This window comes from Candidatus Vicinibacter proximus, from assembly GCA_016713905.1.
Taxonomy (GTDB): Bacteria; Bacteroidota; Bacteroidia; order Chitinophagales; family Saprospiraceae; genus Vicinibacter; species Vicinibacter proximus.
Map to the genome: position 1 here is coordinate 922,743 of JADJOE010000003.1, position 57,671 is coordinate 980,413.

Below are 57,671 nucleotides of genomic sequence, written 5' to 3' on the forward strand. Positions count from 1 at the left end.
ATTCGTTCTCTCATGAATGCTTACATGAGCATAGCTGTAGATGATCCTGATAGTCCTGGAGGTATAAACCACAGCGGATGGATCTTGTTGATTGATGGCAAAAAACATCTTCGATCATATTGTCTAGGCACAGATGAGAAAGAAACGGACAAATTAATAGAGGACATTCAAACACTACTCCATGAAGGTGATTAAATTTAGTATAATAATTATTTCAATTATTTCTTGTACTTTTTCAACTGAAACCTACAAGGAAGGAAAACTAGTTTATGAAAATTACTGTTCAGGATGTCATGGAATTCAAATGGACGGATTGAAGGATCTTTATCCTCCTCTGAAAGACGTGAACTGGTATGAACAAAACAGGAACCAAATGCCATGCTGGTTAAAAAATGGCATTACATTAAAAAATTTAAGACTAGGCAAGCAAGAAATGCCTGCACATACTGAATTGAGTAGTATTCAGATATGTAATGTATTGAACTATTTAAATTCAATCAACTGGAAACTCAAGTCTCCCTTTACTTTAGAAGAGATCAATTTGAATTTAAAAAATTGTTCCAATCAAAAATGAAGAGCAACAAGTAAAGATGGCAAAACAGGTAATTGATTTACACGTTTATTTTCTACCACATTAAAGTAAAAGATATTCTTTCGATCATAAGCATTGGTCACACTAGCTACGATTTCTAAATTAAGAAATTTAGTAAAGTCTATTCTTCTTTTAATCGAAAAGTCAAGTCTGTGATAATATGGTAGTCTGCCTGAATTTATTTTCTCTGCATAGACCACACCGATATCTGGATTCTCAATACCAAAATTTGTCTCTAGTCCATTTGGAATAAAATTATCCCCTATGAATCCTTGTATCTTAGTAAATGCAAAACCCGAACCAAGATTCCAACGCATTCCTGCTTCCCAACATTTTGCTCTACCCCATTGGTAATCTAATACAAAATTGATATTGTGGCGTCGGTCAAATAAGGCAGGAAATTTCTGCACTCCATCATCACGGTTGACAAAACCAAGGGAATAACCTAACCACACTCTCCAATTCACCCAATTAGACTTCAACAAAAAATCAATACCATAAGAATTCCCTCTTTCTTCTGTATAATCAGGATCCTGAACCTTTCTCTTATTTCGATTCAAATTAAAAAGACGACTAAAATCTTTGTAATAGGTTTCGACATTTAATTCGGTGTTTGTGCTCAGATCTAATTCAAAGCCTCCAACTGCATGGCTCGCATAAATTAATTCAGGACTTGTTAGAAATCCTACAAAAAGATTCACGATATCCCTTTCGCTCACAGAACTCATGAGGTTCTGAGAATAAAGCCCACCAGCTGCTTTTAGTCGAAAATTGTTAGTTACATTCATTTTCATCCCCAGGCGAGGCTCAAATCTTACTTGCGATAAAGAAGCGTAGTATTGCATTCTGAAACTTGGGTCAAAAACAAACAACTTTGTCGCGTAGCGGTATTTGACAAAGCCTGCAATCTCCGTGTTATTACTTTCGCTAAGAATAGGAACTTTTAGAAAATTAGTAAATTCAAAATCTGTTTTAAAGGCATTGAATTCCAAACCATATTTTATTTCAGACCTGCGACCAAAATAGCTAAAATCAATATTTGCCTGCAGTCCTCTAATATTACTTGTTCTGGGGTCTGACTGTTTTTCATCTAGTTTTATTTTGTAGTCTGAAAAGGCAACACTTCCCCCTACAATTATGCTGGAAGTCCCTGGAATTAATTTGAAATTGGCACCTCCCCCACTGGCCTGCCAATTTAGATTGGCCAGTCCGGTATATTTAACCCTGTCATTAAAGTTAAATCCAAATAAATTAAGAAATGAGCCATTTTCACTTATTGTAGAAATCTTTCCGTAGATGTCTGTAAAACTGAATGGAAGGCTACCTGTCAGTGTATCCAATGCATATTTATAAAGCTGTTTGGAAGTCTGATCAATATAAGATTGTTTACCTGTAATTAAAAATGATGTACTACCACCCTTTCCTTCCCTGTACTTGCTTATCGGACCTTCAAGAAGAAGTTTGCTCATAAAGGGACTTGCAGTTGCCAAACCCCCAAAATGGGTTTTGTTGCCTTCTCTGGTCTTCATATCCACAATAGCGGATACCCTCCCTCCGTATTCTGCACTAAAACCTCCCGTCAGCACCTCTGCAGATCGAATAATCTCTGTTTCAAATACTGAGAAAATTCCTATGGAATGAAATGGATTAAAAATAGTCATACCATCCAATAAGATTTTATTTTGCACTGGAGATCCACCTCGAATATAAATCTGTCCCCCCTGATCCCCTGTAGTGATCACCCCTGGTATGATTTGTAGATATTGTGCTATATCGGCTTCTCCACCGGTAGAAGGAAGTGCTTTAATTTCTTTCGGTGTGATGGATATGGAAGAAACTCTCACTTCTGTTCTGGATTGCTCCTTCTTACCAGAAATACTAATTTCTTCTAAGGTAATGTTAGATTCGACTAAACTAAATTGTTTGTTTATAATTTGGCCCTTCCTAAGGGAGACATCATAAGTTAATGTATCATAGCCTATAAAGCTGACTACCAACGTGTAATCCCCTACAGGAACTGCTGATAAAGTATAAAATCCTGATTCATTCGTGGTGGTCCCTATCGTAGTCCCCTTCAAAAAGACAGAGGCAAAAGATATAGGTTCTCCAGTGTTTTTATCGTAAACGTTGCCTCTTATGTCACCCTTTTGGCTGTAGGCATTTGAAAAAAATAAGCCTAAAACAAAGAATATGTAATACTTCATCTTCTACCGTCTAAATAATGGATTGCAAAAATAATACAATCCGACTAACCGGAAGCATTATCCCAAGATCAAACGAACTAAATGAAGAATTGTGACGATTATTCTAAGAAAATATCGATATTCTAGTAAAACTAAGGATGACAGAACCCAATTAAAGATTTTTAATTTGGTATTTAAAGGAAACCAGGACTCTAACCGAAAGCTGTTTTTGGAATCATTTCAAACAATTTATTGCTAGGAATCTTTTCATTTAGACAAAAAACACACAGGCTTAGCAAAGATATGGAATCAAAAAAAACTAAAATAAATTGAATCTAATTATTAAAATATAATTTTCCCTAGATTAATTTATTAATCCTCCAAAATCCTCCTTTTAAATGACTCATATTCATCTTCACTCAATAAACCCTTCTCTTTAAGTTCGGCAATATCCTTTAATTGATCAATTGCTGACCTTGTCGTCTTTACGTCACTTGGTGGATTGGAAGTAGCGGGTGATTCTTGTTTGTTTTCCTGCTTTCCACGCTGACTTTGGGCTTGTTGCGCAAACTCTTTTCCCTTTTCAAACAATTCCTCATATCTTGTTTTAAATGCCTTAGGATCAAAATCAAGAATTGTTCCACCCGTCTCAAAATGTTTCTTAAATAATTCACCTAAAGCATAGGTGGATGCCCCACTCATCACCGACATGGTTACTCCGCCAAGGATCGTTCCTACCCCGGGAATAAACTTAACCGCCCTAGCCGCTAGCCTTGATGCCCCTGAACTAGTTAGAGCTGAAATGATTGCTTTCCCTTGAGAATCTTTAAAATCCTGGCCATAAATCTTGCTCAACTGTCTTATCATGTCCAACTGAATGGCAGATACTGCCAAAAAATCTACGATTGGCACCCAAATCATCCCAGCCCCCATTGACCAGATAGTATGATTCCTGATGACATCATCCGCTTGGTTTGTCTTACTTTTTTCGTTCATTTTTTTATTTCAAAGTTAAATTACCTCAAATTCTTAAAACAGGAATTTCGATGAATCTAATGAATTATTCGATACTTATTCGAATTCCTTTACTATGGGCTGAATATTCCGGTGCATACATACATTGTAGAGTAGTTATTCCATTTGAAAATTTACCTTTGTGTGCTGCTCTCATTTCATATTCAATTACATGAGTGCCTTTTGGCAGCGTACTAAAAAAACAATCTGTGACTAAATCCCGGGGAGAGCGATAAAATGAGACTCCATTATTCCAAACATATTTTGATAGCTGATCCACGGGTTCCAAACCGGAAGCCCGCATAATTTTTAGATGAACGTAATCCATTGGTCGATCCGATTTTAGAATAATTCTTGCCACAACTATGTCCCCAATTCTTACTGGATGATCTTTAGTGACAGGAATAAGCTCTTCTTTTTTACCATTATTATGTTTTAAAAACAATTGCTTATTCAGTTCCAGAACACCTTTAACAGACGCTCCAGTTTTATCCATATCCTCCAGGTGTTGGTAATACAATGCACCCCAGGCAATATTTGAATTAGGGTTACTAACCTTGACCTTACTCATTTCCTTAGAGATACCTTCACCAGGAATGGATTTCTTAAAATATTGGGTTCCTGTTGCTGTTTGTTCTATAACAAGTGGTTTTCCTGCAATTTCAATCTCTACAACTTTATTTGATTCAACCCATGAATTTCCAAAAGCAACCAAGGAAAAGATCGCTTCTGTAGTTGACTTTGTGGTACCCCAGTTTTGTGTTTGTTTATTTTTTAGAAGCCAAACTTTCATTTGATCTACTAAGTCCTTGTCCTTTTGGATTTCCGCAAAAACTTCAATCATGAGTGATTGTGTTTCTACAGGTTGTTCATACCAATAGTAGCTCCAATTGTTTTTCCAGTATGTGCCCAATTCTGGGTGAGCAACAGAACGTTGTTTCAATGACTGAACAATTAAATTAGAGGTATTCTTATTTCCTGACTTATGTAGAACCAATGCTGCCAAGCCCTGGTCATAAATACTTCTTGATTTCCAGTGGTTTTCCATCTGTAACTTGTAATAATTATGAACGACTTGCAGTTGATCATCAGATGGCCAATCGGGAAAATAAGATTTGCAATAGTAGTAATGCAATTGGATATGAGAGAGATTATTATCTTCCCATTTAGCATATCCCTTTTTAACTTGCATGGCCAATTGATCATAATCTTTAAGAATTTCTTCATTTAGAAATTTTTGGGCTTTTTTAACAATATCCAGCAGTTCTTTGTCAGATGACTCCAAAACACCTAATCTTTTCAAATGGGCTATTTGGCTAATAATATGTTGGGTCATATATCTGTCTGGATAACCTTCAGGAAACCAAGAAAAACTTCCACTTGATGATTGTCTGGATTGTAGTTTTTTTATAGATAAATCAATATTCTGACTTAAGGTATTTAAATCCATGAGCAAACTAATTCTGTTCAATTGGTCTTGCTCATTTTTTGCTTCCAATACCCATGGAGTTTCTTCAAGTAAGGCAGATTTCAAGTCTTCATTCTGCAACAAAGGAGATTTATTACTCCCTTGCATTTTAATTTGAGTCAATACTTCCTTGACCTTAGGATATTTGCTTAAGATATGCTTACCAAGTGAATTGGCAAAAATACGACTCATCAATTGTTCACTGCATTCATGAGGAAATTCCATAATATATGGGAGGGATTGAATGGCATACCATATCGGATGTGAACTAAACTCAATCGTGTAATTAACCGGAACAGATGTAGCACTAAAAGCTTTTGTGAAAGCTTCAAACTGAAAAGACTTTTTCTCATTTCCTTTTATAGGAAGTGGCAAAGTTTCAGTAATCAACTTTCTATTGGTAATGACCGGAATGGCCATTTCTTCGCCATCTGTATGATTTAATGTGCCGGCTACAAATTGAAGCAGCAAAATTCTAGTCTCATCTTTTGGAACAATTATTTTCCAGAAAAAAGATTTACTTTTTCCAGCCTCAATTTGTATTGTCTGAAGAGCATCCCTTGATATAAATATATTGCTTAAGTCTTGTTTTGTAGAAATGTCTAAAATTTTTAAGGACACTTCCGTTTTTTGATTTTCTTCGGAAAGATTGGACACCAATGCAGAAATTTCCATTGTATCTCCTTGCCTGAAGTATCTTGGATAAAATGGTTTGATCTGAACTGGCTTTTGTGTAACAATTTCATACGTTTTAAAGCCATACTCCAGGTCTTTAGTATGGGCTATTAACTGCATTTTCCAACGAGTAAGAGCTTCATTCATGGTAAAGGAGAACCTTACTCTACCTTCTGAATTAGAAATCAACTGTGGAAAGAAGAAAACCGTTTCGTTAAGATTTTTTCTTAATTGGAAATCTCTTGGTTTTTCAATTTTAGAGGATGTTTCAAGTTCATTTTCAGACTCAGCCAATTTTTTATAAACTTTTCCAGATTTGCCATAAGATCTGGATTGATCCATTTCCTCACCACCATCTCTGGACTGCATTGGCGCTGCCATTACCACCAAAGGATTATATGCATTAGTAATATCAAAGGTTCGAAGACTGGTATATTCTTTAATCGGAAAATAACCTTCCGCTCCCATCCATTCGCGATAAGAAAGATAATTCAATGAAACAATGTTAAATCCAACCGAATTCATACCAATTCTTGAATGATAATTTGGCCAAAAATCTGTTTTCCAACTAAAAGGAATAAGTGCATCGAGTGAACCATCATACATGGAAGCTAACATTTCTACTGTTTGCGATTTACCCTCATTATTCAATATTTCCACCTCCCATTCTTCCTTTGAACCCGGAAGAATTTTGCTGCGAAAACTGTTAGTCCGTATTTCTAAATCTTTAGATTTCCAGGGCACAGTTACTTGTTTATGAAATTCATAAATATTGTTCTGTATTACACAGAAAGAAGTAAAATATATTGTACCACAATCAGAAATCACAGGCTTAGCGCCGAATTTATATAAGGAATTGGTGTTTACCCATTTACTTTGTATACCGCTACGAGATTCGTAGGTATTAAAAAACCAACTATTCTTGGCAGCTGCAAGCACCAAAAAATCAAGCTGTTGCCCAGGAAGAACCTGATCCTTAACTGTTATTAAATCTGGTTTTGGATAAATAGTACTTTCCGATACATTGATGAGAATGGCATAATCTATATAATTCTGTACATTTCCTAAACTATCTTTAGCTTGCACAACCAATTTAATGGCTCTTGTTGAATTAGGTATTTTGGCCAATGCAAGATTAGATTCACTGGTCTTTGAAATAGTAATTTCATACAAAAGTTTGTGAACAGGCCAAGAGGACAATTCATCTTCTTGGTCATAAACGTCATTTGGAAAATACTTTTTATATTCCTTAAGTGAGTATTTATAAAGATCAGGTTTTTCCCAGGATCTTTTTCTTAACAGTACTTTAGGTACCTCAATTTCAAAGATTTTACATTGTATTTCAGCATTAAGCGGGAGCTCTTTAATATTCTTTGAAAAAATGCGAATCTGTTGCACCGAATCTTTTAATATAAATGATTTCAAATTAGAAGATAAAAAAATCTTTTGTTGAGAAAGTTGAATATCACTTTGTGATGTTTGAGTCTCGCCCGTTAAACTAACTGCTTCCACTTCGTATTTAAACTGATCTATAAGAGATTGTTCTTTATTTCCGGGAGAAGACTTACTAAAAAAAACAAATTCAAAATTTCCCTTATCATCTGTAAGAGTCTTTCCATAATCAATCTGCACATCTTGTGATGGATAGATTTGCTTAAAATACCAAGATGGGTAATACGGCATGAAAGAACTACGCATAACTTTATAACGCACAAAACAACCTGAGAGAGGAACTCCACTATAACTATTGACGGAACCTTTGATTCTTACAGAATCATTCAGACTAACACCATCTAAAGGATCATATAATTTAACTTCAAAAGATGGGCGTTTATATTCCTCCACTTTAAAGGAATATTGACCCAATCCTTCAATACCTAATGAATAATCTCCGTTCAAACCGTTTTGTGGCAGAATAAAACTTCCATGCGCAGTACCATAAGCATTACTGGATAATTTATATTCTCCAATATTTTGATGGTTAGCATTGTAAAGAATAACCGTTGATTTTTGATTAGTCAAAATTTTAGGCAAACCGTTTTTATCCAACAATAAATTCAAGATTTTAAAATACACAGTTTGTCCAGGTCGATAAATCTTTCTATCCGTAAAAAAATGAACCATTTTTGTTTCTCTGGCTGGCTCAGGATCGTAGCTATATAACCATTGATTCGAATACAGCACGTCTTTTTTGTATTCAATTTTAAACCTATACCCGTTCCTGGCTTTAACAATAATTTTTCCATCTATGTCTGTAAGCAACCGATCCTGGATTTTAAATTCCGGTTGATTACGATTGTACCTATTTGTGGGTGAATAGGTGATTACTTTAGCTCCTTTTATAGGTTGACCGCTCTGCCTGTCCACCACCAAAATCTGTTGTCCATTTCCCAAACCGTTAAGTATGACGGCAGAGATACCGGAGGATTGAAAATAGCCAAACTTAATTTGAGATTGATTCTTAAACTCACTACTTGGAGAACTAAGAATTGCATAAACACCCGGGTCTAGTCCATCCACTTTGAGTTCAACCTGATGATAATTAAAATCAAAACTTTCGGGCCATTGATCCTTCCATTGTCGATATGGATTTTGTTTTAAAAAATAAGTGACTAAATTTTCTTGTTCCACACCAGGATCAATATCTATATCATTTGGTAAAAATTTATAAATCCTGAAATATAATTCATTTAAATTTCTGTGTTGAATCAACATACGGCAAGGCTTTCCAGGTAGATTAACCTCTTCAAGATTAATGTTAAAATCCTTTGCTCTGATGAGAGCAATATAATTTGATATTCTTTCTTTAATGGTAGTATCATTTAGCATGCTTAGGCTATTGGCTATTGAATCCACCTTTAATAGATATTTTGATTTTGGGCTTACTGATTGGGTTACTTGGATTGCGGCATTTGTATAATAAAATCCCAGCAACTCCAAGGACACAAGCGCTTTTTGTGATTTACTTTTTAATGAAGATGCATATTGTTCAAGTGCATTGAGATACATATCTTGAAATTCTTCGGAATCGCTGTTTAATTGATATGCGTATTTCAATCTTGCAAGATTTGCATCTATCATTGCCTCTTCCTGTTTATTCTGACGATGAAATCCAATTACTTTTTGATATAAAGCCCAAATGGAAGATGGTTCTAACTCTAATTGAATAAATTTTTCTAAAGGGGCAAACTGATCAGCAGGTTTAATCTCTTGATTGAATGAAACCAATCCTGTTTGAGCATTTGCGAAGTGTGTGATCGCACGTTGAGCAAGGATATCGAATAAAAAAGGTCTGTAAATCCTGTCATTTTTCAAATCCAGAATGCTTTTATAATCCTCTGTTCCGGAAGTTTTTAATTCCTCCGCTTTTATAGAAGCTAGATAGTAATAATTAGACTTGGTTATTAAGCTCATGTTGGACCAGCTATCCAAATTGGAAGTGTCTTGCTCTAAACCAGGCACATCGGTTTTTTGCGATCTTCCATAATGTGAATGTTGAGATAAATTGAAATACAATTCACCAAGGACTGAATATAACAGAGATAACGAAGGTTCAGTAAGTGACTTTGATTTTTCTTCAAGTCTTCGGATCACCCCCTGTTGTCCTTGCTCATCCTTCTGAATTGCAAGTGTCTCCATCTTTAGCAAACATTTATACAGTTGAGGATGATTTTGATCTTGTCTAGCCAGGACATAAATCTTTTCAATTTCAACCATAGCATCTTCTATAAGACCTTGTGACATCAAGTGATCTACAATAACCCATTCAGCGGTATACTCAGGAAAGTTTTGATTGTTCATCGTAGGATTACTTTTAGGAAAAACAACAGAAAGAAGAAAAGAAGCCAATACTGAAATTGTAAGAAAAATTTTCATGAATTAATTTTTATTTAGAACGATCGAATGTTTCATTCATTCGATAAAATCCTTTTTTAACAAAACGTTTAATGTCTATTTCCGGTGGTAGTTTGACCCCTTGAGCCCACAAGGACAACAATTGAACAGCACAATAAGGTGCAAGTGTTACTCCCTTAGTCCCAAGACCATTGATTAAAAACAAGTTTTGATGTTCAGGATGTTCTCCTACCACGGGTCTACGGTCCCTGCTCGCAGCTCTTATACCAAATCCATGCTCTGAAACATCAAATGGTGATTTAACTGTCCTCCTAATAAATTCCTCCTGTTTTAAACGCTCTTCATTGGTTGTCTTTTCTGTGGTATTTTTTAATTCATAATTAGACCCTACCCAATAATCCTGCTTGTCCAAAGGAATAACAGTATAATCTGAATGCAATATTTCTTTAGGCATTCTTGAAGAAAGTTTAACTTTTAAAAATTCCCCTTTTAAATTATGTACAGGCAACCAGTTGAAAAAGGGGTTCTCAGAAAGCTTATACCCTTCACAAAAGACCACTTTTTTAAAAATAAATCGATCCTCATACTTCCATAAATCCCTGAAAGTTTCCAATAAAGAATAGATAAAAGGGGCTTCAATCCAATTACAACGTGCCCGCAAGTCCTTTTTAAGGCTTCTGACAACATTTGGTATATCAACTTTGTGCACATGTCTGATTCTCCCCAAACTTAGAGGTAAATGTAACTGGTCTCCGAGTTGTTTCTCAAACGGTTCAAGGCCGATAAATGAAGAATAAAGTGGATCGCCAGCTCTTGCCAACCAATTATTTTCAGCTTCAATTTCTTTTAGAAATACTAGAATTTCCGTTTTGTTTATAAATTCATTTACAAGCCTTAACTCGAGGTCTCTATAATATAGCAAAGCAGTTTCCAACAATTCTTCAAATTTCCAGGTCTTGACAAAACGCAGTCCAGTAACAGGGTTAATTAATCCAGAACTAACCTTGCTCGCCTCTCCCTTAGAAACCTGATCGAATACCAGGACAGAATAACCTTTAAGAGATAATTGATCCGCTAGAATACATCCGGCAAGCCCTGCCCCAACTAAGCAGACATCAAAGGTTCCTGAACTAAAATTATTGCTTTGCACGGATGATTTTTGGAAGACTTTTATAAACCTGTTCATAAGAATGATCGATCAGTGACTTCAACAATCTATCTGAAAGTCTGCCTTCAAATGAAACGGTATTCCAATGTTTTTTATTCATATGATAACCTGCTTGAATCTCTTCATGATTAATCCTCAGTTCCAATGCATACTCTGGATCACATTTAAGGTTGACTTTGAATTCCGGAGAGTCCAATCCTGTTATGGCAAAAATCTTATGATGCACTCTTACCACTAAAGTATCGGGGCCAAAAGGAAAATCCGTTGTTACAAAAGGTTTGGATTCACAATATTGAATAAAAGATTCTAGATTCATGCAGAGAAATAATTGAGTAAAGATCCATCCTTATTCTTTAATTTTGCAGGGATGTATCAATTTTTTGGCATTGGGTGGTGGTTTCTTTTCAGTATTTCGGTCTGTACAGGCCAATGGAATAACCAACCAGTATTTCCAGTAGATTCTGGATTTGTGCTACTAGGCAAACTTTTGGAATCTTATAAACCAAACCAGGTTCTTGACTATACAAACGCTAGGATCCAGATGTACCAAAGAATCTACAACATCAAAGATACAGTGTACTGTGTATATTCACGTCATGCCTTGTATTTGGATCCTAATGATTTTGATCCAATTGGATATCTCGCAAAAGGGGGCAGCAACAATGGTATAAATTGCGAACATACATTTCCGCAGAGCAAGGGTGCAGAAACAGGGAATGCCCGTTCTGATATGCATCACTTATTTCCTGCCCGTGCAGCAGTAAATGAATCAAGATCGAATTACCCCTTTGGGGAGGTTGACGACAGACTGACTCAAAACTGGTTTTATAAATCTACTTCCATGAGCAGTAAGCCTAATAAAGATATTGATGAATACAGTGAAGGCTACCGTGATAAATTTGAACCAAGAGAAGACCATAAAGGAAATGTGGCGAGGGCTATTTTCTACTTTATCACTATGTATGATTTACAATCTGACCGTTCTTTTTTTGAAGTTATGAAAAAAGATCTTTGTGACTGGCACCTTAAGGATCCAGTTGATTCTTTGGAATGGGCACGGACCTTTCAGATTGCCCAGTTTCAGGATAAAAAGGCCAATCCTTTTGTTTTGGATTGCAGTTTAGCCCGCAGAACTTACTGTACTACTTCAGCGCCATGTCTCCATATAAATGGCACAAATGCATTGGATATAAAGCATGCTTTCAGCTTTAACAATCCAGCTGCTGAGCTGCTTACTCTGAATTGGAGTGATTTGCCTTTTGACGATTTGGAAATAAATCTACGAAACATGGATGGTCGGGTTAGTTATTATCAAAAGGCTGTCCCTACCTCTTCTCAAACTGCTAGGATTGACCTATCAACCCTCCCTACTGGAATTTATATATTGACTTTGCTTAATCGAACCTATCACTTTAGTTTTAAAACTAAAATCACAAAGCTTTAACAGTCAATTATTTAGACAAATTATTGTGCTCTAAGTCAAGAATCGTGGGCACACATTCCAAATTTTTTAGAAATTTGCACTTCTTTTGCTCCACCAGAGCTTGAAGGTCCCGTAGTTCAATGGATAGAATAGAAGTTTCCTAAACTTTTGATACAGGTTCGATTCCTGTCGGGACTACATTTTTAGGAACAATTATTTTAATTTTAATTTACTTTTTAACACTTAAAATTGTTTCACACTATTTTGAATTATTGACTCCCAAAAGAATAAATATATACCCCCCCCCCCAATTTATAGATTTAAATTTTTGTTTCTTATAGAAATAGTTTAGATACTTGAATTTAAAAGTATTAATATTTTCCCCCTACTATTTTGTTTTATTTTATTTAGTATTTTGAATTTGAAACTAGATGCTCATATATGTTGAAGCGGAAATGATGGAATTAATTTAGATTTGTTCTTAATTATTAGTAAAATTAGGCAATGAATCCAAAAACACTTCTCCTCCTCAATTTCCTTTGTTTGAGTATTTCTGCACAGTCCATTAAACTGGACTCTTCTGATCTTCCAATCTGCATCATCGACACCCGCGGCAAAACCATTGCCAATGAACCAAAGATTCTTGCACACATGAAAATCATTTATAATGGCCAGGGTAAGATGAATTATTTGAAGGATAAAAAATTTAATTACAATAATTTCATTGCCATTGAAATCAGAGGAAATAGTTCGCAGTCATATCCTCAGAAGCAATATGGCATTGAATTACGGGATAGTATATCAGGTAATGATTTGGACACTTCACTGATTGACATGCCCAAAGAAGAAGACTGGGCTCTGTATGCGCCTTATAACGATATAAGTATGATGCGCAACGTGCTTACATACCACCTTTGGAATGAAATGGGACATTGGGGACCAAGAACAAAGTTTTGTGAATTGATATTAAATAATGAATATGTAGGCATTTATATTCTTACGGAATCGATTAAACGTGATCCTTATAGAGTAGATGTTGCTAAACTTAATCCTGAGGATCTTAGCGGAAATGAACTGACCGGAGGATACATAATGAAAATTGACAAGAAGAATAGTACAACAGATCTTAGTTTTGTTTCCAAAGTTAAATCCACTAACAATCAGGATGTAACCTGGTTATATCATTATCCTGACGCTAAGGATATCAAACCTGCTCAACAGACCTACATTCGCAACTTCATCGACACTGTAGAACAGCTGATCGCATCTCCCGGATTTTTAGACCCAAAAAATGGTTATAAGAAATACTTAAGTGTGAATTCATTCATTGATTATTTTTTGATCACAGAATTCTCACGAAACATTGATGCATATAAGACCAGCAGCTATTTCTATAAGGAAAAACAAGAGTTGGATGGCAGTCAAGGCATGTTAAAAGCCGGACCCGTTTGGGATTATAATTTTGCTTTTGGAAATGCAAGCTTTTGTTCTGGAGGCCAAACAAACGGATGGATGTATGATGGCTGCATGCCCGCAACTTTACCTACACCAATATTATGGAGAAGGTTATTGGGGGACAGTAATTATTTAAATAATGTAAAATGCAGATATCTCGAACTAAGAAAGACTATATTGGACACAAACTATCTTTTTAGGTATTTGGACAGATATGCATTTGACACTTTAGATGCTGCTCAAAAAAGACATTTTTCAAAGTGGAAAATTCTAGGAACAAATCCTGGGGGATTTAATGCATACATTGCTTCTTCTTATCCAGACGAAATCAGACGTTTAAAAACTTGGATACGTAATCGCCTAGCTTGGATGGATGCAAATTTATCCGGTCGTTGCATTGCAGATCCTGTGGTTGCAAAAATTGAAACACCAGTAGACCCTGAATGTTACCTTGGCACAAGAGGTCAAGTTCAAAAAAAACAACCTTTCAACTTACATCCTATAAATTATCAGGGGTTAGAAAAAATATCAATTATTCCTCCTGATATTATCAGGTGGGTATTGGTTGAATTACGCGATGCATCTGATTCTACAAAAATAGTAGACAGACGCGCTGCATTGCTGCGCAGTGACAGTGTATTGGTAGATACTAATTTCTCTGTTGGAGTTTACTTTCCAAACGCGATATCTAATCAGGCATATTACCTAGTAGTTAGATATGACTCATTAGGATTTCTTATGAGTAAGGAAATCGTTAAAATACCCAATAACAATGACTACAATCTCAACCGAACAAATAAAGTATTGACCATTTCAAAAAATAGTCCAATCATATATAATTCCACATGGATTGGAGTAGATACTTTTTATGTCTGTAAAGGACAATCCCTCATTCTTAATGATTCAAATTTAGTAAAAGCTGGCTACTTTTTTGAGTCTAGGGACATAACCAGTACATGGCAAAGCATGAAAATTCCTAAAGCCCATGAAGTTGTTTTGGATTTTGAAAACGATGGTTTTTATCCAATAGAATTATATATGAACTGCCAAAATTATTTTACGATTAGAAGTTTATTTTATATAAAAGTTTGGCCAAAACCAAGGGCAGAGATATTTGGTCCTGACTCATTTTGTTTTGCTGACAGCATTGTTCTGACCTCAGGAAATTTTACATCTTATAACTGGAGCACTGGAGATAAAACTAGTTTTACTAAAATTTTTCAACCTGGAAAGTATACATTAACTATTAGTGATGACCACGGTTGCACTTCAATAGTCGAAAAGGAAGTAGCATTGTATCCTGAAATAAAAGGCAAAGTAGTTTCAGAGTCAAGTTCTTTAACTGACTCTTGTAAGGTCTATTTTGTGCCTGAAAACCCGTTTTCAAAATATTTTTATTTATGGAGCACTGGACAACAGGCGGATACTATTCAAACTAGTGAACGTCTCATAAGCTTGGTGGTGAAAGACAGCAATGAATGCGTTAAACGTTTCAGCCATATGTGTGATCCACTTTATAATCAGAGTAATCTTATAGAAGAAATACAAATCATTCCAAATCCTAATCTTGGAGCCTTCAGGGTTGTGGTTGATGAAAAGTTAAAGAACGGTATGATTTTATTAATAGACTTCCATGGAAAGATTTTGCTCAAAAAACATATTTCAGGATTGGAAGATTACATCCATCTTAAACCAGATGAAATTTCTGCGGGCATGTATTTGATTAAGATATTTAAGAACGAATTTCAATCCAACAGAAGGATTATTATTCTTCAATAAATAATTCGTTGACATAATAGCTGAAATTTCCTAAACCTTGCAATCACAAAAGGAATTTCAAGATAAATTCAGTTATGTTGTTTAGCGTATAAATTCAGACTTTATCCTCATTTTGAATAACTAATCATCCTCAATAAAAGAACAAAAATTAACTCATATTACATTATTTTGTAATATGACAAATATTTTAATTTATATTACAAATTTATAAATTGTCAGAATTTTCAATAACAACATTAATCTTTTACATTATATTCTATGGCTATTTCATATAATACTTATTTTTAACATAAGTCTAATATTCGAAAATATTTTAGTTAATTAAACACATTGGCATACTTTATGTGCTAATGAGTTTATGGGCATCAACATTCAAGAAATCAATAGAAAACATCTCCTTAGCGCAGATGTAGTTTATAGGGTAAATTATGGTCTTTGCAGCCGTTTGGTCAATTTTAAGAACGGTATAATATATTTGGAGGTAATGTTTACAGGAAAGTGGAAAAAATCCTACGATGAAACTACAGAGGAACTAGCTAATTGCTGGCGAAACACCAATAAAGAACTCGCAAAAGCCTTAGGATGTAAAGTTTATATTGTTGATGCGAGAGAATATCCTTATAAAAAAGAACTTTATTTACATTCTGGCGTGGCAAGTTACGATGCTAAAAAAGGCATTCTTTTTGGAGAGAATATTCTTAATTAATTTTACAATTTCCATATCCTAGGTAACCGTAATTCACTTATATTTATGTTTTGAATCTGCATTGATTATGAAACATGAGACCCCTGATAAATATAATCAGAGCACACTGCACCATACTTTTTGTTCTTGGGTCAACTTTGTTGGTTTACTCTCTCAGAATATTTTTGTTTGATGGAACTGGCGATGATGGGGATAGCCTTACCCATTTTTTAATTGCCAAATATGCTTGTGTTCATCCAGATCTATTTTACGATCATTGGGGAAAACCGTTTTTTACACTTTTAGCATTTCCTTTTGCCCTATTAGGATTTAAAGGAATACAGTGTTTCAATTTATTAAATCTCCTATCCTGCCAAATTGCACTTTATCTTATAGGGAAAAAACTGGATCTGAAATTCAACTGGCTGCCTTCCCTTTTTCTTGGCTTCTGTTTAATCAGCATCAAAGTCATTCCCTCAGGGCTTACGGAACCATTATGTGCAAATATTTTAACCTGGGCTGTCCTTGGATTCCTTTCAGACAGATACTATACTTCCACCATACTTATTTCATTTTTACCCTTTGTGCGATCAGAGGGATTGATAATTCTAATCTTAGCAGCAATATTTTTGCTATCCATTCACAAATGGTTATTAATGCCACTTTTATCCTTTGGGCATTTCGTGATGGGATTACTAGGGATGAAGTACCATAATGGAGATTTTTTTTGGACAATTCACAACATACCATACCCTGTGAATGGTGCATTCTATGGAATAGGCAACCCTTTCCATTTTATTCTTAACACCCCTGAAATGTTAGGTCCAATTTTAACTGCTATGTTTCTTGGAGGTCTAATTTTAATAACCTTTCTCCCTCTGGCATTATATCGAAAATCTTCAGATTCCAATGTGAAAATTTTCTTCATCCTAATTGTCGGATCCGTAATGGGGTTTTACTTTTTTCATTCTTATGCCTGGGCTGCTGGAAGATTTAACTCCTATGGATTGACAAGAGTCATGTTTGCAGTGATGCCAATGATCTCTATCCTTGCATGGATACCAATTGAATTTATTTCTAGAAATAAAACTGGCAGAGGGATTAACATAATATTTGTAAGTAGTTTGATTGGCATACATTTTTATACGCTATGCTATGGAAAATATGCACTCAAAAAAGATGATTTTAATATTAAAACATCCCAGGAAGTCCTGGTCAAAGCTACGAACAAGTTAATGCAATCTGAAGCTCTTTACTCTTCAAATTTATTGCTCTATGATGCACCCTACCTCAGTGTGTTACTCAATATAGATCCGCATGGAAATAAATACGAACGAACCTTATCCATTCTTGAATTGAACAGAAGATTCCCCCTTAACACCATAATTATTTGGGATCAATACTACTCTGGAGATCACAGTAAAATACTGTTGGATAGTCTTCTTCAAGACAACCGTCTGAATCTTTTATTTGAAGTAAATGAATATGATTATAACGGTAAAATAGAAAAATGCGCTGTATTCAAAATTAAACCTGAATTTGCTATTGATTATTCCTCACCTGAGGTGCAAAATAAATTGGAAGCCATTAAAATAAATTTGGTAAATGACTCTTTGTTTTTTCCAAAACTTAAAAAACAAAGTTTCAAAATAGGAGTAACCATGGATTCATGTTTAAATCTTAATGCAAAGTATTTTTTGGAAAGAGAAAAAAAGTAAAAATACATCATCAAGCATTTGAGGTTTCATCATTTATTAAAGACATCAATCAATTAACCTTGTGCTTGTAGACTTTAGTTTAAAATCTTTCAACCAAATTTAACAAATTACATTTAAAGACTAAAATTGGATTAATTTTTGCAGATTTGGGACTAATTACAAACAAACAAATTTATGAACTCAGATATAGAAATTGCGCAATCCATTACTCCTCAGCATATCAACAAAATAGCCCAAAAACTGGGTATACATGAGGATGATTTACAGCTGTACGGAAAATTTAAGGCCAAGTTACCGCTCGATTTAATCAATGAGGACAGAGTAAAACAATGCAAATTAATTCTGGTATCTGCCATCTCCCCTACTCCAGCTGGTGAAGGTAAAACCACAACTTCCATAGGTCTTGCCGAAGGTCTTAACAAAATCGGTAAAAAGACAACTGTAGTATTGAGAGAACCTTCTCTGGGACCTGTCTTTGGCATAAAGGGTGGTGCTACCGGAGGAGGTTGGTCCCAAGTACTTCCAATGGAGGATATTAACTTACATTTTACCGGAGACTTTTCCGCAGTTGAGAAAGCACACAACCTACTCGCTGCTTTAATAGACAACAACATACAAAATAAAAAATTCAGTTTGGGAATTGATCCTCGTACAATTGCCTGGAAACGGGTGATGGACATGAATGATCGATCACTCCGTAAAATCACCATTGGCCTGGGTGGAACCGGTAATGGTATCCCAAGAGAAACAGGATTCGACATAACAGCTGCTTCTGAGATTATGGCAATTCTTTGCCTCTCTAAAGACCCTGAAGACCTAAAGCGAAGAATGGGAAATATCTTCATTGGCACAACACTGGACAGAAAACCTATTTTCGCCAAAGATCTAAAAGCAGAAGGGGCCATGGCAGCTTTACTTAAAGATGCCATAAAACCCAATCTTGTGCAAACCATTGAAGGAAACCCGGCAATTATACATGGCGGCCCATTTGCAAATATCGCCCAGGGAACAAATACCATTATTGCCACAAAAATGGGTATGTCGCTTTCAGATTATGTAGTTACTGAAGCTGGATTTGGCTTTGATCTTGGCGCTGAAAAGTTCCTGGATATTAAATGCCGCACAGCTGGACTATCCCCTAACGCAGTAGTAATTGTAGCTACTGTGAGAGCACTTAAATATCATGGAGGACAGTCTCTTAAAACATTGGGAGAAGTTAACCCTAAGGCAGTTGAAAAAGGTTGCGCAAACCTTGAAAAGCATCTGGAAAACGCAAAATCTTTTGGTCTGCCTGTAGTTGTTGCCATAAATAGGTTTGACAAGGATAGTGATGAAGAGTTGGCTGTAATTAAGAATAAATGTGAAGCTTTGGGAGCGGAAGCTGTTTTCTCAGAGGTGTGGGCTAAGGGTGGAAATGGCGCAATAGAGCTCGCCACAAAAGTCGCAGAAAAAGCAGACCATTGGAATACACCTTTTATCCCCGTTTATGAGTGGGATTGGAAATTGGAGGATAAAATTGAGGCCATTGCAACAAAAGTTTACGGTGCTGGGCGGGTAGAATATTCAGGAGATGCTAAAGCGGACATCAAAAGAATTAATTCTCTAGGATTTGGAAGTTTACCGGTATGTATGGCGAAAACCCAAAAATCTTTATCGGACAATCCGGATTTAATTGGTCGTCCTAGAGATTTTACACTTACGGTTAGGGAAATTGAATTGGCTGCAGGTGCTGGATTTGTGGTTCCAATAACAGGAGAAATGATGCGTATGCCAGGTCTTCCAGATACTCCGGCAGCTGAGTTAATTGATATTGATATAAACGGAAACATAAAGGGACTTTTCTAAAAAATTGTATCCCTTCACTTATTGTCCAGCACAATTAAGCCGGCTGGCATGTGCAGTGCTTTGACCGATCCTTACTTGTAAGATTTTTTCTGTCGGGTAGAGCAATTTTTCGAATCTTTGCCTCAATCCAATTTAGGGAATAAGAATTGCTATTCCAAGTCAATATACCATCAAATATAACGCTTCAGGCCTGGCTTACATAAGCAGAATAGATTAATCAAAAATCCAGTAATTTATAGAAGGAAGAAAAAATAAATTAAAAAGCTACTAACTATGCCTTCTTTAAAAATTCTGTCCGGAGCACAATACTAGATCCGTTGATCTTGCAATCCACTTCATCTGGATCTTCTGTTAATCTGATATTTTTAACTTTTGTTCCTCTTTTAATAACTTGGGATGACCCTCTTACTTTTAGATCTTTTGTAAGTGTTACAGAATCCCCATCGGCGAGAATATTGCCATTACTGTCTTTAACTTCCATGCTTTTACATTATTTACAAGACAAATCTACCTGTTGTCAAATTGAGCTGCAAAGATATTAAGTATGAACAATAATATTACACGTGCAAGTAAAACAAGAGCATAAGAATTTTACAAATCGATTAAAATAATATGGAATTACAATGTAAAATCTGCTCTTACTATATCTTAATTACTTTAACCACTCCATTGAAGTCTTTATTTCCAACCTTTATCAAATATAGTGAAGGATTATAAGAAACCAGATCAACAAGCAGATGATTAACCCCAGAATGAATACCAATTTTTTGCGACTTCAAGACTTGACCCGAAATATTTAAAATTTGAAGATCAGCTGTATTCTGTTGCCCTACAGCATAAAAACTTAAAATCACCTCTCCACTTGTTGGATTTGGTTGAAGCATTAATTTGATGTCATTGCTGGATTCATAAGTTGAAAGAGGCACACAATCCACAATGCCAGATTTCACCAATCCACACCCAAAGGCGTCTAATAATTCTACAGTATAGTTTTGCAAATGCTCTAAAGTATCTCCGGGCTGGTTGCCTATATATTTAATTCCTCCCGCTTTTGAATTTCCATCGACCAATAACATTGCTTTTCCATTTGTGCGATTGAATTCATCACGCAGACAAATGTAACTTACATTAAGAGACGGCCTTGAATATGCACATGAATCAAAATTGCAATTTATTGTTCCTTTTAAATCCTGACTACAACCGGCATCATCCATAACTTTTACACGAAATGATTGTCCCTGATCGAGTAAATCGTCCGATTTATTTCCTTCAAGGAAATAATTGCCCAGATGACCGCTAACGTCAACGTTCAACTTTGCTTTCAATAATGTATCAATGCAATCATAAGTTAAATTAATTTTCAAAGCGGATTGGCTACAATCAAAAGGTGGGCAATATATTTTACCCTCTTCGATAACATAACAGGAATCTGAATCAATCACAATAATTTTATAAACATCCCCATGTTTTAAAGTACTTCCATTGGCTGTGCCATAAAAATAGTAGGCCCCACTTCCTCCTTTTCCGTTTATACTTAACATCACTTCACCCGTCTGGCGACCAATACTGTCTTTTAAACATGTTGTCAACAAATCAATGTCAAGTGAGGAATTCTTACATCGGGATGGAGATTTACAAGTAACCTCCAATGAGGCAAAATCCCTACAACCTTTGGCATCTTCTACAAAGGCTTCCACTTTTTGGCCAGGATAAAAAATATCTGTAGCATCAGGTCCGGTATATAAATAGGATCCACTTCCTCCTTGTACATCATAGATCACTTTTCCTAATACACCATGTAAACAATCAAGACTTAAATTAAGATTTAGTTTATCAAAAGCTTCAGTTTTACTCAATTCATCGATTCTCACACATAAATTTCCTTCACCTGGTTTCAAAGGATGTGTAGCGGCAATAATTTGTAAATAATAGGTTTGACCTGGCGTTAAGTCTGCCACACGTATAAAACCATTACAAGGATCAGGAGCTTGTCCACATTCCCGTTCAATCAACGCTGAGCACGTTCCTCCGTAAACAGCCCAATGATAAACAAACTGTGCGTCGATACGCAAAGCGACAGACTTTTCAGAGGGAGCAACAAACTTATACCACACATCGGGAGCCGAATACACAACACAAGATGGTTTAACTGCACTCAAATTGTTGTTTTCAAAGAGGATATTGTTGCAGTTTTTATTCAAATCAATCGCGGTCGCAGTTGCACACAAATCATTTTGTGGTTTAGTGCTTATTTTTTCTTTTACCTCCAGGCACAGCTGTCCTTCTATTGTCGCAAAATAACCGGAAATTTGAACAAAATATTCTGTCCCGGCCTTGGGTGTAAAACTTAGTGTATTCCCCAAATCTTCTACTGCTACTTCTTGCAAAGAATTGCAACTTCCTTTATAAACAGAAATAACCTCGGCAAAATTTGCTTTGCTTACAATCTCATGTACTTGATTTGACACTGCAACGAAGCTATACCAAACATCTGCTCGTGATCGAAGATTTAAAGAAGGCAAGGTGGTTTCTGTTCTGGCATTCAAATTACTAGCCTGAACACAAGTTCCATTAACCAGAACTACAATTTTGTCGTTGCATAAATCATGGGCAGGCTTAGGTTTAGAATTGGGTATTGGTTTGAGTGAAACACAATGGGTTCCGGTTTCTGCGCCAAAATCATTTATTTTTCGACTAAATCTTAAATAATATGTCTTTCCGGAATTGACATTTAATTCCAAAAGTTCCCCTTCAAATCCAAATTCATCTTTATTGGTACAACTGATTGCTTGCAATGCGTTGCAGGTTCCTTCAAACACACTCAAAACATTGTTGTATGATGAAGTTCCGGAAATCTCTAATAACCCGGTGAAATCAGCCACATATTTATACCATACTGCGTTTGTATAATCTCCACTGCAACTCACTGTGACTGGTTGTTGAGAAAAGTTAGCTGCTATATGACCCGGAATGCAAGCATCATTAGACTTTAGTGTAATAGACCGATTACAATCATTGTTATCAGGACTAAGAATGAAATTATCTATTGCTATTTTAGTTCCAAAATCATTCACTGTTGATTCATAATCCATCGTAAAACTCACCGTATTCGCAGTAGATGGAATATTTAGTACAGTACCTACAGAAGTATAATCTCTGAATTCAGTAGGAAAAGTCCTTATCAGCACATTTCCACTACCTGTATTCATATAAAGATTAAGTGACGAAGCAACAGGTTTATAATACTGCATATCAAAAACCACATAATATCGATCAAATCCACCTATCTTAAAAGAAGGACTTATCAGTTGAAATTTTCTTCTGCTGATATCCAAACGATCAGTTTGGTCGTAACTCACCATACAGCGCCCGTCAGGTATAACCATTTGTTTATTTTCCTGAATATTGAAGTTATAATTACCAACAATGGACTTAAAGATCCACCCTTGAGGTAATGAACAACTGCTAAAATTCTCCACACTAACAAGATTCTGACTATAAACAGGAAAAGCCAGAACAACCAAAAGAAAGAAAATATTTCGTTTCATATGTTTCAATTGGAATTGAATTAAACAATTACAAATCTTCTCAAAAAAGACTTTCCGCCAGCATTAAGCTGATAGACATATTCCCCGGGTGGAATTTTCCACTTTAAGGGATCGCAAGGAATGGTGTAGGAACCTTTAGGTGCAAAATTGTCAAACAATTTTGCAAGTGTCATTCCATTTAATGATTTAATATAAACTTTTACTTCACTTGGTATCTGAATAGAGAACTTAATGTCAGTAATTCTATTATTTGTCGGATTTGGATTATGGCCTAACAAAATCGTATTAAAATTTGATCCTTTTGTAGCTCCACAAGGTGAGTTAAATAAATCCATGCCCTGATATGGTTTACCCATGGTATAATCTACAAGCTCACCATCCAAGCATAACCAGTCTTTTAATACTGTAGAAAACATATGCCGGTAGTCTGTTGCTTTTTGTGTCTCATAATAAACCACCGTATCCCCATTTTTTAAAACTTTATCGTTTAGATCTATAGGATTTCCTTTAAACCCACCTTTAACTCCATCACCAAACATCATCAATGGAGAAAGATTACCATGATCAGTACCCATTGACCCGTTTTCTCTAATGGTACGTCCAAATTCTGAATATGTCATGGTGGTTACATTACTTTGTGCATTGTCAGCCTTCAGGTCGTCATAAAATGCTTTCACAGAGTTTGCCACATCACCCAACAATCTCATATGATAATCTTTTTGCACAGTATGTGTATCAAAGCCATCTATATTTACAAGAAAAATTCTTGTACCAAGTCTACCCTTTATTAACCGAGCAATGATTGCTAACTGCTCAGCTAGCCTACTGGTAGTGTTTTTGGGATAGGCTACTTTGTTGGATGTCTTATTGTATGCAGTGGTAACAGTTTGGGAATATCGAAGTGAGTTGTTCGTCAATTGTCGCAAAAAGGCTCTTTCTTCACCCTGAGGACATTCGCCAAATCCTTCAGTTTCATATAGTTTTCCAAATGCAGCAAGGCGATAAAACTCATTTGGATCATTAAAAACCAATTCCATTTGTTGATTTCCCGGCGAAGTAAAAATTCTGTCTGTACTATAACCAATTCTCAAAGCAGGAGGCACTGTTGGAGGAGTCTCAGAAAAGGAAGGGAAATCCTGATCTAGATAGCGGCCCATAATACCTGAGTTTATACGCTTGTCATGCGTATCATCTGCTGCAGTGGACCACAATTCAATTGAGGTAAAATGGGAATAATTTTGGTCCGGGTAACCTACATTATGCAAGACAGCCATTTTTCCTTCATTCCATAAAGGCATAAGTCCTGACATTGTGGAAGGCAAAGCAAATTGTGTTTCACCAAATCCAGAAAGAAGGTGCTGATCATTATAATCCGTACCATGTTTAAGACCAATTGTAGGTCTTAATTTTAAATACTCGTCTTTTCCGGCTGAAGTGGAATAAGGTACGATCATGTTCAGTCCATCATTCCCACCGAACATCTTAATCATCACAAGAATATTCTCATCACCAGGTGCTATGGCAGCATTCAAACCCCCTGCCATTAGAGGACTAACTGATAATCCACCCAGCAACATGGTACCTAATCCTGCTAGACCGCCAGTCATTAGAAATTGCCTTCTGTTCCACAAGATGTGTTCTTCATTATGAGCCAACCCGAGATCCGGGGTGAATTCTGAAGGCTTTTTATTTATTTTATCGTGAGACATAGATAATTCTTTTGAAGCTTATAATAATTGGTATTCTGGTAAGGTGATTAGGTATTTCATCAAATTAGCAAATTGCCTTGGCACATCTGTTAGATCCAAACTCCAGGTACCATCTACAAAGTAGTTGCTTGGCACCCCGGATTTAAATACTGCAATAGCATTTTGTACAATTTCTTCAGGAATGTCTAAAGTGAAGAAATACTCTATAACTTTTCGTACTATTAAATCAGGATCTTTAGAATTTTCGGAAAGCACTTTCAAAAATTCTCTATACTTTAATTTAGTAGAATCATAAGGCAAATAATAATCAATGTGATCTCGATTGTAACGCCATCGATTTACCAAAACAAATTCACTCAACCAAGATCTATATCCCTGCCAACCGGCCACATTAATAGGATTAAACAAAGTTTGTCCCAGGTTTGCTGTTTGGTTGTATATCGCCCCCATTGCATCCCTGTTTAAGTTATTGATCGGGTCAGTCTTTCGCTGCCAATCGTATAAGAAATAATCTTCGTCTATTTTTAAATCCAAGGAACGATAGAAATGTATGATATTATCAATATTACTCTTAATGACAACACCCATATTTTCCTCCTCAAAAAAATGCTCACTCTTAAATAGAGTTTTCAGCACTTCCATGATGTCCCATTTTTGCATAAAGACCTGAGCCAGACCAGTAATAATTTCCTCGGGCGGAAATTGATACATGTAAAAACGATAAATCTTTGTACAGATAAACCTGGCTATCTCATTTTTCTTGACATCAAAAATTGTATCGTGTACAAATTTATAATCTGGATTTCCATCCGTTGTGGTAGAAGGTGTAAAACTACGCCCCAACACTCGCTTGTTCCCAAAATCATGCCTGTTTTTATCAAAGAAAAACTGACCATAAATATTAGGCTCTATGTAAGATGTATTGTTACGATAAGCGTATAGATACCATCCGGTCAGAGCGCGAGCGACTTCAGCAACATCTTTCTCTGAATAATTACCTTCACCCATGGTAAACAATTCCATGAGTTCACGAGCATAGTTTTCATTGGGCGCATTTTTTGTATTCAATCGCCCATCGAGGTAATGGAGCATGGCTGGATTTCTTCCCATGTCTTCCACAAAGGTTTTAAAATTACCTAAAGCATTTTTATGTAAGGCATAATAATACTGAAAAACCCATGTAGGATAATATCCATAATTTTCTGCGCCTGTCACGAAATGATTTGACCAAAAAAGCACAAGTTTATGTCTTACGCCTTCGCGAATCATCCCATTAAACCACATTTGCACCAATTCTAAAAACTTATAGTAGGTGACTGTCCCATCCGAATTAAAAGTATTCTCCGTGGCCCATTGGTAAGTGTAATCTATTGTACTGACGCCAGATCTTTTTTCTCCAGGCAAGGGATGATCCTTAGCTGTTTGGAGCAAATAGTCTATGATTACACCTGGCTTATTGGCTTTTGCTGCCTTAATCAGATTAATGGGTGCCCCATTGCATAATTTGTTATACAAATGATGTATTCGTCTTTCATTCCAGGGTTTTTCAGCTCTTGGTACATAGGGAGTGAGATCGCCTTTAAGACATGGATTGCTTGGCATATTTTGAACAATTTTACAGCCCACAATATACTGCTAAAAAATTGAAACAACAATGAATGGCAGCATTTTATACGGTGAGAAATAAAATTTAAAAACGATTTAATTGTAGAATTCCAAATACACAACTCTATTGAAATTTTAAAATTAAATCTAAATAAAGCAAAATTGTTCAAAATCTCATTTCGGGAATATCTCCTTCTACTATTAGCCTACCTTCTGTGGACTCGATAATATGTTCAACACTGACTCCAGGTGCGCGTTCAATCAACTTAAAACCTTCAGAGGTAACATCTATTACGGCAAGTTCGGTTACAATCTTTTTTACACATCCTACACCAGTTAATGGCAGTGTACATTGTTTCAACAATTTGGATTCCCCAGCTTTATTAACATGCATCATAGCCACAATGATATTATCTGCAGAGGCTACGAGATCCATTGCCCCACCCATTCCTTTTACCATTTTACCTGGAATTTTCCAGTTGGCAATATCTCCTGTTTCGGACACTTCCATAGCGCCCAATACAGTCAATTGCACATGTTGTCCTCTGATCATGGCAAAGGAGGTTGCTGAATCAAACAAACTAGCTCCAGGCTTAAGTGTCACAGTCTGTTTTCCTGCATTGATCATATCAGGATCTTCCTCCCCTTCGAAAGGAAAAGGGCCCATACCTAAAATCCCATTTTCAGATTGAAACTCAACGTGAATACCACTTGGAATATAATTTGCAACTAAAGTTGGAATTCCAATACCCAGGTTCACATACCAACCATCTCTCAATTCCTGAGCTATTCTCTTAGCTATACCTATTTTATCAAGCATAATTTGTCCATTTATGATTTTGACCGAACAGTTCTTTGTTCAATTCGCTTTTCGTAACCACTTCCTTGAAAAATCCTTTGAACAAAGATTCCAGGAGTATGTATCATGTTAGGATCTAGGGATCCGGGCTCCACTAATTCTTCTACCTCTGCAATAGTTATTTTTCCTGCCATCGCCATCATCGGATTAAAATTGCGAGCAGTTCCTTTATAGATTAAATTGCCAAATGTATCACCTTTCCAGGCCTTCACAATTGCAAAATCCGCTGTTAGTGCAGTTTCTAAAATATGCGGTTTTCCGTTGTAAATTCTGACTTCCTTACCTTTAGCGATCTCTGTTCCGTACCCCGCCGGTGTAAAAAAAGCAGGAATTCCTGCTCCTCCTGCCCTACAACGTTCTGCAAGACTACCTTGAGGAATTAAATCTACCTCAAGTTCACCTGAAAGCATTTGTCGTTCAAATTCGTCGTTCTCTCCTACGTAAGAAGATATCATCTTTTTGATCTGCCTTTGTTGTAGGAGTAAGCCAAGTCCAAAATCATCTACACCCGCATTATTCGAGATACAGATCAATTTATCGATTTTCTTCCGCACCAAAGCTGCAATACAATTTTCTGGAATTCCACACAATCCAAAGCCTCCTAGCATCAACGTCATTCCACTTTTTATATCGCTGATCGCATCATCTGGTCCATTTACCACTTTATTCATATTTTGCATTTGATTTTTGGTCAATAACAATGCAACAAAGTTGACTGATTTCTACAATATTTTTAAATAATGCCATAAAATTATCATGAACTATAGAATCAATTTGATAAGTGACACAGTTACTAAACCAACTTCCTCCATGCTGAAGGCTATGTTAGAGGCAGAAGTTGGCGATGATGTATTTAGAGAAGACCCCACGGTCATAAAGTTGGAAGAAAAACTCTCAGGGATGTTTGGACTCGAATCTGGATTGTTTTGCCCATCCGGAACCATGGCGAATCAAATTGCGATCAAAGCACACACAAAACCCTTGGATGAAATGCTCTGTGATATACATTCCCATGTTTTTCAGTTTGAAGTAGGTGGTTATGCTTTTCACAGTCAAATCGCAGTAAATATTTTGCATGGAGAAAACGGCATCCTGAACGGGAACATGATTGAAGAAAATATTAAGGCAAAGTTTGATTGGTTGCCCAGAACCAAATTAGTGGTTATAGAAAATACCGTAAACAGAGCAGGCGGACAAGCATATAGTCTGGAACAACTTAAAGATGTATCTCGCACTTGCAGAAAAAATGGCCTAAGTCTTCATTTGGATGGGGCGCGTATTTTTAATGCTATGATTGCTTCCAAAACTACTCCAAATCAGATAGGTCCATTGGTGGATTCCATTTCAATATGTCTTTCGAAAGGTCTTGGCGCTCCAATTGGTTCTGTGCTTATTGGGAACAAGCCTTTCATTGAAGAATGTCGGCGGATAAGAAAAGCAATGGGTGGCGGGATGAGACAGGTTGGTATATTGGCTGCCGCAGGAATTTATGCATTAGATCATCATCTGGAAAAATTAGTTACAGATCACGTTCATGCAAAAAAAATAGAAGAAACGCTTTTAAAACAGAGTTATATCAGTAAGGTTATACCCGTACAAACAAATATAATCATCTTCGATCTTGCGGAACACATTTCTACTGATCTATTTATAAAGACAATGCGTGATCATGAAATAAATTGTACAGGGTTCGGAAAACGTTCAATCCGGCTGGTGACACATTTGGATATTTCTGAATCCATGGTTCAGGAGGTTTGTGAAACTTTGAATAAAATTACATTCAAACAATTTTAGTCAACTTTTTGAATAATTCCGTTTTAAACTCTTGAATTTCTATCCCAATTCAAATTACCGTCAAATAAGTTTTAGTTGGCATTCGCAGCCAAATGCATATAGAATGCAAGTTCCATGCACAAAATGACCTGCCGTTCATTACTGGCTTAGCCATCAAAATCCATTCATTCATAGTGTGATTTTTTACTTGTGATATTCCCTTAGACACAAAATACATCTCATTAAAATGAAATTAAAATTAGTGTTAAAAAAAAAAGACTTAGAACTGATTAAAAATAAACTCAAAAAAAGTGTCGTAAAAATTATTGGATTTTTTCAAAATCAGATAAATACTAAACAACAATTGTCCAAATTAAAAAGCAAATTGGAGAATAGCGAGAGAAAAATTACAATAAAATTATCTAAAAAAGCTTCGGAAAAGAAAAAGGGGGTATAATTTCTATTGTGCAAAATAAATTAAAAAAAAGGGTGAATTCAATGTTGAAAAATCATTTCCTTTTATTGATCTCATCCCTAATCTTTGCAGCCTTTTCGTAATCTTCGTCTGCAAGTACTTGTTGCAACATTTTATTTAATTCTTCTGTGGAGAATTTTTCAAAACTAGCCTCTGATCTACCTTGTTTTGTTGAACCGCCAATTTTTACTTGATCTTCAACATCTTCAAGAATAACCCCAGCACTTTCCATTATAAACTCATAGGTGTAAATAGGACAATTAAATCTTACAGCCATCGCTAAAGCATCAGAAGTGCGAGAATCGATTTCTATACTTTCCTCATCCTTTTCACAAATTAATTTCGAAAAGAAAATTCCTTCCACGAGATCGTTGATGATAATTTCTCTTATTTCGACACCGAAAGAGGACAACGCGTTCTTGAATAGATCATGTGTTAAAGGTCGGTTTGGATTCATTCGCTCTAATACAACTGCAATAGCCTGAGCTTCAAAACCACCAATAACAATTGGAAGCCTTCTATTTCCTTCCACTTCTCCCAACACCACAGCATAATTCTGGGTCTGCGTCACACTGTGTGACAATGCGATGATTTCAAGCTCTATTTTACGCATTTGATCAGCCCCCATGTTCCTTAGTTAATTTATGAAAAAGTATTTTTAATTATGCAGTTTTTGCCTTCCTTATGGCTTCATTAAGTTTTGGAACCACCTCAAAAAGATCTCCACAGATTCCATAGTCTGCAGCCTTAAAAAAAGGTGCTTCCGGGTCCTTATTAATAACGATAATGTTTCGAGAATTGTTTACCCCGGCCAAATGTTGAATGGCCCCAGAAATACCAATAGCAATATAAACATTTGGTCTGATGGCTATTCCAGTTTGCCCAACATGTTCATGGTGGGGCCTCCACCCTACATCCGCAACAGGTCTGCTACAGGCAGTTGTTGCGCCAAGCAAATCAGCAAGCTCTTCAATCATATTCCAGTTGGATGGATCTTTCATTCCCCTTCCTGCAGAAACTACAATTGCTGCTTCAGTCAATGGTGTTTTTCCTTTAACTAATTTTTTCTCAACTGTAGTTATTTTAGATTCCGATAAAATAATATTTATAGGTAGTGTTGATGAAACTTCATTAGTGGTGGGATCTGCTGAAATACTGTTGGGCACAACGGTGACAATTCCCCCATCTTGATTGAATCCATAAAAAGCAAAAGCTTTTCCGGAAAAAACTGTTTTTTTGAACAAAAGTTTTTCCTCTTTTATAACCCCTACAGCTCCTGAGATTAAGCCTCTACCACTTTTCACAGCAATTTGGCCTGCAACAGTCTTACCCATACTGGAATGACTTAAAAGAAAATAATTTGGTTCCAATTTCACAATTGCCTCAGATAGTGCATTCGAAATTTGATCACTTCCACAATTTGCCGCACCGGTAATTTGATAAACTTCTTTAACACCAAAAACCCCTAAATTTATTGTAAGTTCTTGGGTTCCAAAATAAATTGCCTTTACCTCTCCGGAATTATATGAAGAGATGGTTTGGGCAAAATTTAAGGCCTCAAGGCTGCTTTTTTTTGGTTGATAATCATTGTGTTCTATAAAGACTAAGATCATATTATGGATTAAATAATTTTTAAATCATTTTTTAAAATCGATACCAATTCATCCATATTGGATGGGTCTATCATTCGGACTGAAGTTTTAACAGGAGGCTGCTCAAACCGACTAACACTCACTTTTTGCACAGAAGAAACAGGGGTAATTACTTCCAATGGCTTCTTTTTAGCATCCATGATTCCCTTCATATTTGGGATTCGCTGTTCTGCCAAACCTTTTGCTGCAGAAAGAATAAATGGAAGGTTAACTTTAAGCACCTCAACCCCTCCTTCGATTTCAACTTGAAGCGTAGCAGTATTTCCTTCCAGTTCTAAGTGATTAGCATAGGACAAAAAAGGAAGATTAAGCATGGCCGCAAGCAAAGCCCCCATTTCAGAACCGTTGTGGTCAATAGTCTCTTTACCTAGAAAAATAATGTCGTAATTCTTAGGACCTGCATAGGCAGCAAGCTGAGTTGCCGTATCCATTGAATCAAGGGGTTCTTTGTCTATCCTAAAAGCAGCATCTGCACCAATTGCAAGCGCTTTTCTTAAAATCATTTCAGAACTTGAGGTACCAACATGAACAACATCTACCTGGCCGCCAAACTTTTCTTTCAATTCTAAAGCCCTCACTAAAGCATACCACTCATCATAAGGGTTCATAATAAATTGAACACCATCTTCAACTAAACGAGTTCCACTGGCATCAAAACTGATTTTGGAAGTGGTATCGGGTGTTTTACTAATACAAACTAAAAGATTCATCAGATAAAATTAGAGTAACAAAGATATGTGTTTAATTTGTGATACATTTCCAAAAAATATGAATAGGTTAGACACTTTGAATCAATTACTTAAGAAAGACCCAAAAAGCAGTTTCCTCTTATTTGCCATTGCAAAGGAATATGAAACACTTAACGATTACCAGAGTGCTGTAAAATTCTATAAAGAACTATCCATTAATGACCCGGATTACACAGGCTGCTATTACCACTTTGCTAAAGCATTGTTTAAATTACAATACAAAAAAGAGGGCATGGAAATCATTGATAACGGTCTTGTTATCTGTACCAAAAACAATCAGCTCCATGATCTCTCAGAATTAAAAAATTTAAAAATGAATTTACTTATTGAGGATTACGATTAGTCTAAAAGATTGATGAGATTTCTTTTAATTCGAGCATTTACATCTTCCAAAACCGGTTTCTCAAATTGTTTGCCTGTAATTTTTTCATACAAATCAACATACCTTCTGGATATTTCCCATACAAATGCATCTGGCATATGTGGCATAAGTTGCCCTTCCTTCCCTTGAAAACCATGATCCATCAGCCATTCCCGGACAAATTCTTTGGACAATTGAATCTGTGGTTCTCCATTTAATTGTCTCTCCAAATAGCCTTCGGATAAAAAGTATCTTGAACTGTCAGGGGTGTGTATCTCATCCATCAAGACTAAATCATGATCGTGATACCCAAATTCATATTTGGTATCCACCAGGATCAATCCTTGTTTGTTGGCTAATTCCTGCCCCCTTTGGAACAGCTGTATGCTAATCTTATAAATTTTGTCCAGCTCATTTTTTGTCAGTATTTTCCTTTCCAGAATCTCTTCATAGGAAATATCTTCATCATGCCCTGCCGAAGCTTTTGTGGTTGGTGTAACCAAAGGGTTGGAAAATCTATCAGATTCGTTCAACCCATCAGGCATCGTTACCCCACAAATTTGTCTTTGACCAGTTTTATATGTACGCCAGGCATGTCCAGCTAAATAACCTCTCACCACTAACTCTATAGGCACGGGATTACATTTAATTCCAATTGAGACATTTGGATCAGGACTTGATTTCAACCAAACTGGACAAATGTCTCTTACCGCATCTAAGAAATAACATGCAATCTGATTAAGCACCTGCCCCTTATAAGGAATTGGCCTCGGTAAAATGCAATCAAATGCAGAAATTCTATCTGTGGTGATCATTAACAACTCATCTCCAAGGTCATAAACATCCCGAACCTTGCCATGATAAAGAGAGCGTTGATTTTTAAAAACATAGTCAGTACTGCCGAGACAGACTTTTTCGGGTAAAGTCATAAATTTAAAAGTCTTAAATATTTCTAACCAAATTCCGGTCAAGGATAATATCCTTAAGCTCTTTTAAAGCAGCATATTCATGTGGAAGCACTTTCTTAAAAGCCTCTTTGGAAGCTAAATAAACTCCGGAACTCAGATCCGGAATAAGATCTTTAATCTTTCCCTTAACTTTATTAATGTCCTGGCTGATTAGGCTTCGGATCCTGGGAATGTCATGATAATCCCCTTCTATTGCCACATTATGAATGTTTTTACCATCCGGATCTTCAGATTGAAATTGAATGATTGAATCCAATTGAGAAAGAGTATGATGATCCAGATGGTATTGGCCCTCAACAAAATTAACTTGATTTTGAGTGGGATTTTGTTGCAGCAAAAGGATTTCTAATCCTTTTTCATGCATTCGGTATACAATTAGTCTAATTTGATTTCTTACCGTCATGTGGCCAAAGTTATATCTTTTTTACATATGATAAAAACTAGTCCTACAAATAATTAAAAACTAGTTAAAATGTTTATAACTTGACCTACTAAAATTCCTCTTTAATCTTCGAAATGCGTGTTCTCTTACTTGTCTGATGCGTTCTATGGACATATTGTAAAGCCTTGAAACCTCCTCCAGGGTTTTGCTACCTCCCCCATCCAGTCCAAAAATTGCAGTTATAACTTCCCTTTCTCTTGGCGCTAAATTGCTCATGGCTGATTTAAGATCATTCTTTAAAGACTCATTTAAAAGATTTAGATCCGGGCTTTCTTGATTCTCATCTACAAGCAGGTCAAGAAGTGCTAAATTTTCACTATCTCCTCCCATAGGTTCATCCAAAGAGCTATGCCTACCACCTGAGGCTAAAATGCTCTCAACTGCAACTGCATCCATATCTAAAATTTCACCCAACTCAGCTGCACTAGGCTCTCTTTCATTATTCTGGAGAAATTCCTGGTGTGCGGTATTAATTTGCTTTACAAGGCTAACTTTATTGTAAGGAAGTCGAATCATCCGGCTATTCTCTACAATAGCTTGTAAGATGGATTGACGTATCCACCATACGGCATAGGTTATGAATTTAAATCCTTTCGTCTCATCAAACCTTTTTGCTGCCTTGAGCAAACCTACATTGCCTTCATTGATCAAGTCATTCAAAGAAAGGCCATTGTTTTGGTATTGTTTGGCCACAGAAACCACAAAACGTAAATTTGAAGTTACCATTTTATCTAATGCTTCCTGATCACCTAATTTTATCCGTTTGGCTAATTCAACCTCCTCTTCGGGTGAAAGGACATCAAGTCTGGAAACTTCAGTTAAATATTTTTCCAAAGCTTCGCTTTCACGATTTGTTATTTTCTGAGAAATTTTTAGTTGACGCATAGGAAATATTGGCTTACAGATATATAAGCGACAAAGCCACTAAAAAGTTTCAGTGTTAAAAAACTTTGGAAATAAAAAAATAAAATCAGATTTAATTGGCAGCTTCAATTAGGCTTCCATCTTTATTGTACAAAACCTTTCGGGATAAGCGCAATTTTCCAGTTTTAGGATCAGTCCCAATCAACTTAACTTTGATGGCATCTCCAACTTTAAGTGCATCTTCCACTTTTTCCAATCTGGCATGCGTAATTTCACTGATGTGCACTAATCCGCTTTTACCATAAAAGTCAACAAATGCACCAAAAGGCATTATGGTTACCACTTTTGCATCAAAAACATCCCCTACCTGAGGCACGAAAGTTATTGCCCTGATCATGGCTACTGCAGCTTCGATCGCTTCTTTATTATTGCTGGCAATATTTATAACCCCCTTGTCTCCCACCTCTTCGATATTGATCTTAGTGCCAGTTTTGGCTTGCATTTCCTGAATGATTTTTCCTCCAGGTCCAATAACCGGTCCTATAAAACTCTTCTCTATGATCATTTCTACAATTCGAGGAGCGTGAGGTTTGAAATCAGATTTCGGTGCTGAAATGGTCTCATCCATTTTATCCAAAATATGAATTCTGCCCTCTTTGGCCTGTAGCAATGCTTGCTCCAACAATTCATAGGACAGCCCGTCAATTTTCATATCCATCTGGGTACCACATATGCCTTTGCGGGTACCAGTTATTTTAAAATCCATATCCCCCAAAGCGTCTTCATCGCCGAGAATATCTGATAAGATGGCAAATTTTCCATCTTCCGCAATCATGCCCATTGCAATTCCTGAGGCTGCTGCCTTGATAGGAACTCCTGCATCCATTAAAGCAAGTGAGCCTGCACATACAGTTGCCATGGAAGATGATCCATTGGACTCCAAAATATCAGAGACTATTCTTACAGTATAAGGAAAATCTTTAGGCATCACTTTGCGTAAAGAGCGTCCTGCGAGGTTTGCATGTCCAACCTCCCGTCTACCAGGACCTCGCATTGGTTTTGCTTCACCTACAGAAAAAGGTGGAAAATTATAATGAAGGAAGAATTTTTCATCATAAAGTTCTAAAGCAGTGTCTACCATCATTTCATCATCCTTGGTACCAAGAGTAACGGTAGTTAAAGATTGTGTCTCTCCCCTGTTAAATATTGAGGCTCCATGAGGAGCAGGCAAACAATCGATTTCTGACCAAATAGGTCTTACTTGGGTACTTGTTCTGCCGTCTAATCGTTTCCCACTCTCTAACACCATTTTACGGACCAGACTTTTCTTAATCTTGTCAAAATAGTACTCTACAAATAATTTTTTTTCGGTCATGTACTCTTCTCCTTTTTCAGCTAAAAGAGCTTCTTTGTAATCCTTAAAAATTTTATCGAAAGCTTCTTTTCGACTGGACTTATCCAATGATGAAGAGGCAACTTTATTTATTGAATCAGTAAGCGCTGCTTCCATAGCTGCTTTCAATTCAGGATCTTCTGCTTTTGGTGTGAGTTCTCGTTTAACCGAAACCTTTGCGCCCAGCTGGGCTGCCAATTCTAACTGTGCCTTGCATTGTAATTTAATTGCTTCGTGGCCAATCTTTATAGCCTCTATCATATCATGTTCGGCACATTCATTAGCTTCTCCCTCCACCATCATCAGGTTTTTCTCTGTGGCGGCAACGATAATGTCCAACTCAGCGTCCACAAGTGCACTTTTTGCCGGGTTAATTACAAATTCCCCGTTAATCTTTGCCACTCTTACAGAGGAGATCGGCCCGTCCCAGTTAATATTTGAACAAACGAGTGCAGTAGAAGCTGCTAGCGCTGCAAACACATCCGGCAAAGTGTCCTTTTCTCCGGAAAGCAGAGTAATGATAATTTGAGTTTCATTCATGTATCCATCGGGAAACAAAGGACGGATAGGACGATCTACCAATCTCGAAATGAGGATTTCGTAGTCATTTAATTTTGTTTCCCTGCGAAAAAAGTTACCTGGAATTCGGCCGGCTGCGGCAAATTTCTCCTGGTAATCCACAGAAAGTGGGAAAAATGGTTGATTTTCTCTAGGTTCTTTAGCAGAAACTACACTTGCAAAAAGTATTGTATCTCCGCAACGTACCACAGCTGAACCATCAGCCTGAGTCCCTAGTTTTCCCGTCTCAAGAGTAACTACCCTTCCATCAGGTAAATTAAAGGACGTAGAAAAAGGAATTTGTAATCCCATGATAATTGTCTTTAATATAATTTATTCAATCACTCGCACCAGTGACGCTCATTAAAATAGAAAAAGGAAAGCCTTCAGCAGATTAAAACACAATACAAACTATTGAAAAACAATAGATTGTATTATTTTCTTAGGCCTAATTGGTCGAGGATCTTTCTGTATCTCTCCAGATCGTTGCTGTGAAGATAGTTGAGGAGTTTTTTTCTTTTACTTACCAGGTTTAACAAGGTTCTTTTGCAGGAAAAGTCCTTTCTGTTAGTCCTGAGGTGGTCCGACAAAGCCTGAATTCTGAAAGTAAACAAGGCAATCTGGCCTTCACTTGAACCGGTATTAGTGGCTGAACCACCATACTGATTAAAAATTTCCTCTGTTTTTTCTTTAGTTAAATAAGCACTCATTGTAAAAGTATGTATTAGTTACCAAATGTGATCCCGAAGATCAGTTTTAGCGGGGCAAATATAGATAAATATTTGATAATGAGAAAATTTTTAGACAGGATGAAAATAAAATCCCAAGAGATTTTATATAAAAACCGGGTAAAATTCATGTAAAAACTATTTCCAGTAAATGACCTTCTGAACCTAAAGCTTAAGTTTCAATATTCTTTCCTGCCGTGTTATTCCATGCCTTTCGCCTCCTCCCACAATAGATCCATCTCGTCTAAACTCATATCTGAAAGTGGCTTTTGAGCAATACGTTCAATATACTCAAACCGTCGAATAAATTTACGATTGGTTTTTTCAAGTGCAGTTTCAGGGTCAATTTTAAGAAACCGTGCATAATTGATTAGAGCAAAAAGCAGATCACCATATTCATCCTCAATTTCTCCCTGAGTGCAATTATTTTGAATATTCGTCTGCAACTCAATCATTTCTTCTTCCACCTTAGCTTTAACCTGACCTATATTATCCCATTCAAAACCTACCTGAGCTGTTTTTTCCTGAAGTCTTAGTGCTTTGATCATAGCAGGGAGAGACCTGGGCACGCCAGCTAAAAGACCTGTTTTTTTTTCTTGTTGTTTTAATTTTTCCCAATTTTTCTTGACCTCCTCCTCATTTTCCACTTTAGTATCACCATATATATGGGGATGTCTGTGTATCAATTTAGCAGAAACTCCCTCAATCACATCCTGGAGGTTAAAATGATTTCCTTCAGAACCTATTCGTGCATAAAAAATGATGTGTAACAATACATCTCCCAACTCTTCCTTAATTCCGTTAAAATCCACTTTGATAATCTCATCTGCCAACTCATAAGTTTCTTCAATGGTGAGACTTCTTAGACTTTGAATGGTTTGTTTCTTATCCCAGGGACATCCTTCTCTTAATTCATCCATTATCTTGACTAGTCCAAGAAATGCTTGTGAAAGTGTTTCTCTATCCATGTTATTCCTGTGGTAAATGATGTCCCATTTTCTCTCGTTTCGTCCTTAAGTAAGCTTCATTATAATTATCCAGAGGTTTGATCATTGGAAATAACTCGCTAATCTCAATCCCATTTGACTCCAGGTACGTTTTTTTTAACGGATTATTGGATATTAACCTCACACGGTTAATCTTCCATTCTTTAAGAATTTTAACTGCCGGATCATAATTTCTTAAATCAGAATCAAAACCTAATTTGTGATTGGCTTCAATGGTATCATATCCTTCATCCTGCAAGGCATAAGCACCAATCTTATTGTGCAGCCCTATTCCTCTTCCTTCTTGTCTTAAGTAAATCAACATTCCCCCAAATCGCTGAATGAGATCAAGACTTTTGCGAAGTTGAAAACCACAATCACACCTTAGGGAGCCAAACACGTCTCCGGTAAGACATTCAGAGTGAATACGCAACCAGACTGGCAAAGTATTATCCAAACCATCATTAGTGACTAGTGCGATATGTGGGTTGTTGGGGTCATCAAAAGCATAGCTATAAACCCTAAAAGCTCCACTTTCGGTAGGTAAAAAAGCATCTTTTACATCTGTCATTTCGGCAAAAACTGATATTTAAACCCAAACAAAGCCATTTGGGTTTAAAAAAGTGAGTTGAGTTTTGGTTACTAGTGGCTTATCCCTTTCTAAAGGAACTTTTGCCTTGCCACAATGACAAAACCGTACAGGTAAGCAATACGGTTGATACAATACTGAAAATCAACATGATTAGCCGTTTTGTTTGCTTGATTTAATAAAAATGGTGCTGCAAGATCGCACCTTTTTATAGCTTTACTTACTTTTATTGTCTAAAATTTTAAATAAATTTTTTTTGAATATTTCCCGCTTTATTTTTCAGGCAAAAGCGAATTTATTCAGGCTCAGTTGAATAAATTTGATTTTCAGGGTTAATGTCTGCCAACTGATGAAAGGGATCCAAAACAACCGTTTTAATTTTGTCTTTTGGCACATCTAAAATTAATTCATAAAACGGATTTACCCAATGCCAAGGCCTTCCAACCTTCCAATTACTGTCAAAAATCTCTTTATGTCCTCGCATCAAATCCAATGGAATGGTATAAAATATACTTTTCCCGTTTTTGAGCTTAATTTCCAGGTCGATTGGCATAGGTAAAAGACTTTTTCGGGCCAATACAATTTTTGAATTTTTACCCTCACTTTCAAGCCTTTCAATAGCGTAATCTATGGTCTTTGTAGTGAAAATCCAATATTCTTTAAACCAATCCAATTCCAGGCCAGATGCTTTCTCCATAACACGAAAAAAATCATCCGCATCTGGATGTTTAAACCTCCACTGATAATAGTAAGAAAGCAAAGAATTATCGAAAGTTTGTTCGCCCATAATATATCGTAACTGCAATAAACACAGTGCTCCTTTTGTATAAGACGCCATCCCATAGGCAACATTTGTAGAATAATGATCTGCATGTGTGGACAAAGCCTCTTCTTTTCCAGAATTCACAAAATCAATATATGATTTAAGCGTTTCTTGAAAGGCATGCTCTTCAGGATTAAAACCAGGTAACAATCCTTTAGACTTAATATAATTTGAAGTAAGATACTCAGCATAAGAGGTAAATCCCTCATCCATCCATGGATAGAGGCTTTCGTTTGAAGCTAGAAGCATTTGATACCAACTATGCATCCATTCATGGAGGCATACGCCTACCAAACTATGCAATGGTCGATTTCCAGTAATCAGTGTTGCCAGAGGGTATTCCATACCCCCATCACCCCCTTGAATAAATGAATAAGACTGGTAAGGATATTCTCCAAAATGTTTTTGCGCATAATCAAGTGCCACATCCATTATTGGAGGCAATTCCTTCCAGGATTGTACATAAGGATTGTTTTTTAGATAATAAAAATGTAATTTTTTACCATCCTTGCGCACATAAATATCGTGGATATAATCCGGATCTGCAGCCCAAACAAAATCGTGCACCTTAGGTGCAAAAAATTGCCAAATTCGAGTCTTTCCATTCTGAAACAAAGAATCATTTGGCCAATTACAATCCATTGAATTTAGAAGATAACCAGTTGAAGCGACACAAAATTTTTTATCCAATTCTATATTCACTCTAAAATCACCCCAAGGCCCATAAAATTCTCTGGCAATGTATGGTGGGGTGTGCCACCCATGTTGGTCATAATTACATAATTTAGGGTACCATTGCGCCATCGAATAATCAACGCCCTCTTTGTTGTTACGCCCTGTCCTCCTTATTTGGACAGGCACTTGAGCTTCAAATTCAATTTCGATTTTTGCAGAATCTAGAGGTAAAATTGATTCCATCAATTTTACCTCCATGATGGTTCCTTCGATATGGTAATTAAGAGCTTTCCCGTCCTTTGTGATCTTATTTATCTTTTGAAACCCCACCTCTTCAGGATTGAGCGAGGCAATTCTACTTCCGATTCGTTTGTCAGGGTCCACAATCGTGCGTGAACGAACATCCATATCACTGCCAGGTTGAAATGCATTGAGATAAAGATGATAATACAGTTTATCCAATGTATCTGGACTCGAATTGTAAACGGTCAACACTTGATTTCCTGAAATCAAATGAATTTTATCATTAAGCCTTACATTCATTAAATAGTTCACCCCCAACTGCCATCGGTCCGGTTGACCATAATTCAAGCTCACCAACATTAAGAAGGGAAAAATCGATAAAAATCTAAGCCTCAACATTTTTTTCAATTTTGGAAAATACATACTTTAATGGTAAATATTTTAGAAAGTACCTGGAAATGAATAAATAAAGCACTATGACCAATATGGATAGAAGTGCCATGACTTTTCCATCCGGATCTTTAGTCAACCAAAGACTATCTGTTTGCAAAACAGAACCTTCATAACCTACCAAAAGAGCTCCAAAGACATTTGTTGCTGCATGAATACCTATCGCCTGTTCCAATCCCTGATCTAAAACTGTAATAAAACCTAGAAAAAGAGCGGTTACAAAATAATACCCAAACATTAAGGCATAACCAAATTGTTCATTTTCAGGATTTGGCCCATGCATAAGTGCAAATAAAACGGCACTGATTAACACGGGCAAATAGCGATTGGAAAACAAAAGGTAAAGTCCTTGCATCAAATAACCTCTAAAAAACAACTCTTCAGTTAGAGACTGAACCAACAACAAGCTAAAACTTATCCCGAACAATATAAGAAATGCAGAAATGCTGAAATTGAACTGGTATTCTACCTTTAAAATTAGTGCACTTGCCAATTCAACTGCAACAAGTAACCCCAGCCAAACAAAAAAACCAAATAATATTCTGTAAAATCTTATTTTTTGAAAAGAAGTGAATAAACTTAATGGGGGCCGCCGATGTAAATAAGTAACACAAAAGAGCAATTCAGCCAGAATAAAACAAAATGGCAGCAGAAGACTGGCCAGTGTTTTGTTTTTTTCTAAAGGATCAATATAAGTATACTCAGCGATCAAAAAAGCACTTAATGTAGCTGCCAGAAAACACAGCATAATGGTCAGGAAATAAATCCAACCAGCATTATTTCCTTTGCGTGCATTTTCTAAAAACATATTATTCTTTGTCTTTATCTTTGAAGGTGTAAAAGTATTAATTTGGCATGAATGTCTTAATAATACATAATCGTATTAATTTTGCTCATAAATCTTAATCATGTCGAAAAAGGAATGGATTCTGTTAATAGGAGTTACGATTTGCTTAATTGTGTCTAGAATAATCCCTCATGCTCCTAATTTCACCTCTTCTTTGGCTGGTTTATTGTTTGGTGCGGTCATTCTTCGAAAAAATGCCGCAGCCTTTTTATTATTACTTGGTTACATTTTGGCTGATATTTTCATCAATAATGTCATTTATCCGTCCACATCGATTAAATGGTTGAGTTCTGGATTTGAATGGATATTTACCACTTTCCTGATTATTTTTTTTGTCAATAAATTATTTACTTCTAATGGCTATACCCCAATAAAAATTATTGGATTGAGTGTTGTGAGCTCATTGATTTTCTTCGTATTTTCAAACTATGCAGTTTGGCTTGGATTTATTTTGTATTCTCCTGACACTGCAGGTCTCACTGCTTGTTTTATTGCTGCTATTCCATTTCTGATGAATGAGATGGCTGGCACTTTGTTCTATTCTTGTTTATTTTTTGGTCTTTACTGGATTTATGAATACGGACAACCCAAAACTTCCAGGCTTATTGTCTGATTCAGATCCGGAGTCCGGAGAATCTGGCAAGGACTTTTATTTGGAAAATGGTTTTATAGTTTTTACTGCTAGTTACCATCTCAAACGAGGTTATTGTTGTCGCTCGGGATGTCGGCATTGCCCATACCACACGCAATAAACAAAAATTGTTTATTTTTCAGGGACCCACGGTTTTTCTAGTATTCCTTCTAAATATGCTAGATACCTTGATAAAGTAAAAAAATAATCTGATAATCGATTCAAATAAATAATCAAATCAGGTTGAATTGCAACTAATTGACTCAGAGTTACCAATCTGCGTTCAGCCCTTCTACAGACTGTACGACATACGTGCCCCTCAGCAATAGCCAGAGAACCACCAGGCAAAACAAAATATTTAAGCGGTTCAAGATAAGAGTCCATTCTATCAATTTCTAATTCGATTTCCTGTATTACATCCGTTTTAAGTTGTGGAAGTTTTAAATTGGCTTTACTAGGGTCTGCAGCAACTAAAGCTCCTAAAACGAAAAGGTCACTTTGAACCTTTTGCAAAAAGTCTAAAATTTTAACCTCTTTAACGAAACAAATTAAACGACCGATATTTGAGTTAAGCTCATCAATTGTACCATAAGCTTCTACACGTGAGTCATCTTTGGAGATTCGACTACCACCAAATAATGAAGTCTGTCCCTTATCACCTGTTTTTGTATATATCTTCATCAGGTATTTTTTTAAATTCTAATTTATCTCAATGTGTCGCTTTCAATCATTCCATCTCTTAGTCTCACTACCCTTTTAGCAAATTGGGCAATATCCGGTTCATGGGTAACAAGAATTATGGTATTCCCATTCAAATGAATTTCTTCAAGAATATTCATGATTTCCACGGAGGTCTTGGAATCCAAGTTACCTGTCGGCTCATCGGCTAAAATTATAGCAGGATTATTAACTAAAGCCCTTGCAATGGCCACCCTTTGTCGCTGTCCACCTGAAAGTTCATTAGGTTTATGTGACATCCTGTCTGTAAGACCAACATCTTTAAGGACCTGTTTAGCTCTGGCGTGCCTTTCATCCTTTCCCAAACCTGCATAAATGAGAGGTAGCGCAACATTGTCCAATGCACTCATTCTGGGTAATAGATTAAAGGTTTGAAATACAAATCCAATTTCCTTATTACGCACTTCTGCCAATTCTCCATCACTCATTTTACTTACATCCACCCCATGCAGAATATATTCCCCGGAAGTAGGACTATCCAGACACCCAATGAGGTTCATAAGCGTAGATTTTCCACTGCCTGAAGGGCCCATAAGAGCCAGATACTCATTTTTATTTACCCTAAGGTTAATGCCCTTGAGTGCATCTATAATCTCAGACCCCATAATATACCTTTTGGCAATATTCTTCAACTCAATGATCTGTTCCATTTCCTTTGCTCTTATATTCGAAAGTAAAATTAATGGAATCATTAATAATATGTAGATTATTTGGATATTTGACTTGATTTGATCGTCAGAATCTTGAATATCCAATGACAGAAAACAAAACTCCGATTATTAAGCATATTGGTATTGCCGGCAACATAGGAGCAGGTAAAACCAGTCTCAGTGAAGCTCTTGGTAAGCAATTTGACTGGGAAGTTCATTATGAAGATGCAAACACCAATCCCTATTTAAATGATTTCTATTATGACATGGAGCGTTGGTCTTTTAATCTTCAGATTTATTTTTTAAATTCTCGCTTTCAACAACTTATACAAATTCATTCAGGAAACAGATCAGTAATACAGGATCGGACTATTTATGAGGATGCTTACATATTTGCCCCTAATCTACATGAAATGGGACTGATGAATGCACGTGATTATGAAAATTATTTCACTCTTTTCAAAATCATGATGAGCACGATTAAGCCACCGGATCTAATGATCTATATTAAGGCTTCGATTCCGACCTTAGTTAACCACATTCAATCTCGTGGACGTGAGTATGAAGGCAATATGAGTCTGGATTATTTAAAGAAACTTAATTACAGATATGACCAGTGGATTGAACAATACACCCAAAGTCCTTTATTGGTTGTAGATGCCGATAAACTCGACTTCATTAACCGAAAGGAAGACATGGGTGCAATCTTTGAAATGGTCGGGAGTCAAACAGGTGGATTATTTGTTCCCTAATTTAATTATCACTTTGAATATTCTCTTATTATCCGCAACAGTTTTTGAGATACTCCCAACAATTCAATTTTTGGAGAAGAGTAATGAAATTGAATCTTTATCTCAATTTTCATATCGATCAAATTTAATTTTTCCGCTTGTGGGTGGGGTTGGAAGTCCAATGATGTCTTTTGCTTTAGGTCGGGCTGAACTAAAAAATATTCAATTGATAATTCATGCAGGGCTATCCGGTTCCTTGAATAAAGAAATTGAATTATGTTCTCTAGTGGAAGTAGTTTCTGAATATTGGGCTGATCTGGGCGCTGAAGAAAAGGATGGGAGCTTTTTAGATTTATTTCAATTAGGCTTATTGGAATCCAAACAATTTCCTTTTGAGGACGGATGTATCAAAATTAAAGACTCCCCTATCCGTCTGAACATTCCAAAAGTAAAGGGATTAACTTTAAATACGGTCAGCGGTATGAAGGAAAATATTGCCAAATTAAAAATGAGGGTCAATGCTGATGTGGAAAGCATGGAAGGTGCCGCAGTATTTTATGGATGCAAAATGAGAGACATCCCATTTATCTCAATAAGGAGTATATCGAATTATGTAGAACCCAGAGATAAATCAAAATGGAAAATCCCAGAATCTATTGATCTATTAAATGATAAAATCTTAGAAATTATTAAAACTGTGTAATCCAAAGAATTGAGCTCCTAACGAAAATTAAGCTCTTCAATCAAGTTCTCTTTCAACTGTTCATTTAATTTGTCGAGAATTTGTTTCTTATTCATGGATAAATCTGCTCTCAAACTAGATGAATTCACATAAATACTTAAGATATTATTTCTATAAATAAGTTTTTCTGTATATCCATTGGACAAGCTACCAAAGACTTCAAACCATACATTTTCAATACGCTTTTGGATTAATTTGTTTCTAAACTTTTCCTGATTGGCAAAATCACCTAATGCATCTGCCAATTTTTGATCATTCATCCGTTTCATAGGGCGCTAATTTACCATCGATTAGATATACAATGTTTGATTTTGAATTAATTTTCGCAGCTAATTTTTTTGCCCGATCAGAATGGTTATCTGTAATAAAGCACTGATCTATTTTTTCTTCAATTAAAACATCAAGAAGTGATGCAATTCTAGTGGCATCTAACTTCGCAAAAAGATCATCCAGCAACATCACAGGTTTAACACCAGAATATTTATAAAGAAAGCGATATTGAGCCAGTCTGAGTGCGAGCAACAATGTTTTTATCTGTCCCTGAGACCCAAATTCCTTTAATCTTTTTTCATTAAAATAAGGAATTAGCTGATCGCGATGAATTCCTGAATTGGTGCGTCCCATCAACATATCTTTCTGGTATTCATTTTGCCATTTTTCAAGCAAATCTTCTGCTGCATCGGAAGTATACTTAATGGAAGAGTTTTGTAATCCCTTACTTATTTTTAAAGAGAATTCATTCAATAGAGGGTTCAGTTGTTCAATGAAATCCCGCCGTTTTGTATAAATATATTTTGCCGACAAATTCATTCCGAAATGATAGCTATCCAAAAGATTATAATCAATATGTTGCGTTTTTTTGGCTTGCTTTAAAACAGCATTTCTTTGTTTCAAAAGACGATTGTACTGAAGTAAATGCACCAGGTATTGGTGGTCCACTTGTATCAAAGTCTGATTAATAAATTTTCTACGATCTTCGGATTCATGAATAAAAGTAAATATGTCATCCGGGACAACCATTACTACGGGTATCTTTCCAACATGATCGGAAGCTTTAAGATATTTTTTTTGATCCCATTTTATTTCTTTAATTTTATCAGTGGCCATTTTAACAACCACTTCATGGATTTCATCGTTATCCTGCCAATTAGTTTCCAAACGAAAGAAATCTTTACCATGAAGAATTAACTGATGATCATTGGTTTGGAAGAAACTCTTGGTAATGCAAGAAGTGTATATGGCATCCAAAATATTGGTTTTTCCTACTCCATTTGGCCCAATGATAAAATTAATCCCACTTTGCCATGAGTAATTTAGTTTTTCAAAGTTTTTGAAATGAGTTAAATTGAGTTGAGTTAATATCATGCAGCTGCTAAAAAGGATTGCGAAGTTAAACTGAAAGCAGTATTTTTACACCAAAATTGGATCCATGGCCGATACATTGACGAAAAACACCAAAACTCCAAAACCAGTAGGAGCTAAGAAAACTACTTACGATAAGAAAACCTGGCTCTTATGGTATGAGACAATGGTGCGGGTTAGAAAGTTTGAAGAACGTACATTAATGATGTACTCCCAACAAAAGATCAGAGGTTTTTGTCATGTTTACATAGGCCAGGAAGCGATTGCAGCCGGACTGGTAACTGGTATAAAAAAGGAGGATGCTTTAGTAACGGGCTATCGTCAGCATGGTCTGGCTTTAAGCCGGGGGTTATCCAGTAGTTCTTGTATGGCAGAATTGTTTGGTAAAGCTGGAGGATGTGTAAAAGGCAAGGGCGGGTCAATGCATTTTTTTTCACGGGAACATCGATTTTTTGGAGGAAATGGCATTGTTGGCGCACAAATTCCAATTGGAACGGGGATTGCTTTTGCTGAAAAATATAGGGATTCTGGTTTGTTATGTGTCACCATGTTTGGTGATGGCGCAGCCAGACAAGGTGCTCTATATGAAGCTTTTAACATGGCCATGACCTGGAAATTACCTGTAATATACATAGTAGAAAATAATGGCTATGCAATGGGGACGAGTGTCGAAAGGACCAGTAACGTAAACGAATTGTATAAAATTGGTTCCGCTTTTGACATGCCTTCAGAACAGGTAAATGGGATGGATCCGGTTTTAGTTCACGAAGCATTAATTAAAGCTGCAAACCATTGCAGAAATGGAAATGGCCCATATTTTCTTGAAATTAAAACCTACAGATACAGGGGGCATTCAGTTTCAGACCCGGGAAATTATCGATCCAAAGAAGAGGTTGAGCATTACAAAACACTTGATCCTATAATCCTTACTGAACGCAGGATACTTGAGGAGAAGATAGCTTCACAAGTTGAGCTTGACAAAATACAAGAAAGCATTCAATTAGAAATTGATGAGGCTATAAAGTTCGCAGATGAATCTCCTTTTCCTGCCCCAGAAGCCCTCTATGACGACAATTATGTACAAACGGACTACCCATTTCTTAGAGATTGAACGAGGATCTTTTATTAAATTTATACCGATTTACTGAGTTATATTGTCAAGCCGTATTATTTTTGCAAAGTTTTTGTAAAAAATAGCCATGGCAAAAGGATACAGATCACAGACACAACCTAAACATATTGTTTCTTCGAACAGCTCAAAAGCGGATGAGACAATTTTGGATATTTCTGAAGTAAAGCATCAAGCAGAGCACTTTCTTGAAAAATATAAGAATTTACTTATTGCCGGAATTGGTGGTCTGGCTTTGGTAATTGGTGGATATCTTGCTTATAAATATCTTTATATTGAACCTCAGAATAAAGATGCTTTGGAGCAAATGTATCAAGCTGAAATGTTATTTGAAAAAGATTCGTTTGACCTTGCTCTGAATAATCCTGGCGGTGGATTTTCAGGTTTTAAAGAAATTGCTGAAAATTTTGGCGGTACTCCGGCAGGGAATCTTGCTAAATATTATGCTGGAATGTGTTATTTGAATTTGGGGAATTTTCAGGAGGCTAAGGCATATTTTGAAGATTTTGATGGCGACGGCGAGGTCATGTCAATTTTAAAGTGGGGCTCATTAGGTGATGCCAATGCAAATTTGAACGACTTCTCCGCTGCAATATCCAATTATGAAAAAGCAGCCACTATACGTAAAAATGAATTTTTAACACCCGTATATCTAAAAAAATTAGGGATATTAAAGGAGCAGCAAGGCGATAAAGAAGGTGCATTAAAGGCTTTTAACGAAATTAAAGAAAAATATGCCGGATCGCCTGATGGCAGCAATATTGAAAGATATATCATCAAACTCCAATAAAATAAAATGGCAGGTAAGTCTCCTACTTCAAAAAACCTTAGGGAGGCGAATATTCCCGGAATTGTAATCCTGGCAGCGGAATGGCACGAAGAGATTATTCAATCTCTATTGGTGGGTTGCCTAAACACCCTCAAGGAAAATGGAATAAATCTAAAAACTGTTGTGGTACGAAGAGTACCAGGAAGTTTTGAGCTTCCCCTTGCCTCATCCTGGTATTTACAAAAGGATTCCACGAAGGCTGTTATTTGTCTAGGTTGTGTTATAAAAGGAGAAACTCAGCACGATGAAATAATTAATCATTCCATCGCAAAAGCGTTTCAGGATTTAAACCTTAAGTTTGGAAAACCGCTATTAAATGGAGTGATTACCACAAATAATAAGAAACAAGCCAAATCCAGGGCAGGTGGAAAACATGGTAATAAAGGAAGTGATTGTGCCTCGGCAGCATTAAAAATGTTGCTCCTTAAAGAAGAAGTAGATAATTTAAAATGATAAGAAGGATTCGTCCAATAGATTCGGGCATGTTCAAGTTGGATGGTGGAGCTATGTTTGGAGTGGTTCCCAAAACCATGTGGCAAAAACTCAATCCACCCGATGAGAACAACATGTGTTCCTGGGCTTTAAGATGCCTTTTAATACAAACTGAAAGTCGAAATATTCTTGTAGAAACGGGAATGGGCAATAAACAGGATGCTAAATTTAGGGCACATTTTTATCCACATGGTGATGGTGATCTACTCACCTCATTACATAATGAAGGCTTACAACCTGACCAGATCACAGATGTGATTTTGACCCATTTGCATTTTGATCATTGTGGCGGGGCTGTTTCTAGAAGCAATAGTGGTACGCTGTATCCTACTTTCCCCAATGCTAAGTATTGGTCACATTCCACACACTACACTTGGGCACTAACACCTAATGAAAGAGAAAAAGCATCTTTTCTAAAAGAAAATTTTGTACCACTTAAAGAGGCAGGTCAATTGTACTTCTTTGACCAAGAAGATCATAAAGATATGTGGCCAGGCGAAATTTTAATCCATTTATGCAATGGACATACGGAAGCCATGATGGCGCTCGAATTTCAATATGATGGTAAGAATTACCTATATCCTGCCGATTTGATACCTTCCAGCTACCATATTCCTCTTCCGTACATCATGGCATATGACATTAGACCATTAGAGGCGCTAAATGAAAAACTTAGATTGCTTGAATTAGCTGTAAATCAAGAAAGTGTAATAATTTTGGAGCATGACCCCTCGCATATGGCTTGTACTGTGCAAAAGAATGAATTTGGTAAAATTCAAGTTAAACAATACATCAATCTCAACACTTAAAATTATCTTAGATATTCTTCATATCGAATACATTCCAAATCTTTTTCTAAAATATTTAAACATTTACGAAATTAAATTGTAGTTTTGGAATAAGAAATGATTTTTAATCATTTCTAGTTTTTAGATAATTTGGAGTATGTATTTAGTTCGCATTGTATTTGGTCGAATAGTTAGTACGGTTACAGAAACCCTGGAGCGGTATGAAAATATCGGGTACAATGCCAGATTATTGGGTTTGTGTTTGGTCTTTTTAATGTTTTCTTGTTCCAAAACATCAACAGACGAAAACAAAATTATTCAAATATCGAGTTCTCTTAAAGGGGACTGGCAATTGGAGAAAGTAGAAATGAACGTTCCTGCAAGTCTATATGATCTAAGAGAAGATGTAACTGATCTGATGTTGGGCAACAATCCATCTACCTTAAGTTTCAATGAAGACACCTATCTCCTCGCACCGGGAACATCAATTCACTTTATTCCCCAAAATGGTTTTTGGTCACTGATTTTCAAAGAGGGTGTTTATAAATTGGAATTAAATTATGGCACTTTACAAAATACCATCGAACTAATTGACCCAGAATTGCCAGAGCTAGAGGATAAATTGCTTTACAGTTTTAAAAAGCCAGCACCAGAATGTTTGCCGGATTCTGATAATATCAGTGAGTTAATATATTTATACTATTTCACCCGAATAAAATAATAGAAAAATGAGAGTTTACATTCTTCTATTGGTATTTTTGGTTGAATCTGCAAAAGTGAATGCAACCGCCACATTGGATAAGCCGGAGACTAGTTTGTCTTTGAATTTTGGTTTGTGTTTTAAAAATTACAATCTCTTTCAGGATACATCTAAGTTTGAAACAATAAAAATATATTCATTCCCAAATTACCCCGACAGCAAGTTACTGAGTTCTCCAGATGATCCATTTATTTTTTATTACTCTCATAGAATTGAAGAAAAGCAAAGCCTTAAACTCAGAGAGCAGTTTGCAGTTTATATTCGGGCAATAGGAAGTGATGGAAAAGAATATCGATATGGAAATCTAGCCACCATTAATAATTTACCGGAATTGCTCATGAAAGAGAAAGCGGATGGATTATACCGTTATGCCTTTATCCCGTCCAAGCTTTTCAAGAATATTTTACCTGATCGGGTAAAGGTGAATCAATTGAACATCCAGATTTTGGCTATACCCTACTGCAACAGTCCTGTATGCGCTGTGGATGGGAATTACAATTATTACTACTCCTGTAAATAATAAAGAATAATTATCATAAATGAGGATGATGTAATAATTGCGTCCAATGCATACCTTTGGATCTTCATCATTTGCTTAGCATGTTATCGTATCGAGAAAAGTTATATCAAAATTACAATACAAATCAAGTCAACCAATCTGCCCCACAATCTTATGAGCAAAAATTCAAAGATGAAACAGAATGGTTTTCAAAGGAAATCCTTCCTTTAATAAAAGACAAAAAAGAAATTCGTATTTTAGACATCGGTTGCGGCAGTGGCTCTCTCTTGCATGCCTGCAAATTAGCCGGGCACACTAAACTTCTTGGTATAGATATATCTTCCGAACAAGTAACTCTAGCACATAAATTAGGAATCAAAGAAGTGATTCATGCTGAGACTGTTGAATTTTTGAATAGTAATCCTGATCAGTATGATGTGATTTTCTGTATGGACATCATAGAACATTTTACAAAAGATGAATTGGTCATTTTACTGGAACTTGTAAAGAATAAATTAAAGGATCAAGGACGGTTGATCATAAGAACACCCAACATGGATACTCCTTTTAACAGCTTATATGCATTCGGGGATTTCACCCATGAAAACCATCTCAATGCCAGATCTGCGACACAATTAATGCTAAGTTTGGGATTTAAACAAATTCAAACTCTTTCTTCAAGAATGGCCACCAAAGGAATAATTAAAGAAATCTTTAGAAGTTTGATTTGGATGATTTTCAAATTCATTATCAAACTCATCATATTCAGTACCGGCAGATCATCCAGAAATGTAATTCTGTCACCAAACCTGATCATTGTTGCTCATAAATAACTTTTGGTTTTAGCTTTCGGTATTTGATGTCAAAATAAATAATAACAGAGATAAGAAACCAAAAGATTACGGAGGCTTTATCTGTATCCAGGTAATTATTCATAATTCCATGTACAAAATAGGTCATCAAAGCACAAGCCGCAGTAGAGATATAGATCTTATCGTTTTTTAAAATTGCTTTATAGTAGACTCTGAAGGCATAATAAAATGTCATTATAAAAATGAGTAGGAAAATTAAAAAACCTAGAACTCCACTTTCTGCTAATGGCCCTAAATATTCACTATGGGCATTCCCGACATCCCCAAAATTTGTGCTGATGATGGTGTAATTATGAGCCAGCTGGAAGGGAGCATACTCAAACATATAGGTTCCCGGCCCCCATCCCAAAAAAGGCTTTGCCTGCCACATGGCCAAAGCACAAGACCACCTGTTTATTCTTTCAAGATTTGAAGGATCCGAAGATATGTTTGTTATAGACTCAAAATTTTCTATCAGGTCATCAGAACTGGAAACTTTGTTCTGTTCCAGATCGCGTATTATTGTATCTATATTATAAGTTAAATAGAAAATCACCACAAGAAATAAAGCCAAAAGGTATCTAAATTTTACCCTGAGCTTGAAAACAAAATAAAGAAGCAAAGCAGGTATGATACTTACCCATGCTGCCCTGGAATAGGTAAAAATCAAACAGACTATTAAAATCAATGTTAAAAAAACAAAGAAATTTCTTGTCAATATATTTTTACCATTCAATTTAATGAGGGCAAAAGAAACAGGAATTGCAATAGCCAGAACTGCACCTAATATAGCATGGTCTTTAAAAAAAGGCTGCATTGTCCATTGTGACGGCTTATCTTCAAAATTATGTGTGGATAAATGAACAATGTTGTACAGTGCAACAATAGACATTCCGATGATAAAAAGATTTAAAAATATTTTTATCCTATTTTCATCTTTGATAAAGAAAAAAGAAAAAAAATAGGTTGGCAAAATAAACCAGCATTTGGCTATAAAAAATTTAACAGAAACCAATTTATCTACACTGGTCATTGAGGTAATTATCATCCAGAAGAGGTAAATGTAAATCAACAAACTGAAAGGGTGAGTAAAAATAGATGTATCAATTTCCTTCTTAGATACCAAATAATAGATCAATAAAATTACTAACAGAAACAACATGGGTTCCGCGGGCATTGACAAACTTAAACTCCCTAATTCCACATCATTTGGATTAATTGAGAGAGGCGTTAACAATGCAATAGCATACCAAATCAGATCCGGCCTTAATAAAAATATAATCGTTCCAAAGAATATTGGAGGCAGTAAAAACAAATAATAAAAATCCCAAAAAAAGAGACCTACTGCCAATGCAGAAAATCCGATACAGACATAAAGTATCCTTTGATCAAAAATGATCTCAGCAACTTTATTTATAGTTCTATCTGCTTCCTGATTTGCGGCCATTTGTTTTTAAGAAGTAGCAGGCTTAATGCAATAAAAAATGAGGAAATTACACTAATCATCACAATTAACCATCGGACAGGAAAATACTTTTTTTCTGCAGGTATAGCAGGATCTACAACAAACTTTTGTGAAAACTGAATTTCTGCATCTGCTTTAGTCTGCGTCAGAAATTTACTGATGAGCACCTGATTCTCAATCTCCTTCTCATAAACCCGCTCAAGCCGATCAAAATCTTCTCCATACCTTATATTGTCATCTACCAACTTTTTCAGAGACGCCCTTTCTGAAGGAGAGGATTCTGCATATGCTTGAATTAAGTACCCTCGTTGAAATTGACTCATTACACCTCTAATTGAAAATGTATCCATTACTTTTTTCATGGAATCCAGCACTACTTTTTGATTTGCCTGATTTTTTTCAAGGTTTTGTATTAAATCATTTGCTCGCTTTTGCACTACTTCATACTTAATGGTATCAAAATAGGCAGTTATTGAATTAGCAATATCGGAAGCCATTTGTGGATCTTTGTCAGAAACCGTAATTTCTATTGAATTGAATTTATTTCTTTTGGTTCTAACATTCGATTTAAACATTCTCACTACATAGGTATGTGCAAATGGTTCTGACTTGTTTAGTTCATAATGTTTATACAGATCAAATTTATCAATAATTTTTTCAATCAATCTATTGGAATTGAGAATTTCAAGAGCTTGTTCGGCTTCTCCAGTTTCACCAAAATCAGTTATATTTCCCCTCCTTAATGCAGTTTCATTCACTGGGGCCTGAGATAATTTAACAGGAAAGATGGTAGTGGACGATTTATAATATTCAGGAATGAGTAATGAAAGCCCAGCAGAAACTATCGCGGTAAAAAAAACAATGTATGAAAACAATTTTTTCTTTTGCCACACTATCCTGATAATGTCAATAAAATTCAAAACTTCCATAATATCTAATTAATCATCCAAACGCCATTTTATATAAAAAATGAAGTTCATTTCTATTTAAGCGCACAAAAGTAATAATTTATTGTAAATCAAATATATACCCCTATGTTCCTATCAATTCGTGAGCTTCTCAAAAATAACATCCAAACGAGGAAATTCTGACTCCTGGACAGACAAAGGTTCATTTTGGATTAAATCTTTAATTTTTTGGATACGATCTTCTGTCATTGGGTGCGTGCTTAAGAATTCAGGTAAATTCTGTATATTTTTTGCCTCCTCCATTTTAAGAACATTAAACATGTCCACCATGCCATTAGTAGAAATTTTCAAATTTTTCATCCAATAGAAAGATGCCCTATCGGCTGCCAATTCAAATTCCCTGGAATAACTAAGATTTTGAATTGAAGACAAGTTCTCAATAAGCACACCGCTAACTGCCCCAAAATGGCCTAATGCAAGTTGAATGACAAAGTATGCCCCTAAAGATTTAAATATAGTTTTAAGTGTGTGGCGCTCTTCAATGTGTGCAATTTCATGCCCCATCAATCCCACCAGTTGACGGTAATCTGTCATCTTATCCATGATTCCATCATTAATTACAATAAAACCTCCCGGCATGGCAAAAGCATTGACAATTGAGTCTTTTAAATAGTAGAATTGTATTTGGTATTTAGAATGGTGACCTAGTTCTTTATAAAAGTCGTTTAAATATTGGGTTTTTAAAGAATCTAAAGCTGCTGATTCACTGTATTTCTCAATACTGGCCTGTCCAATTTTTAATTCCCAATCCAAAGGAACTTTTTCAGACGCCCATTGAGTCAGACTTGGCAAACCATAAAAATATGCAGTAAAAAATAACAATACTGTTGAAAAGGCAACTATTGCTAAAATAGAATAAAAGGACCCCCAGGTAAATCCAGGCTTTTCAAAAAATTTCTTTTGTGGAAAAGCTTGATTTAAGGCTTCTATTGCAGTTGAATCTTGTATTTCTAGGTATTCAAATGGATCACGAATCCCCCACTTAATCAATAAGTGATTTTCATTATAATGTTGCCTGCTCAACAACTCCTTATTCCAAAGCGAAAGCTCTTCATTTTCTTCATCAAAGATTCTTATTTCTTCTCCTTCAATTTGAAAAGTTACGGCTTGCCCTTTGGGTTTAATGCCAGAATAATATACAGCCTGAAAATCCATGAAAAAATTTAATATAAAAAGTTAAGTCTTTCTTTCTTTCTTCTTCGCAGCTGGAAAAAGGATGTTGTTTAGTATTAATCGATATCCAGGAGAATTAGGGTGCAGGTTTAAGTCTGTAGGTGGATCTCCAACATGGTGTTGGTAATCCTCCGGATCATGTCCGGAATAAAAGGTCCAGGTCCCATAACCCAGCTTTCCATGAATATAGCGGACTTCATCCGCAGCTTTATTATCCCCTAAGATCAGCACATCTGATTTTACAAATTCTCTCTTAAATGAAGTAGTTTGACCCATAAATCCTTTAACCGTTCTGGTATGATTTTGAGTCAACATGGTCGGTATTGGATCCCATTTAGCGGAAAAATCAAAAAGTTGGAAGTAATCGTTCTCTGGTATCACCTTTCTATTAAAATTATTATCTATGGAAGAAAACTCATATTGCATTGGATCTTTTACTAGGGTGAAATTTTTAAAAGCCAGTGTAACTCCAAAATCCAGTTTTGAATCTGGATCCGGATCAGCACCATCTCCATCGAAATATTTAGCACAAATATCTAACCCACTCGCAGACAAGGCAATATCATAGGAATCTGTTGCCGAACACATGGCAAACATAAAGCCCCCGCTGGAGATATACTTTTGAATCTGGATTGCCACACTAAGTTTTAATTGGGAGACCTTTGTAAACCCAAGCTCTTTGGCTAAATTCTCTTGCCGCCTTTGATTTTCTTTATACCATGGCTGGGCATTAAAATTGGCATAGAACTTACCATACTGACCAGTAAAATCTTCATGATGCAGATGCAACCAATCATACTTAGCAAGTAAGCCATTGACTATTTCTTTGTCATAAATCTTATCAAATGGAATTTCGGCATAAGTCAGTGCTAAAGTAACGGCATCATCCCAGGGCTGGATTCGTTCGCCTTTTTCATTAAATTCAGGAGTATAAACCGCAATTCTGGGCGCTTTTTCTAACTTCATCACTTCCTGATTAACTTCCGGATTATTAATTTCTTCCCGAATTCGGATATATTCAGCATCTGGGATAACCTCATAGCTTACTCCTCTTGTAATACATTCTTTTTCAAAGGTTTTGGTATGGACAAAAGCAAAACTACCACCTCGATAGTTAAGCAACCAATAAGCCTCAATGTTTTGATTGATCACCCAATAAGTAATCCCGTATGCTTTGAGGTGATTGACTTGCTTTAAATCCATCGGAATGAGGATATAAGAAGCCTTCAACGGAAGAAAAAAACTTAGTAACAAAAGGGTAACTCCAATTCTTACCCACCTTAGTCGATTATCTTTAAATGTAATAGCAACCATACTTCGAACAACAAATTAAATTTCTATTAGTTATATGATGGTCTGTGAATTAGTATAAACCAAAAAATATCACAAAAAGAAAACCAAATTATGATATTTGCACTCCCTACAACGTAAAATGGATCAAATTAGTTTTCAGTACCCGATACAATACCTTTTCATTGGCTTTTTTCTTGCCATTGGAGCCGGCTTTCTGCTCTACTACAAGACCCGTCAGTTAGTAGATCGATCGGATCGTGATAAATTCATTCTTGCCTCTCTACGAGTCATTGTTGTTTTTTTACTCTTTTTTCTCTTAATGAATCCAATGATTAAAAGGTATAACCAGGAAATCAAAAAGCCGGTTATAGCTTTAGCCATTGACCAATCTCGTTCGATGATCCAAAAAGACA

The 57,671-nt window shown here is 36.1% G+C and carries 53 protein-coding genes and 1 tRNA gene (2 of these 54 cut by a window edge); 23 read left to right on the plus strand and 31 right to left on the minus strand.

What is annotated here, in order from left to right; genetic code table 11:
* Both IPJ83_12205 and IPJ83_12210 read left to right on the plus strand, forming a co-directional pair.
* Positions 1 to 195, plus strand: partial view of an SCO family protein gene (locus tag IPJ83_12205; protein MBK7881309.1) — the 3' end only. Its footprint begins 411 nt before the window's first position; 195 of the gene's 606 nt are visible here — the last part of the coding sequence; the start codon falls outside the window, past its left edge; its stop codon occupies positions 193 to 195.
* Positions 182 to 574: a cytochrome c gene (locus tag IPJ83_12210; GenBank protein MBK7881310.1), complete on the plus strand. Its 393-nt coding sequence runs from the start codon at positions 182 to 184 to the stop codon at positions 572 to 574. The genes IPJ83_12205 and IPJ83_12210 overlap by 14 nt, the downstream gene beginning before the upstream one ends.
* Here the strand turns inward: IPJ83_12210 and IPJ83_12215 are convergent.
* The 5 genes from IPJ83_12215 to IPJ83_12235 form a co-directional block, all read right to left on the minus strand.
* Positions 565 to 2,796, minus strand: a complete 2,232-nt coding sequence (locus tag IPJ83_12215) for a TonB-dependent receptor (GenBank protein ID MBK7881311.1) — start codon at positions 2,794 to 2,796, stop codon at positions 565 to 567. The two genes, IPJ83_12210 and IPJ83_12215, sit on opposite strands and share 10 nt — an antisense overlap.
* Before the next feature lie 351 nt (positions 2,797 to 3,147).
* Positions 3,148 to 3,771, minus strand: a complete 624-nt coding sequence (locus IPJ83_12220) for a DUF697 domain-containing protein (protein MBK7881312.1) — start codon at positions 3,769 to 3,771, stop codon at positions 3,148 to 3,150.
* A 64-nt stretch (positions 3,772 to 3,835) separates the two neighbouring features.
* Positions 3,836 to 9,808, minus strand: a complete 5,973-nt coding sequence (locus tag IPJ83_12225) for a hypothetical protein (protein MBK7881313.1) — start codon at positions 9,806 to 9,808, stop codon at positions 3,836 to 3,838.
* Between the two features lie 10 nt (positions 9,809 to 9,818).
* Positions 9,819 to 10,937, minus strand: coding sequence for an FAD-binding oxidoreductase (locus tag IPJ83_12230; GenBank protein MBK7881314.1), 1,119 nt, complete (start codon positions 10,935 to 10,937; stop codon positions 9,819 to 9,821).
* Positions 10,924 to 11,271 (minus strand): MmcQ/YjbR family DNA-binding protein, encoded by a 348-nt coding sequence (locus IPJ83_12235; protein MBK7881315.1) that lies wholly within the window; start codon positions 11,269 to 11,271, stop codon positions 10,924 to 10,926. Before IPJ83_12235 ends, IPJ83_12230 begins: the two co-directional genes overlap by 14 nt.
* A 51-nt stretch (positions 11,272 to 11,322) precedes the next feature.
* Between IPJ83_12235 and IPJ83_12240 the strand changes: the two genes are divergently transcribed.
* The 6 genes from IPJ83_12240 (at position 11,323) to IPJ83_12265 (ending at position 19,860) form a co-directional block, all read left to right on the plus strand.
* The gene (locus IPJ83_12240) at positions 11,323 to 12,399 is read left to right on the plus strand and encodes an endonuclease (GenBank protein MBK7881316.1); all 1,077 of its coding nucleotides are present in this window, start codon (positions 11,323 to 11,325) and stop codon (positions 12,397 to 12,399) included.
* 105 nt (positions 12,400 to 12,504) lie between these two features.
* Positions 12,505 to 12,576: transfer RNA gene (locus IPJ83_12245), tRNA-Arg, on the plus strand.
* Between the two features lie 306 nt (positions 12,577 to 12,882).
* The gene (locus IPJ83_12250) at positions 12,883 to 15,612 is read left to right on the plus strand and encodes a CotH kinase family protein (GenBank protein MBK7881317.1); all 2,730 of its coding nucleotides are present in this window, start codon (positions 12,883 to 12,885) and stop codon (positions 15,610 to 15,612) included.
* Between the two features lie 358 nt (positions 15,613 to 15,970).
* The gene (locus tag IPJ83_12255) at positions 15,971 to 16,318 is read left to right on the plus strand and encodes a hypothetical protein (protein MBK7881318.1); all 348 of its coding nucleotides are present in this window, start codon (positions 15,971 to 15,973) and stop codon (positions 16,316 to 16,318) included.
* Between the two features lie 74 nt (positions 16,319 to 16,392).
* Positions 16,393 to 18,015: a hypothetical protein gene (locus IPJ83_12260; GenBank protein ID MBK7881319.1), complete on the plus strand. Its 1,623-nt coding sequence runs from the start codon at positions 16,393 to 16,395 to the stop codon at positions 18,013 to 18,015.
* 174 nt (positions 18,016 to 18,189) lie between these two features.
* Positions 18,190 to 19,860 (plus strand): formate--tetrahydrofolate ligase, encoded by a 1,671-nt coding sequence (locus IPJ83_12265; protein ID MBK7881320.1) that lies wholly within the window; start codon positions 18,190 to 18,192, stop codon positions 19,858 to 19,860.
* A 271-nt stretch (positions 19,861 to 20,131) separates the two neighbouring features.
* On the opposite strand, the gene IPJ83_12270 is transcribed toward IPJ83_12265, so the two are convergent.
* The 6 genes from IPJ83_12270 to IPJ83_12295 form a co-directional block, all read right to left on the minus strand.
* On the minus strand, positions 20,132 to 20,341 hold the full coding sequence (locus tag IPJ83_12270; protein ID MBK7881321.1) for an alkylphosphonate utilization protein: 210 nt from the start codon (positions 20,339 to 20,341) through the stop codon (positions 20,132 to 20,134).
* A 160-nt stretch (positions 20,342 to 20,501) separates the two neighbouring features.
* On the minus strand, positions 20,502 to 23,408 hold the full coding sequence (locus IPJ83_12275; GenBank protein MBK7881322.1) for a T9SS type A sorting domain-containing protein: 2,907 nt from the start codon (positions 23,406 to 23,408) through the stop codon (positions 20,502 to 20,504).
* 20 nt (positions 23,409 to 23,428) lie between these two features.
* The gene (locus IPJ83_12280) at positions 23,429 to 25,117 is read right to left on the minus strand and encodes a DUF1501 domain-containing protein (GenBank protein ID MBK7881323.1); all 1,689 of its coding nucleotides are present in this window, start codon (positions 25,115 to 25,117) and stop codon (positions 23,429 to 23,431) included.
* A gap of 18 nt (positions 25,118 to 25,135) precedes the next feature.
* Positions 25,136 to 26,719 carry a DUF1800 domain-containing protein gene (locus tag IPJ83_12285; protein ID MBK7881324.1) on the minus strand — a complete coding sequence of 528 codons (1,584 nt, stop codon included), beginning with the start codon at positions 26,717 to 26,719 and terminating at the stop codon, positions 25,136 to 25,138.
* Between the two features lie 169 nt (positions 26,720 to 26,888).
* Positions 26,889 to 27,542: a CoA transferase subunit B gene (locus IPJ83_12290; GenBank protein ID MBK7881325.1), complete on the minus strand. Its 654-nt coding sequence runs from the start codon at positions 27,540 to 27,542 to the stop codon at positions 26,889 to 26,891.
* Between the two features lie 11 nt (positions 27,543 to 27,553).
* Positions 27,554 to 28,252, minus strand: coding sequence for a CoA transferase subunit A (locus IPJ83_12295; protein ID MBK7881326.1), 699 nt, complete (start codon positions 28,250 to 28,252; stop codon positions 27,554 to 27,556).
* 85 nt (positions 28,253 to 28,337) lie between these two features.
* Here IPJ83_12295 and IPJ83_12300 point away from each other — a divergent pair, with 85 nt between their 5' ends.
* Positions 28,338 to 29,375 carry an aminotransferase class I/II-fold pyridoxal phosphate-dependent enzyme gene (locus tag IPJ83_12300; GenBank protein MBK7881327.1) on the plus strand — a complete coding sequence of 346 codons (1,038 nt, stop codon included), beginning with the start codon at positions 28,338 to 28,340 and terminating at the stop codon, positions 29,373 to 29,375.
* A 226-nt stretch (positions 29,376 to 29,601) separates the two neighbouring features.
* Positions 29,602 to 29,811 carry a hypothetical protein gene (locus tag IPJ83_12305; GenBank protein ID MBK7881328.1) on the plus strand — a complete coding sequence of 70 codons (210 nt, stop codon included), beginning with the start codon at positions 29,602 to 29,604 and terminating at the stop codon, positions 29,809 to 29,811.
* 52 nt (positions 29,812 to 29,863) lie between these two features.
* Here the strand turns inward: IPJ83_12305 and IPJ83_12310 are convergent, their stop codons facing one another.
* From IPJ83_12310 to IPJ83_12320, 3 genes are read right to left on the minus strand one after another with little or no spacing between them, the layout of a single operon-like run.
* Positions 29,864 to 30,442 carry a bifunctional nuclease family protein gene (locus IPJ83_12310; GenBank protein ID MBK7881329.1) on the minus strand — a complete coding sequence of 193 codons (579 nt, stop codon included), beginning with the start codon at positions 30,440 to 30,442 and terminating at the stop codon, positions 29,864 to 29,866.
* A 49-nt stretch (positions 30,443 to 30,491) separates the two neighbouring features.
* Positions 30,492 to 31,442, minus strand: coding sequence for an electron transfer flavoprotein subunit alpha/FixB family protein (locus IPJ83_12315; GenBank protein ID MBK7881330.1), 951 nt, complete (start codon positions 31,440 to 31,442; stop codon positions 30,492 to 30,494).
* 8 nt (positions 31,443 to 31,450) lie between these two features.
* On the minus strand, positions 31,451 to 32,191 hold the full coding sequence (locus IPJ83_12320; protein MBK7881331.1) for an electron transfer flavoprotein subunit beta/FixA family protein: 741 nt from the start codon (positions 32,189 to 32,191) through the stop codon (positions 31,451 to 31,453).
* 58 nt (positions 32,192 to 32,249) lie between these two features.
* Between IPJ83_12320 and IPJ83_12325 the strand changes: the two genes are divergently transcribed.
* Positions 32,250 to 32,573, plus strand: a complete 324-nt coding sequence (locus tag IPJ83_12325) for a hypothetical protein (protein ID MBK7881332.1) — start codon at positions 32,250 to 32,252, stop codon at positions 32,571 to 32,573.
* Here the strand turns inward: IPJ83_12325 and IPJ83_12330 are convergent.
* The 9 genes from IPJ83_12330 to IPJ83_12370 form a co-directional block, all read right to left on the minus strand.
* The gene (locus tag IPJ83_12330) at positions 32,570 to 33,520 is read right to left on the minus strand and encodes a phosphoribosylaminoimidazolesuccinocarboxamide synthase (protein MBK7881333.1); all 951 of its coding nucleotides are present in this window, start codon (positions 33,518 to 33,520) and stop codon (positions 32,570 to 32,572) included. The two genes, IPJ83_12325 and IPJ83_12330, sit on opposite strands and share 4 nt — an antisense overlap.
* Before the next feature lie 13 nt (positions 33,521 to 33,533).
* Entirely contained in the window at positions 33,534 to 33,962 is a 429-nt protein-coding gene (locus IPJ83_12335) for a hypothetical protein (protein MBK7881334.1), read from the minus strand.
* Positions 33,963 to 34,022: 60 nt separating this feature from the next.
* Complete coding sequence (locus IPJ83_12340; GenBank protein MBK7881335.1) at positions 34,023 to 34,886, minus strand: RNA polymerase sigma factor RpoD/SigA; 864 nt, start codon at positions 34,884 to 34,886, stop codon at positions 34,023 to 34,025.
* Positions 34,887 to 34,977: 91 nt separating this feature from the next.
* Positions 34,978 to 37,128: a polyribonucleotide nucleotidyltransferase gene (gene pnp, locus IPJ83_12345; GenBank protein MBK7881336.1), complete on the minus strand. Its 2,151-nt coding sequence runs from the start codon at positions 37,126 to 37,128 to the stop codon at positions 34,978 to 34,980.
* Between the two features lie 122 nt (positions 37,129 to 37,250).
* Positions 37,251 to 37,526 (minus strand): 30S ribosomal protein S15, encoded by a 276-nt coding sequence (gene rpsO, locus IPJ83_12350; GenBank protein ID MBK7881337.1) that lies wholly within the window; start codon positions 37,524 to 37,526, stop codon positions 37,251 to 37,253.
* A gap of 218 nt (positions 37,527 to 37,744) precedes the next feature.
* Positions 37,745 to 38,512 (minus strand): nucleoside triphosphate pyrophosphohydrolase, encoded by a 768-nt coding sequence (mazG, locus tag IPJ83_12355; protein ID MBK7881338.1) that lies wholly within the window; start codon positions 38,510 to 38,512, stop codon positions 37,745 to 37,747.
* A 1-nt stretch (position 38,513) separates the two neighbouring features.
* On the minus strand, positions 38,514 to 39,101 hold the full coding sequence (ribA, locus tag IPJ83_12360) for a GTP cyclohydrolase II (GenBank protein MBK7881339.1): 588 nt from the start codon (positions 39,099 to 39,101) through the stop codon (positions 38,514 to 38,516).
* A 313-nt stretch (positions 39,102 to 39,414) separates the two neighbouring features.
* Positions 39,415 to 41,259, minus strand: coding sequence for a M1 family metallopeptidase (locus IPJ83_12365; GenBank protein ID MBK7881340.1), 1,845 nt, complete (start codon positions 41,257 to 41,259; stop codon positions 39,415 to 39,417).
* The gene (locus IPJ83_12370; protein MBK7881341.1) at positions 41,246 to 42,118 is read right to left on the minus strand and encodes a CPBP family intramembrane metalloprotease; all 873 of its coding nucleotides are present in this window, start codon (positions 42,116 to 42,118) and stop codon (positions 41,246 to 41,248) included. Before IPJ83_12370 ends, IPJ83_12365 begins: the two co-directional genes overlap by 14 nt.
* 151 nt (positions 42,119 to 42,269) lie before the next feature.
* On the opposite strand from IPJ83_12370, the gene IPJ83_12375 reads away from it, so the two are divergent.
* Complete coding sequence (locus IPJ83_12375; protein MBK7881342.1) at positions 42,270 to 42,770, plus strand: hypothetical protein; 501 nt, start codon at positions 42,270 to 42,272, stop codon at positions 42,768 to 42,770.
* Positions 42,730 to 42,909: a hypothetical protein gene (locus tag IPJ83_12380; protein MBK7881343.1), complete on the plus strand. Its 180-nt coding sequence runs from the start codon at positions 42,730 to 42,732 to the stop codon at positions 42,907 to 42,909. The genes IPJ83_12375 and IPJ83_12380 overlap by 41 nt, the downstream gene beginning before the upstream one ends.
* Before the next feature lie 11 nt (positions 42,910 to 42,920).
* Here the strand turns inward: IPJ83_12380 and IPJ83_12385 are convergent, their stop codons facing one another.
* Positions 42,921 to 43,469: a cob(I)yrinic acid a,c-diamide adenosyltransferase gene (locus IPJ83_12385; GenBank protein ID MBK7881344.1), complete on the minus strand. Its 549-nt coding sequence runs from the start codon at positions 43,467 to 43,469 to the stop codon at positions 42,921 to 42,923.
* Between the two features lie 23 nt (positions 43,470 to 43,492).
* On the minus strand, positions 43,493 to 44,167 hold the full coding sequence (locus tag IPJ83_12390) for an ABC transporter ATP-binding protein (GenBank protein MBK7881345.1): 675 nt from the start codon (positions 44,165 to 44,167) through the stop codon (positions 43,493 to 43,495).
* A gap of 113 nt (positions 44,168 to 44,280) precedes the next feature.
* On the opposite strand from IPJ83_12390, the gene IPJ83_12395 reads away from it, so the two are divergent.
* Both IPJ83_12395 and mqnB read left to right on the plus strand, forming a co-directional pair.
* Entirely contained in the window at positions 44,281 to 44,928 is a 648-nt protein-coding gene (locus IPJ83_12395; protein MBK7881346.1) for a deoxynucleoside kinase, read from the plus strand.
* A gap of 13 nt (positions 44,929 to 44,941) precedes the next feature.
* Entirely contained in the window at positions 44,942 to 45,610 is a 669-nt protein-coding gene (gene mqnB, locus IPJ83_12400) for a futalosine hydrolase (protein MBK7881347.1), read from the plus strand.
* A 17-nt stretch (positions 45,611 to 45,627) separates the two neighbouring features.
* Here the strand turns inward: mqnB and IPJ83_12405 are convergent, their stop codons facing one another.
* Both IPJ83_12405 and recF read right to left on the minus strand, forming a co-directional pair.
* Positions 45,628 to 45,918, minus strand: a complete 291-nt coding sequence (locus IPJ83_12405) for a DUF721 domain-containing protein (GenBank protein ID MBK7881348.1) — start codon at positions 45,916 to 45,918, stop codon at positions 45,628 to 45,630.
* Positions 45,902 to 47,014, minus strand: coding sequence for a DNA replication and repair protein RecF (recF, locus tag IPJ83_12410; protein ID MBK7881349.1), 1,113 nt, complete (start codon positions 47,012 to 47,014; stop codon positions 45,902 to 45,904). Before recF ends, IPJ83_12405 begins: the two co-directional genes overlap by 17 nt.
* A 64-nt stretch (positions 47,015 to 47,078) precedes the next feature.
* Between recF and pdhA the strand changes: the two genes are divergently transcribed.
* The 7 genes from pdhA to IPJ83_12445 all read left to right on the plus strand — a co-directional run bounded on the left by pdhA (position 47,079) and on the right by IPJ83_12445 (position 52,341).
* A complete protein-coding gene (pdhA, locus tag IPJ83_12415; GenBank protein MBK7881350.1) occupies positions 47,079 to 48,122 on the plus strand; it encodes a pyruvate dehydrogenase (acetyl-transferring) E1 component subunit alpha in 1,044 nt (347 codons plus the stop codon).
* 88 nt (positions 48,123 to 48,210) lie between these two features.
* Entirely contained in the window at positions 48,211 to 48,930 is a 720-nt protein-coding gene (locus IPJ83_12420; GenBank protein ID MBK7881351.1) for a tetratricopeptide repeat protein, read from the plus strand.
* 6 nt (positions 48,931 to 48,936) lie between these two features.
* Complete coding sequence (locus tag IPJ83_12425) at positions 48,937 to 49,422, plus strand: 6,7-dimethyl-8-ribityllumazine synthase (protein ID MBK7881352.1); 486 nt, start codon at positions 48,937 to 48,939, stop codon at positions 49,420 to 49,422.
* Positions 49,419 to 50,270: an MBL fold metallo-hydrolase gene (locus IPJ83_12430; protein MBK7881353.1), complete on the plus strand. Its 852-nt coding sequence runs from the start codon at positions 49,419 to 49,421 to the stop codon at positions 50,268 to 50,270. Before IPJ83_12425 ends, IPJ83_12430 begins: the two co-directional genes overlap by 4 nt.
* A gap of 136 nt (positions 50,271 to 50,406) precedes the next feature.
* Complete coding sequence (locus IPJ83_12435) at positions 50,407 to 50,970, plus strand: hypothetical protein (GenBank protein MBK7881354.1); 564 nt, start codon at positions 50,407 to 50,409, stop codon at positions 50,968 to 50,970.
* Between the two features lie 7 nt (positions 50,971 to 50,977).
* Positions 50,978 to 51,529, plus strand: a complete 552-nt coding sequence (locus IPJ83_12440; GenBank protein MBK7881355.1) for a hypothetical protein — start codon at positions 50,978 to 50,980, stop codon at positions 51,527 to 51,529.
* Positions 51,530 to 51,585: 56 nt separating this feature from the next.
* Positions 51,586 to 52,341 carry a class I SAM-dependent methyltransferase gene (locus IPJ83_12445; protein MBK7881356.1) on the plus strand — a complete coding sequence of 252 codons (756 nt, stop codon included), beginning with the start codon at positions 51,586 to 51,588 and terminating at the stop codon, positions 52,339 to 52,341.
* Here IPJ83_12445 and IPJ83_12450 read toward each other — a convergent pair.
* The 4 genes from IPJ83_12450 to IPJ83_12465 form a co-directional block, all read right to left on the minus strand.
* Positions 52,322 to 53,806, minus strand: a complete 1,485-nt coding sequence (locus IPJ83_12450) for an O-antigen ligase family protein (GenBank protein ID MBK7881357.1) — start codon at positions 53,804 to 53,806, stop codon at positions 52,322 to 52,324. The two genes, IPJ83_12445 and IPJ83_12450, sit on opposite strands and share 20 nt — an antisense overlap.
* A complete protein-coding gene (locus IPJ83_12455; GenBank protein ID MBK7881358.1) occupies positions 53,773 to 54,753 on the minus strand; it encodes a hypothetical protein in 981 nt (326 codons plus the stop codon). The genes IPJ83_12450 and IPJ83_12455 overlap by 34 nt, the downstream gene beginning before the upstream one ends.
* Before the next feature lie 114 nt (positions 54,754 to 54,867).
* A complete protein-coding gene (locus IPJ83_12460) occupies positions 54,868 to 55,947 on the minus strand; it encodes a M48 family metallopeptidase (GenBank protein MBK7881359.1) in 1,080 nt (359 codons plus the stop codon).
* A gap of 21 nt (positions 55,948 to 55,968) precedes the next feature.
* The gene (locus IPJ83_12465; GenBank protein ID MBK7881360.1) at positions 55,969 to 57,234 is read right to left on the minus strand and encodes an asparagine synthetase B; all 1,266 of its coding nucleotides are present in this window, start codon (positions 57,232 to 57,234) and stop codon (positions 55,969 to 55,971) included.
* A gap of 163 nt (positions 57,235 to 57,397) precedes the next feature.
* Here IPJ83_12465 and IPJ83_12470 point away from each other — a divergent pair, with 163 nt between their 5' ends.
* Positions 57,398 to 57,671, plus strand: partial view of a VWA domain-containing protein gene (locus IPJ83_12470; protein MBK7881361.1) — the 5' portion only. Its footprint extends 1,823 nt past the window's final position; 274 of the gene's 2,097 nt are visible here — the first part of the coding sequence; its start codon is at positions 57,398 to 57,400; its stop codon lies off the right edge, out of view.

Coding starts and splice junctions, on each gene's coding strand:
- IPJ83_12425 (MBK7881352.1), top strand. CDS start 48,937: ATGGCAGGTAAGTCTCCTACTTCAAAAAACCTTAGGGAGGCGAATATT.
- IPJ83_12235 (MBK7881315.1), bottom strand. CDS start 11,271: ATGAATCTAGAATCTTTTATTCAATATTGTGAATCCAAACCTTTTGTA.
- IPJ83_12260 (MBK7881319.1), top strand. CDS start 16,393: ATGAGACCCCTGATAAATATAATCAGAGCACACTGCACCATACTTTTT.
- IPJ83_12395 (MBK7881346.1), top strand. CDS start 44,281: ATGACAGAAAACAAAACTCCGATTATTAAGCATATTGGTATTGCCGGC.
- IPJ83_12315 (MBK7881330.1), bottom strand. CDS start 31,442: ATGATCTTAGTCTTTATAGAACACAATGATTATCAACCAAAAAAAAGC.
- IPJ83_12290 (MBK7881325.1), bottom strand. CDS start 27,542: ATGCTTGATAAAATAGGTATAGCTAAGAGAATAGCTCAGGAATTGAGA.
- IPJ83_12250 (MBK7881317.1), top strand. CDS start 12,883: ATGAATCCAAAAACACTTCTCCTCCTCAATTTCCTTTGTTTGAGTATT.
- pnp (MBK7881336.1), bottom strand. CDS start 37,128: ATGGGATTACAAATTCCTTTTTCTACGTCCTTTAATTTACCTGATGGA.
- IPJ83_12380 (MBK7881343.1), top strand. CDS start 42,730: ATGAATACGGACAACCCAAAACTTCCAGGCTTATTGTCTGATTCAGAT.
- IPJ83_12265 (MBK7881320.1), top strand. CDS start 18,190: ATGAACTCAGATATAGAAATTGCGCAATCCATTACTCCTCAGCATATC.
- IPJ83_12330 (MBK7881333.1), bottom strand. CDS start 33,520: ATGACTTTACCCGAAAAAGTCTGTCTCGGCAGTACTGACTATGTTTTT.
- IPJ83_12220 (MBK7881312.1), bottom strand. CDS start 3,771: ATGAACGAAAAAAGTAAGACAAACCAAGCGGATGATGTCATCAGGAAT.
- pdhA (MBK7881350.1), top strand. CDS start 47,079: ATGGCCGATACATTGACGAAAAACACCAAAACTCCAAAACCAGTAGGA.
- IPJ83_12210 (MBK7881310.1), top strand. CDS start 182: ATGAAGGTGATTAAATTTAGTATAATAATTATTTCAATTATTTCTTGT.
- ribA (MBK7881339.1), bottom strand. CDS start 39,101: ATGACAGATGTAAAAGATGCTTTTTTACCTACCGAAAGTGGAGCTTTT.
- IPJ83_12255 (MBK7881318.1), top strand. CDS start 15,971: ATGGGCATCAACATTCAAGAAATCAATAGAAAACATCTCCTTAGCGCA.
- IPJ83_12215 (MBK7881311.1), bottom strand. CDS start 2,796: ATGAAGTATTACATATTCTTTGTTTTAGGCTTATTTTTTTCAAATGCC.
- mazG (MBK7881338.1), bottom strand. CDS start 38,512: ATGGATAGAGAAACACTTTCACAAGCATTTCTTGGACTAGTCAAGATA.
- rpsO (MBK7881337.1), bottom strand. CDS start 37,526: ATGAGTGCTTATTTAACTAAAGAAAAAACAGAGGAAATTTTTAATCAG.
- IPJ83_12460 (MBK7881359.1), bottom strand. CDS start 55,947: ATGGATTTTCAGGCTGTATATTATTCTGGCATTAAACCCAAAGGGCAA.
- IPJ83_12450 (MBK7881357.1), bottom strand. CDS start 53,806: ATGGCCGCAAATCAGGAAGCAGATAGAACTATAAATAAAGTTGCTGAG.
- IPJ83_12300 (MBK7881327.1), top strand. CDS start 28,338: ATGAACTATAGAATCAATTTGATAAGTGACACAGTTACTAAACCAACT.
- IPJ83_12285 (MBK7881324.1), bottom strand. CDS start 26,719: ATGCCAAGCAATCCATGTCTTAAAGGCGATCTCACTCCCTATGTACCA.
- IPJ83_12440 (MBK7881355.1), top strand. CDS start 50,978: ATGAGAGTTTACATTCTTCTATTGGTATTTTTGGTTGAATCTGCAAAA.
- IPJ83_12310 (MBK7881329.1), bottom strand. CDS start 30,442: ATGCGTAAAATAGAGCTTGAAATCATCGCATTGTCACACAGTGTGACG.
- IPJ83_12365 (MBK7881340.1), bottom strand. CDS start 41,259: ATGTTGAGGCTTAGATTTTTATCGATTTTTCCCTTCTTAATGTTGGTG.
- IPJ83_12225 (MBK7881313.1), bottom strand. CDS start 9,808: ATGAAAATTTTTCTTACAATTTCAGTATTGGCTTCTTTTCTTCTTTCT.
- IPJ83_12435 (MBK7881354.1), top strand. CDS start 50,407: ATGTATTTAGTTCGCATTGTATTTGGTCGAATAGTTAGTACGGTTACA.
- IPJ83_12325 (MBK7881332.1), top strand. CDS start 32,250: ATGAATAGGTTAGACACTTTGAATCAATTACTTAAGAAAGACCCAAAA.
- IPJ83_12370 (MBK7881341.1), bottom strand. CDS start 42,118: ATGTTTTTAGAAAATGCACGCAAAGGAAATAATGCTGGTTGGATTTAT.
- IPJ83_12340 (MBK7881335.1), bottom strand. CDS start 34,886: ATGCGTCAACTAAAAATTTCTCAGAAAATAACAAATCGTGAAAGCGAA.
- IPJ83_12405 (MBK7881348.1), bottom strand. CDS start 45,918: ATGAAACGGATGAATGATCAAAAATTGGCAGATGCATTAGGTGATTTT.
- IPJ83_12305 (MBK7881328.1), top strand. CDS start 29,602: ATGAAATTAAAATTAGTGTTAAAAAAAAAAGACTTAGAACTGATTAAA.
- IPJ83_12385 (MBK7881344.1), bottom strand. CDS start 43,469: ATGAAGATATATACAAAAACAGGTGATAAGGGACAGACTTCATTATTT.
- IPJ83_12275 (MBK7881322.1), bottom strand. CDS start 23,408: ATGAAACGAAATATTTTCTTTCTTTTGGTTGTTCTGGCTTTTCCTGTT.
- IPJ83_12280 (MBK7881323.1), bottom strand. CDS start 25,117: ATGTCTCACGATAAAATAAATAAAAAGCCTTCAGAATTCACCCCGGAT.
- IPJ83_12335 (MBK7881334.1), bottom strand. CDS start 33,962: ATGACGGTAAGAAATCAAATTAGACTAATTGTATACCGAATGCATGAA.
- IPJ83_12320 (MBK7881331.1), bottom strand. CDS start 32,191: ATGAATCTTTTAGTTTGTATTAGTAAAACACCCGATACCACTTCCAAA.
- IPJ83_12295 (MBK7881326.1), bottom strand. CDS start 28,252: ATGAATAAAGTGGTAAATGGACCAGATGATGCGATCAGCGATATAAAA.
- IPJ83_12420 (MBK7881351.1), top strand. CDS start 48,211: ATGGCAAAAGGATACAGATCACAGACACAACCTAAACATATTGTTTCT.
- IPJ83_12270 (MBK7881321.1), bottom strand. CDS start 20,341: ATGGAAGTTAAAGACAGTAATGGCAATATTCTCGCCGATGGGGATTCT.
- IPJ83_12240 (MBK7881316.1), top strand. CDS start 11,323: ATGTATCAATTTTTTGGCATTGGGTGGTGGTTTCTTTTCAGTATTTCG.
- IPJ83_12430 (MBK7881353.1), top strand. CDS start 49,419: ATGATAAGAAGGATTCGTCCAATAGATTCGGGCATGTTCAAGTTGGAT.
- IPJ83_12455 (MBK7881358.1), bottom strand. CDS start 54,753: ATGGAAGTTTTGAATTTTATTGACATTATCAGGATAGTGTGGCAAAAG.
- recF (MBK7881349.1), bottom strand. CDS start 47,014: ATGATATTAACTCAACTCAATTTAACTCATTTCAAAAACTTTGAAAAA.